Origin of the sequence: Rhodococcus sp. ARC_M12, from assembly GCF_022810385.1 — a bacterium.
Lineage (GTDB): Bacteria > Actinomycetota > Actinomycetes > Mycobacteriales > Mycobacteriaceae > Rhodococcoides > Rhodococcoides navarretei.
In genome coordinates, this window is sequence record NZ_JALGQI010000017.1 from 57,672 (window position 1) to 115,342 (window position 57,671).

Genomic DNA, 57,671 nt, shown 5'->3' on the forward strand with positions numbered 1-57,671 from the left:
TCGCCGACGGCTCGCTGCCTTCTTGAACGACGGTTTCTCGGTGATGGTCTCGGACCTGGCGTTGATCAGCCGCGAACCGATTTTTACGTCCTTCGCCCACGACGGGATCAGGCCCCAGCGCACCGATCGCAGTTGCCGCACGGCGTCGGCCTCGGGTTCGTCTTTCGGTGCGCGCTCGAGCACCGTCCGGACCGTCTGGGTGGGGGCCACGTTGTACGAGGCAGGCACCTCCGCTCCGACGGTCTCGGCGATGTCGAACACCGCCTGCAGGTCGCTGTCACTCCGGGTACTGGCATACCGTCCGCACATGGAAGCAGATTGTTCCACCAACCACTGACATCCCGGGCGAAACAACCTCGTGGAATTACGTGGCACCCACCTGGCACGATGTGACGGGTGACCACTCCGCAGATCCACTCCCAGCCGCGTTACCGCACGTTGCAGCAGTCCACCAAGCTGCAGAACGTGCTGTACGAGATCCGCGGACCGGTACACGCCCACGCCGCCCGTCTCGAGGCCGAGGGGCACCGCATCCTCAAGCTCAACATCGGTAACCCGGCACCCTTCGGGTTCGAGGCCCCCGACGTGATCGTGCGCGACATGATCGCGGCGCTGCCGGTGGCCCAGGGGTACTCCGAGTCCAAGGGCATCCTGTCGGCCAGGCGAGCCATCGTCACGCGCTACGAGCTCGAGCCGGGCTTCCCCGAGCTCGACGTCGACGACATCTACCTCGGCAACGGGGTGTCCGAGCTCATCACGATGACGATGCAGGCACTGCTCGACGACGGTGACGAGGTACTGATCCCGGCGCCGGACTACCCGCTCTGGACGGCGATGACGACGCTGTCCGGCGGCAAGGCCGTGCACTACATGTGCGACGAGGAAAACGGGTGGAATCCCGATCTGGCCGACATCGAGTCCAAGATCACCCCGAAGACCGTCGCGCTGCTGGTGATCAACCCCAACAATCCGACGGGGGCGGTGTACTCGAAGGAGGTGCTGCAGGGCATCGTCGATCTGGCGCGCAAGCACCAGCTGCTGCTGCTCGCGGACGAGATCTACGACCGGATTCTCTACGACGACGCAGAGCACACCTCGCTGGCAAGCCTGGCTCCCGACCTGCTCTGCCTGACGTACAACGGACTCTCCAAGGCGTATCGAGTGGCCGGCTACCGCGCCGGATGGCTCGCGATCACCGGACCGAAGGCACACGCCGCAGGGTTCATCGAGGGCATCGACCTTCTCGCGTCGACGCGACTGTGCCCCAATGTGCCTGCACAACATGCCATTCAGGTCGCACTCGGTGGGTATCAGAGCATCGAGGATCTGATCCTGCCCGGCGGCCGTCTGCTCGAGCAGCGTGACGTCGCGTGGGAGAAGCTCAACGCGATTCACGGCGTCTCGTGCGTCAAACCGCGGGGTGCGCTGTATGCGTTTCCGCGGCTCGATCCCGAGGTGCACGAAATCTACGACGACGAGAAGCTCGTCCAGGATCTGCTGCTGCAGGAGAAGATCCTTGTGGTTCAGGGGACCGGCTTCAACTGGCCGGGCCACGACCACGTGCGCATCGTGACGCTGCCGTGGGCGCGAGACCTGGCCGTGGCGATCGAGAGGTTCGGTAACTTCCTCGCGTCGTACAAGCAATGAGCCGCGAAGTTACCGTCAAGTAGTTGAAAGTGACGCACAAAACATCGGGGCGGTCCCGCCTGAACGACGAATGATCTGTACATTGGCGGACGGCACTTCGGTGCCCGCGAGCCCTGGTCGTACCCCTCCCCCCCCGGGTCGGTCAGGTGGTGGCGGGGGACGCCCCCCTGCTCCCCGCCACCGAGCTCCTCGCATCGGCCACCATCCCGGCCCGTACTAGCCTTGCACCGTGGAACCACACGGCACGTCTCCCGATGGCAACAGGCCAAGCCTCGACGCTTATGCAGGCCATGGACACGGGCACGGCCACAGCGATACTCCGGCTCCGTTGGGACCGGTGGCGGCCAAGGTCGTCGTCGGACTGTTGGTCGCCATCGCCATTGCCGTGATCGGCGGAGCCATCGCCTTGTGGCCCAGCCAGCAGAGTGTCGACATCCCACTGCCGTTCCAGACCTCCGGCGGTGGTGCGGTGTCCACCGAGGCCGGCACCATCACCTCGCAGAGCATCGGGACCTGCGGAAGTCCCGACGCAGGCAGAGCATTCACCGGCGACCCGACACCTGCGGTCAACGACTCCTACGAATGCCAGCGCAGCATCGTCGACATCACCACCGGCGAGGACGCAGGCAAGAGGACGGTACTCGAGATCGCGCCGGGTCCCGGCCAACCGACGCTGAGCGCAGGCGAGGACATCCGTCTGGTTGTGCAGACCGACCCGTCGGGAGGAGTCCGCTACTCCTTCAACGACTACTCCCGAGGGCTGCCGCTGGCACTGATCGTCGGCGTGTTCGCCGTGGTCATCTGCGTCGTCGCCCGTTGGCGGGGGTTCCGCGCACTGGTCGGCCTGCTTCTCGCGTTCGCGGTGCTGGTGGTGTTCATGCTGCCCGCCCTGCTCGACGGCGCACCCGCCATTCCGGTCGCCCTCGTCGCCGGTGCGGTGATTCTCTACGCCGTGCTGTATCTGGCGCACGGGGTGAATCTACGCACCAGCTCGGCGCTGCTGGGTACGCTCACGTCGATGGCCCTGGCGGCTGTTCTGTCCTACGTCGCGATCCGCATGACCCATCTCACCGGGTTGTCCGAGGAGCAGAACACTGCCGTGCAGACGTACATCGGCAATGTCAGCGTCACCGGCCTGCTGTTGGCCGGGTTCATCATCGGTTCGCTCGGAGTGCTCAACGACGTGACGATCACGCAGGCGTCGGCGGCCTTCGAGCTCGCCTCGGTGGACGAGACGGCGACGCGGCGCGAGATCTTCACCGCCACGATGCGGGTGGGCCGTGACCACATCGCCAGTACCGTCTACACCCTCGTGCTCGCCTACGCCGGTGGCGCGCTGCCGCTGCTACTGCTCTTCAGCGTCGCCGACCGGTCCATCCAGGACGTTCTCACCGGCGATTCGGTGTCCATCGAGATCGTCCGCTCCGCGGTGGGCGGCGTCGCGCTGGCTCTCTCGGTCCCGCTGACCACGGCGATCGCCGTGCTGCTCGCGCGTCCCATCACCGTGGGTGGGCCATCCAACCGAGCACAGCGCCGGGCCGCGGCACCGGCCCGCAAGACCCGGGGCTCGGGCCGGCACAGCGCGTAGTGCGGCTTCGCCGCATGTGAGCAGAACTTCGTAGCAGGGGCCGAACTTCCGTGCACATGCGGCGGAGCCGCTCAGGCGAATGCAGCGGCGACGGTCTCCGAGAGCAGGGCACCGTTGTGGGTGCTCAGTCCCGCCTTCAGTCCCGAATCGGCCTCGCAGGCAGCTTCCCAACCCTTGTCGGCCAGTGCGACGACGTACGGCAACGTTGCGTTGGTGAGCGCGTAGGTGGAGGTCCGAGGCACGGCACCGGGCATGTTGGCGACGCAGTAGAACACCGACTCGTGCACCTTGTAGGTGGGGTCTGCGTGCGTGGTGGCGTGCGAATCCTCGAAGCAGCCGCCCTGATCGATGGCGATGTCGACCAGAACCGAACCCGGCTTCATCCGCTGAACCAGACTGTTGGACACCAGCTTCGGCGCTTTGGCTCCGGGCACCAGTACAGCACCGATGACCAGATCCGCTGCGAGAACCGCCTGTTCGAGTTCGTATGCGTTCGACACCAGCGTCTTGACGGCACCGCGGTACTGATCGTCGATGGCGCGTAGCGCTTTCACATCGAGATCGAGCACGGTGACGTCGGCGTGCATGCCGAAAGCAATTGCGGTGGCATTCCTTCCGGACACGCCGGCTCCGATCACAACGACGTTGGCGGGGCGCACTCCGGGAACTCCACCCATGAGAACTCCGCGACCGCCTTCACTGGACATCAGGTGGTAGGCACCGGCCTGGGGCGCGAGGCGTCCGGCAACTTCGCTCATCGGCGCGAGCAGCGGCAGCGAACCGTCTGCAGCAGTGACGGTTTCGTATGCAATGGCAGTGGTGCCCGACTCCAGCAACGCATCGGTGCACGCTTTCGAGGCGGCGAGATGCAGGTACGTGAACAGCACCTGCCCCTTGCGCAAGCGTGAATACTCTTCGGCGATGGGCTCTTTGACCTTGAGCAGCAGATCAGCGGTCTCCCAGACCTCGGCGACGTCGGTGAGGATCTGCGCGCCGGCGGCCTTGTAGTCGGTGTCGGTGAACGACGATCCGGCCCCTGCCTCGGTTTCGATGATCACTTCGTGTCCTCGCGAGACCAGTTCGTGCACGCCCGCCGGGGTGATGGCCACCCGGTATTCGTGGTTCTTGATCTCGCGTGGAATTCCGATCTTCATGACGGCCTCCTCGATGCTGGGCGATGGGAGCCGTGGCCCCACCGGTTGTAGGCCAACTATGAATTATCTACGAAATACCCGCAACGGATGTGAACATAATTCTGTAGACTCCCGAAATGGTCAGCAATAGTTCATTCGAGACGGGCGACACGGGGCACCAGCCGAACGATGTTCGGCCCATCCCCCTGGATCGAATCGACCACATCCTGCTCGACGAGCTACGCCGCGACGCTCGAACACCCAACAACGCACTCGCTGCGGCTGCCGGGATTGCGCCGTCCACTGCCCTGGGGCGGGTGCGCGCCCTCGTCGAACGCGGGGTCATTCGCGGCTTTCACGCCGATATCGACCCCGAGGCTCTCGGCCAGGACATCCAGGCCATGATCTCGGTCCGGCTGCAAGCAGATGCTCGACGACGCATCAGCGAATTCGGATCGAAGATCGCCTCACGGAAAGAGACGTTGAACATCTACTTCATTGCCGGTGCCGACGATTTCCTGGTGCACGTCGCCACCGTCGACACCGCCACGCTGCGTGACTTCGTCGTCGAGAACCTCAGCGCCGACCCGGCCGTCGCCGCCACCGAGACCATCCTCATCTTCGAGCACATACGACCGCGAAATACGCACGCGGACAAGTAGATTCGATCAGGGAGCGGGTGGAATGAGCGGAGGGAACACCGGCAACGTGAAGTCGGGAAGGCCCGGGATCAGCGGCGGTGGCTGCTGCGTCGTCGGAGGAACGGACTCGACGGGTGGCGGCGGCGGTGCCGGTTCGGCCGTGGTCGTCGTCGGCTCCGGCGTCCACGGCTCCTGGTAGACCTCGGTCTCCGGTGGCACCGTGGTCGGCTCGACGGCGGTCTCCGGTGCGGGCGGCGGCAGGACCGGCGCAGGGATCACCGGCGTCGGCGGCGCGGTGGTGACGGCCGGAGCGTCGGTCTGAGTGCGACTGACCGAGGTGTCGACCACCTGCGGTGCGTTCTGCTGGGTGAGCATGAAGCCGGAGACGCCGACCACTGCAGCCAGACCGAGCGCGAGAACACCACCGGTTCGGAGCCTCCGTCGCGCCCGCGTGCGATCGTCTTCGCCGTCGTCGTCGTCGTAATCGGCATCGAGCCAATAGACGTTCTTCAGCTGGAACGGCACGGGCTTGCCGTCGTCTGCGGCAGAATCAGTGCCGATCTTCGATGTGGGTGTCTGCGTAACAGTCTCTGCTACAGCAGGATCGGATGCAGCAGACCCTGATGTAACGGTGGCGGCCACCTCGGGCACCTCGGCCGAGTTCTCCGCAGACCGCTCCCCCGTGTTCGAGCTCAACGCAACGACCTCCCCGTCGACCCGCGCCCCCTGCACGTGGTCGTCGAGAACATCATCCACTACCGGCAGCGGCGATTCCGAATCGACGGGAACAGAATCGGAAGATTCGACAGGATCGGTGAATCTCGAGGACTCGAAACCGCCCGCCGCGGCTGCGTCCGGGGCGTCAGCACCCGCCGGGGCCGACGCGATCCACGGACGAGCCGGAACCGGTCGGCCGGGGGCAGACGGCGGAGAAGGCAACGGAGCCGGCGGACGCACCCGCGAGCCGGGGTCGGCCACGATCGCCGCGGCAGGGTTCACGGTGTCCGCGACCGGGCGATCCGCACGGGGACTTCCCTGCGCTCCGGTTCGCGTCCGCGAGTGCGGCCGAGCCGCAAGCGCTGCTCCACGTGCCGCAACGGTCTCGGGTTCGGTCGGAACGAGAGCCGGGAGCTCGAGCAACGGGCCGACGCGATTCTGCACGATCGGCATGCGCGCTCCACCGCCGATCAGGACGACCGCATCGATGGGTACGTGTGCGCCGATCATCACTCCGCGCGCGAACTCGATGGCTTCGTCCACCAGGTCGGTGATGAGCAACTCGAAGTTCTCACGCGAGAGCAGGATCATGCCGCTCGCATCCGGCAAGCACACCGCGTCCTGAGTGGACAGGCGTTCCTTGGCGATGCGGCAACGCTTCTCGAACAGCGGCATGTCGGGGTCGGTCGGGTTCTTCCCGAGGCGGCGGAGCTGGTTGTTGCGCACGTAGGCGTCGAGCAGATCTCCGCTGTACTCACCCGAGCGCTGCGAGGCGATGACTGTTCGCTGCACCAGGTCCACGACGCTGACGGTCAAGCCGGAGCTGCCGAGGTCGAACAGCGCGACAGAACTGCAGTTGCGGGCTTCGCCCGTCGCCGCGAGGTACTCGACGACAGCTTCCACCTCGTGCACGAGGTGGTAGTTGTGCAGGTGCGCACCGGCGAGGGCCGCCTGCAGCGCGTCGGCCTGGCGCGGGTCGCGGTACGCGACACCGGTGGCGAGTTCGGGCTCGGTTTCGGCCGCGGCACCGATCGATTCGACGGCCAGGTGCGGAAGGTCTCCCCCGACGCTGTCGATGACTTCGTTGCGGAAGAACAGCGGCCGTTCGATGTCGCTGACCAGGCCGGAGGGGTCGGCGGCCGGTGTTCCGAACTGTTCGGCCCTGGGCTGCGCCGTGCGCACGGCTCGGGTCCCCATGGACACCCCAAGCAGCACAGTCACGGTGGTCGGCCTCACTTCGATCGGCAAATGTTTTCGGACGCGATACACCTCGTCCAGTGCGCCAGGCTACCGCCTCGGATCGATCGACGGGTCGCGCGCCCCGAAGGTGCACGCCCTCGCATTCGTCGAAACCTGTCCGGCTCCCCGCCCGGCCGGCCCGATCCGGACCTACGGCCTATTCCGGAACCACCGAATCGACGGACGGTCGGTACAACTCACCGCTGTACTCAAAGGTCCGCTCGTACAGGTCGGCATCGGACAAGCGGGCCGGCCCGAGGACCGGAAGCTCGACGGGACCGGGAGCAGCCGCGTCGGTGGACTCTGCCGCCGCAGAGAGCGCGGCGGCGAACGTGGAATCGATGGGTATTTGCTCGTCGATCAGCGGCGTGGGCGGCGGAGTGTTTCCTCGGGTGTAGACCAGCCCCACCACTGCCACGATCATCAGAACCACGGTGGCGAGCACGGATGCGTCGCGCACCCGCCAGGTCCGGGAGCCACGGCGAATCGGTTCGGCGACGACACCCGGCTCGGGCACCTCGGGTGCGAGAACTTCCGGTGCAAGCACCTGGGGTTCGAGCACCGTGGGCCGCGCAGACACTTCGCCGTCGAAATCGGCGTCGTCGAAATCGGGTTCCGCAAGATCGGGTTCCGCAAGATCGACGTCCGAGACGGACGGGTGGATCGCGAGATCCTCGACCGCGAGTTGGTCGACGGTCAGGCCGTCGACCATCCACTCCTCGACCGTGCCGAAGCCTGTTGCGTCGGGTGCGAAATACGTCTCGGGCGAATCGAGCAATTCCGACGCATCGTCGGGGACGGTGATGATTCCCACATCCGCGTCGAGCGCGGCCACGGGTGGCCTTTCGTCGAGCGCAGCACCTGTGGCGACGGCCATTGCGGGTGCGTCGGGCACGTGGACGGCAACGTTCCACTTGTCTTCGATGATGGTGCGCACCGCCGGGATGGCGGCGCCGCCGCCGATCAGCAGCACCGCATCGGGTGCCTGCTTGGAGGCCCAGTCCAGAGCATCGGAGACGAGCGGGGTGATCTCGCGCTCGAATTCCTTGCGGCTGAGCAACATCGGGCCGCGGTTCGGTGCCCTGACGCCGACCGACGAGCTCACCAGCTCCTTGAGTTCACGGAAGAACGCCTGGTATTCCTCGTCGCCCTCGGGCCCTATCGGTGCAGGCAGAATGCCCTTGGCCATCACGATGCCTCGGACCACCTCGTCGAAGCGGTCACCGCTGATGTCCACGGTGCGCGCGGTCCACTCGACGTACTCGCCCGCAACGTCGAGTGCGGTCGCCGAAAGCCCCTTCTTGCCCAGGTCCACGACCAGGACGTAGTCCTTGTCTTCCAGTTCCGGAACCGTCCGGGCGTACGCGAGCAGGGCGTGGGACTCCTCGACCATCCGAGCCCTCGGCACGGTGCCGTCACCGAGGGTCTCCAGCAACGCCGTGACGGCTGCGGTATCCCATCCGGCCAGGACGATGTCCTCGAACGGCCCGAGGTCGACGAGCTTGCCGGGCAGCAGGTCGTGTGCCCCCTCGGCGTCTATGGAGTCCTCGACGCGGCGGCCGTCTGCGACGTACGCGATGCGCACCGCACCGGTACCCACGGACACCCCGCAGATTCCACCCATCGACCAGACAGTCCTTCGCAAAATTGTGTTTCGACGCCCGATCCGGCGTCCGTACGAGCCCCCGCTCCACTCGAAGTGTACGGCGACCGAAATACCGACAAAGGCATCGGAGGTAACGCTACTAAACAATCTGCGATATTGTTTAGAAGGGTCTGGGGAGACTTAGGGTCGAGTAGGCGCGCTGTCGGCCGACCCTGAGTCGACGACGAGGCCGTCCGGTCTCGTGGTTAACGCGATCGGTGGAGGTTTTCGATGCAGACGCTCAATGCGCACGACGTGGTCAGAATGCGAACCGTTCTGGAGAAATTCGGAAAGCTGCCGGTTCCCGTGGAGGGCATCGACGAAGCTGCCGATCTCTACGACAGCGGCCTCACCTCGCACGCCAGCGTCAACGTCATGATCGCGCTCGAGGACGAGTTCGACGTCGAGTTCCCCGACACCATGCTGCAGAAGTCGACGTTCGGCTCCATCAACGCGATCTCCGCGGCCATCGCCCAGCTGACGGATTGAAGCCATGACCACCGTCTACGAGAGCTCGATCGACCAGTCGATGACCGACGTGCTGGCCGTACTGCGGACCTATGCCGACGAGGTCGACCGCGACGCCCGTTTCCCCACCGAATCGGTGGAGGCGCTACGCGACGCCGGCCTGCTCGGGGTCGGAATTCCGCGGGAGTTCGGCGGGGGTGGCGCGACACTGACCGACATAGCCAGGATCTCGCGCGCCCTCGGTGCCGAGTGCGCGTCGACGGCGATGATCTTCGTGATGCACCAGTCGCAGGTGCTGAGCATCGTCCGCCACGGCAAGTCCGACGCCATGGCCGACCTGCAACGGCGCATCGTGACCGATCGTATTCTGGTGGCGTCGGCCACCACCGAGATCAACATCGGCGGCGACGTTCGCTCGAGCAGTTGTGCGGTGGAGTACGACGGCGAGCAGATCACGCTGAGCAAGAACGCACCGGTCATCTCCTACGGCGAGTACGCGCAGATCGTGTTGGCGACCGCGCGGCGCAGTGTCGACAGCCCGCCGAGCGATCAGGTGCTCGTGGTGTGCGAGAAGCCCGATGTGACGTTGGAGAAGACCGGCACCTGGGACACCCTCGGTTTCCGCGGCACCTGCAGCCCCGGCTTCATGCTGGCCGCTCGCACAACGACGTCGAACATTCTGGGCGACAACTACGGCGACATCTCCGCGCAGACCATGCTGCCGGTGGCGCACGTGTTGTGGGGATCGGCGTGGCTCGGCATCGCGGACGCGGCCGTCACCAAGGCCCGCAAATCCGTCCAGAAGGCTGCCAGGAAGACACCGGGAACGCCGCCGCCGAGCGCGCTGCGTCTGGCGGAGTTGACGGTGGTGCACGAGCAGCTCGTGGACACCGTGTTCGGTGCCGCTGCCAAGTTCGAGGCCGTTGCAGACAGTCCGGCCGAGCTCGGAGCCATCGGTTTTGCGCTCAAGATCAACAACGTCAAGGTCACCGCCTCGACGCTCGTCATCGACATCGTCGGCAAGGCACTGCAGATCTGCGGCATCTCCGGCTACCGACAGGACGGCGAGATGAGCATCGGCCGTCATCTCCGCGACGCGCACGGGTCCGCGATCATGGTCAGCAACGAACGCATCCTGGGACACAACGCCCAGCTCTCCCTCGTCTACAAGGGCAAGTGATGACTACCACCCACTCCGCACCGGAGACCGAACTCAGCGAACTCGACTCCGCCCGAGCGGCTTTCCGCGCCGAGCTCATCGACGCCGGCCTGTTGGTACCCAGCTCGATTCCCGGGTTGTACGGGCGCAGCGGTGAATTCGAGGACATCATCGAGTTCGTCGATGCCCGTGTCACCGAGGCCGGGCTGGCCGAACACGGCCGTCAGGCAACGCGGTTCCGGTTCGCTCCCGTATTTCCACGGGAAGCGTTCGAGCGCACCGACTACATCGCGTCGTTCCCCAACCTCACCGGTGCCATCAACACCTTCGAGGGAGACAACAAGGAACACGCCGCGTTGTTGGCGGAGAGATCCGACGGCAAGGACTGGGATCACTTCCTCCACTCCGCAGGCACCATGCTGGTCTCGGCCGCCTGCCACCCGTCGTACTCGATGCTCACCGGCACACTGCCTGCCGAGGGCACGCTGATGGACATCTACGGCTACTGCTTCCGGCACGAGCCCGCGGTGGATCCGGCTCGGATGCAAGCGTTTCGGATGCACGAGTTCGTACGGGTCGGCACCCCCGACGAGGCGATCGCGCACCGCGAACGCTGGGTGCCGCGCGGCCTGCAGGTACTGGCCGATCTGGGGCTGGAAGCCGAGGCGGTCATCGCCAACGATCCGTTCTTCGGTCGCGCCGGACGCATGCTGGCGGCGAACCAGCGCAACGAGAACCTCAAGACCGAACTGGTCGTCAAGCTCTACGGAGATCTCGACGACGGCACCGCGGTGGTCTCGTGCAACTGCCACCGCGATCACTTCGGGCACACCTTCGACATCTCCACCGTCGACGGCGAGCCCGCCCACAGCGCGTGTGTCGGGTTCGGCATGGAACGCATCGCCCTGGCACTGCTCCGCACCCACGGACTCGATCGTTCGGCCTGGCCGGCTGCACTGCGCCACTGATCGTTGCCGCTTCACCCGTGTACACACACGAAGGACCAAATCTGTGAACAGCCCCCGCACCGCTTCCCTACGCAACGGATCGGTTCCCGCCGAGTCCTCTTCGCGTACTGCGGGCGGCAAGTACCCGATGTGGTTCGGGCCGTCGGACGCGCCGCTGTTCGGCACCGTCCACGTGCCGTCGGGCGGGCGGGCGCGCGGCGGCGTCGTCCTGTGCCCGCCCCTGGGCAAGGAGCAGGTCGATTCGTATCGCGGCATGACGCTGCTCGCGCAGAAGCTCTGTGCAGAGGGACTTCTGGTGCTGCGGTTCGACTACAGCGGCACCGGCGATTCGTGGGGTGATCAGGATCGGCCCGACGCGGTCGCACGCTGGCAGCGCAGCATCGTCGAGGCCGTCGACTACGTTCGCGGATGCGGGCCACGCGAGGTCGGTCTGGTCGGGTTGCGTGCCGGTGCTCTGCTGGCATGCTCGGTGGCCGCCGAGTGCGGCTCGCTCACCGCGTTGACGCTGTGGGATCCGGTCGTCAAGGGCCGGTCGTATCTGCACGAGCAGCGCGCTCTGTACGCGGTCAGCGTCACCACCGACTCCGATGCCGACCCCCGTGTGTCGATCATCGGCGCTGTGCTGCATCCGGATTCGGCCGCGAACCTCTCCGCACTCGATGCCGCGAAGACGAGAATCGACGCACCGGTGCTGGTCGCCACCCGTCCCGAGCGAAGCGACTCGAAGCCGGTCCGCAAGCTCGTCGAGACTCTCTCGGCTCAGGAGCACACCCTGACCGCGCACGACGACTTTCTCGAGCCCAGTGATTTCGAGGTCATCATCCCGACGTCGGACATCGGTCACCTCGCGACGTGGACGGCGTCGAAGTTCCCCATCACACCGACTCACGATGTGGAGGTGCCGCATCGGTCGCGGTTCGTGGTCGACGGAATCCACGAGAGCATCGAACACCTCGGCCCGCAGGAACTTTTCGCGATTCGTTCCACCTCGGATCGGTGCCTGCCCGGAGGCCCGACCGTGGTGTTGTACCCCACCGCCAACGAGCACCGCGTCGGCCCGGTGCGCATGTGGGTCGAACTGGCTCGGCTGCTGCCTCGGTTCGGGATATCGACGGTGCGCTTCGATCGACGCGGAACCGGCGAGTCCGGTGCCGTCACCGACGGGGAGTTGACCCGCCTCTACAGCGACGAGGGAAACGAGGACGCACTCACCGCCGTCCGACAGTCGGGAACCTCCCCGGACAACGTTCTGGTAGCCGGAATGTGTTCGGGCTCATGGTATTCGAGCTTCGCTGCCCGTGAGCTGGGGGTACGTGCTGCCGTGCTGCTCAACACCCTGGACTGGACCACCCGTCGCCTCGAATTCGTCAAACGCTCCTCGATGCACATCGAGGAGGCGGGGTTGCGTGCTCGCACACTCGATCGTCTGCACCACCGGGGTGTGCGGATCAAGGATGCACTGCAGCCTCGCATGCCGTATGCCCTGTGGATCTGGCTGGGGCGACGCGGGCTCATCCAGGTTCCCGAGATCTCGCTGCGCATCCTGGCCGACCGGCACGTGCAGACGCGAGTGCTGCTCTCCCCCAGCGACACCGCCTGGTTCGAGGCCAATCGTGGTCCGGAGGGAATGCGCCGGCTGCAGCGTCGATCGTCCGTCCCCACCGTCACCTCCTTCGAGTCCGGCGATCACTCGCTCTACGGTCGCGATCTGCGCGAGAACGTGAGAGCGGAACTCGTGGCGGCCACCTCTGCGGCCTTCGATATCGAGATCGCCGCTCCGTCTCCGCCCGTGCCGGTAGGGCGGGTTCGGTTGTGAAGCACCGCGCTCCCAGGATTGCGCCACCCAGACACGAGCAGCTCGAACAGCTTCGGTGGTACCCGGTCGAACCGGCGCGATTCGACCTGGGTCTGATGAACAGCCCGACGATGCCGGTGCCGACCGTGCCTCGGCACAATCCCGTCCACTCGGTCGATGTTCCTGCCGACGTCGTCGAACAGGCGGCACCCGAGACGGGACCGGGATCGAAGGCCTCCGATCGCAACCTCGCGCTCAACTCGATGGCCCTGATGCTCTCCACTGTCATCACCGGCGCGTTGGGATTGTTGTTCTGGGCTGCGGCCGGACGGCTCTACCCCGTTGCCGAGGTCGGCAGCGCGTCGGCGGTCATCACGTCCGCGGTGATGCTCTCGACACTGTCCAACCTGAGCCTCGGTTCGATGTACGAGCGGTTTCTCCCGATCTCGGGTCGGCTCGCGAAGTCCTTCATCGTGCGCGGATACATCACGGTCACCGCGTTCGCGTTCGTACTCGGTGGCGGGTTCCTGCTGGTTGCTCCGGTGGACGAGATGTTCACCAACACTGCAGAAATCGTCTCGTTCCCGTTCTTCGTCGCGGTACTCGCCGTGTTCGCACTCCAGGATCAGACCTCGTCCGGTCTCGGCGTCGCACGCTGGGCGGCGGGCAAGAACGTCTTCCATGCCGTCGTCAAATTCGTGTTGCTGTTGGCGCTCTTCTCCACCGAGCGCAGTACCTCGATCATTTCCGCCTGGGCAGTTCCCGCCATCGTGGCGTCGATCTTCGTCCTGCGTGCGATCTTCAAGAACCTTCGTACCGAGCAGCGGTACGCAGGCAAGCCGGATCTGCCGCCCAGGCGCGAGATGTGGTCCTACTTCGGCTCGGCGTACGGCATCACCGCGCTCGGCTCGCTCGCGCCGCTGCTCGTACCGATGATCGTCGTCGCCACCCTCGGTGCCGAACAGAACGCGTACTTCTCCCTCACCTGGTCGATCGTCAGCGCCCTCTACATCCTGATCAGCGTGCTGATCGGCCCGTACGTGGCCGAGGTCGCGGCTCACCCCGCGCAGTTCCACCGCCTGACCAAACGATTCATGACACTCGTGTGCATCGTCGCAGTGGGAGGGTCGATCTTCCTGGCGTTCGTCGCACCGTTCGGTCTCGGATTGATCGGCCAGGGCTACCGCGATCAGGGCACCATCATCGTGCAGCTGGCCGCGCTGACCATCCCGCTCTCCGTCGTCGGTTCCCTGTACGACGGTTTGGCTCGTGTGCGTCGACGCATGCGCTTGGCCGTGATCGTGCAGGTGGTGGCCACCTCGATCATCATCGGTGGGTCGGTGGCACTGTCGTCGTCGATGGGCATCGCGGCCGTCGGCTGGGCCTACCTCGCTGCCGAGGGGTTCGGTGCCGTCGTGTTGATCGTGCCGCTCGTCCGCTGGATTCGTGAGTTGTCCGCCGGCAGCGACGGCGAATCCGACGACGATCCAGGACCGGCGGGCTCACCCGGACCGCACGGCCCGATCGAGGATCACGACGCCGGTTCGCGGCCCCGAGAACTCCGCCAGGGCGAACCTCCTCGTCGCGAGCGTCAGGACGGTCCGCCGCAGCACGACCAACCGTCACCGCGTCGCATTCCGGTCCACGCTCAACACAGGACGGCACCATGACCGAGACCTATCGCGCCAGTTCGTTGGACATGCTGCGGTCCGATTCTCGAATCGTGACCGTGTTGGGGCCTGCGGATTTCGGCGATCTCGCACGAGTGCAGAACCGCGTGCTCGCTTTGGCATCCCTCGGTCCTGCGACTCGACTGGGACTGCGGGCCGACCATTCTTCGGCAGGCTGGAGCTACGAGCCCGGACGGGTCCTCGAGCACATCACCGAGGGTCCCGCCGTCGACCGGCAGCAGTTGACCAAGGAACTCACCGAGTTCTCGCACGCGTCGAGGCCCGAGATTCCCCTCCGGATTCGGCTGGCCGGCCGCTACCTGTTCCTCGATCTCAACCACGGTCTCGGCGACGCTCTGCTGCCGGTCGACCTGTTCGCGTACCTGGCCGACGCAACTCCCGATGCACCGTTCCCGGCCTGGGCCAGTAGCGCAGTCGACGGTCATCCGCTTCGAAAAGCACTGTTGCGCTGGATCGTTCGCAACCCGAGGAAGGTAGTCGACACGATCTACGGCCGCGTTCGTCCCGGCACCGTTCCGGAAGCCGCCGACCGGTTCGGCATATCCGACGCCGCATCGTCGACGGCATTTCGGCCCTGGGCACCCTCCGCCGCGGTGGCCACGGCGGTGACCCGGCACGGGACCACCGACGCGATCCGCCGGTGGCGAGAAACCCATCTGCCCGGCGCGAGCGTCAGTGCGGTGATGTGCGCCGCCGTGGCCACAGCGTTCGCACGTACATCTTTTCCCGTCGATCGGTCAGCAGCATTTCTGTTCGACTGCCGCCGCTACCTTCCGCCGTCGACCGTCGTTCTCGGGAATTTCGCTGCCGGGATCGGGTTCTCCGACATCGATCCCACCTCGGCCAGGGAAGTACACGACGCGTTGTCCGGGGCCATCGCCAAGGGCCGTCCGATCGCCTCGGCGACGATCAGCACCATCAAGTACAAACGCGAACAGAAGGCCGTGTCCGGGGTGTTCGACGACCGCGTGCCGGTGCAGCCGAAGGTCAGACTCATGTACTCCGATGTCGGTCGAGTCCGGCAGCTGGAGCAGGTCTCCTGGTGTGCCGAGCCTGCCGACCGTGCCTTCTTCGTGATCGCCGATCCGGGCCGACCGGAGTCGGTGATGATCACGATGGAAACCATCGGTTCGGTCGTGTTCGTCTCGGCGTCGTTCCACGACAACGTTTTCGACAGCCACATGGTGCATGCCGCACTCGGTCTCGTCGCAGCCGACCCCCTCGCATTGCTCGCCCCTCAGGAGAAGACCGCATGACCACCGCAGCGAAGCGCCCCACGAAACCCGAAGCCAAGCGCCCCACGTCGAACACCATCGCACGGTCGGCTCCGTCGAGATCGGGCTTCGTCGCCCATGTCGCTCGCTGGGCGGGCCTGTCGGTGGTGCAGTTCGTCCTCGTCGAGTACATCGTGTCGGCCACGTGGCGCGGGCTCTACAGCTACCGGAACAACTACATCAGCGAGCTCGGCATTCCGTTCTGCGGGCCCACCGGCAACTGGCCGTGCAGCGAGCTCTACGTTCTCCTCAACGCCTCGATGGTGCTGTTCGGTCTGGCGATCGCGGCAGTGGGCGGATCCTGGTACATCGTCCGCCGGATCGATGGCAGAGCCGCGTCGTTCTTCGTCGTCGCAGGTGTCGGCGCCATCACCGCGGGCGTGGTCAATCAGGGCGTCAACTACCCGATCCATTCGTTCGGCGCCACCGTCTTCTTCATCTTCGGCAACTTCGGCCTCGTCATCGCCGGTGGGCACCCGAGCCTGCGACGCAGCATCCGCGTCGCGGTCACCGCGCTCGGTGCCGTCGGCCTGGCCGGCTACTTCGCCTACATGAGCGGTCACGAATTCGGACTCGGCATCGGTTCCATGGAACGCATCGCCACCTATGCCCTGCTCGTGGGCGTAGTCGTACTGTCGGTCTCGCAGTTCAACGCGACGCGGGCACCGAAGACCGTCGACGAGACCGCGTGAATCGTCACGCCGCATCGAGCCGAGAGTCCGGAACGAGGACAGTCGAGGTATCGCGGCTACCCGGAACCGGGCTCATCGTCGAGCGTCCGCGACGTCGCCTGCCGTCTGTGCTGGCGTTCCTGATCGTGCTCGGCTTGGTCGCCACCGGCACCGTGTACGGGCTCTCCCAACGCTCGGACGGAGCAGACATCGAGAGCGAGTCCATCGCCAACGGCACCGGGTCGACGACGTCACAGTCCGACACCGCTGCGGCCAAGCCCGGATACACCGTCTACGACGACTTCTCGGGGACGGCCGGCGATGCGGTGGCGGACGACCGATGGAGTCACGACGTCGGACAGACCGGTTGGGGCAACAACGAGAAGCAGAACTACACCGATTCGACCGAGAACTCGTCTCTCGACGGAGACGGCCACATGGTCGTCAACGCGTTGCGCAACGGTGACGGCTACACCTCGGCCCGGGTGACCACCAAGGACAAGTTCGAGTTCACCTACGGCCGCATCGAAGCTCGGATCGAGATGCCGGCCGGAGCAGGCCTGCATCCGGCATTCTGGATGCTCGGTACCGACCTGGACTCCGTCGGCTGGCCCCTGTCCGGCGAGATCGACATCATGGAGACCCTGAACCAGGCCGATCAGTACCACACCGGAATCCATGCGCCCCAGCCGGATTCGTTGACCAGCCAGAAGGTGGATGCAGGCGGGATTCCGCCGGAGCCGCTGTCGGAGAACTTCCACACCTACTGGGTCGAGCGATCACCGGGCCGGGTGACCACCGGAATCGACGACACCACCCTGGCCACCATCACCCCGGCCGACCTGATCGGCGGTGCCGACTACTGGGTCTTCGACAAGCCGTTCTTCCTGCTGTTCAACGTCGCCGTCGCCGGCGACTGGCCCGGCCCCACCGACGACTCGACGCCGTTCCCGGCGACCATGAAGGTCGACTGGGTGCGGTATCGCGCCGACTGAGACCTCACTGACCGAGACCTCGCTGAATCCGACCCGACGTGTCACCCGAAAGGACCCCCTCCGTGTTACCTCCCGCGCTCCCCAGACTCCAGTCTCCCGAGTGGGACGGTGCTGTGTGGATCGGTGACATCGACCTGGAGCAGAATCTTCCCCTCTCCCTCGCTCTCGACGATTCCGACGGTTATCGCCGCGCCCGGCTGTTGATCCGACGCGGCCTCGATCCACTCGGCTTCGTCGAACTCGATGTCGTCGACGGCGCGGTCACGGCGGCAGATGTGCGACGAGCGGCGATGTCGCTCGCCCAGGTTCCGGTGCACGACGCTCTGCCCGACCCCGACCAGGCGCTACCGCCGATCACCGTGGTGATCTGCACCCGCGACCGAGTCGATCATCTGAAGGGCGCGCTGGCATCGGTGTCGGGCCTGGACTACCCCGACTTCGAGGTGGTCGTCGTCGACAATGCGTCCCCGACCGACGCCACTCAGCAGTACGTTCGCGGGCTGGGCGACCCGCGCGTTCGCGTCGTGTCCGAGCCGACGCCAGGCCTGTCGAGGGCCAGGAACACGGGGTTGCGGGCCGCGCAGCACGACATCGTGGCATTCACCGACGACGACGTCGCCGTCGACGCCAAATGGTTGCGCAGCATCGCGCGCGGCTTCGGGCGGACCGATGGGGTCACGTGCGTGTCCGGCATCGTGCCGAGCGGCGAGATCAGGACTCAGGCGCAGGCGTACTTCGATCGCCGCGTCGGGTGGGCGAGTTCGGTCACGCCTCGGGTGTACGACCTGAAGAATCCGCCTGCCGATGTACCGCTGTTTCCGTTCCAGGTGGGGATGTACGGAACCGGAGCCAATTTTGCGGTCGCCCGAGAGCGGATGTTCGATCTGGGCGGATTCGACGAGTCGCTGGGAGTCGGATCTCCGACCAACGGAGGCGAGGACCTCGACATGTTCTTCCGGGTTCTGATGGCCGGCGACAAGCTGGTCTACGAGCCGGCCGCCATCGTGTGGCACCGGCACCGCGCCGACTCCGAGGCATTGGCGGTGCAAGCCCGCGGTTACGGTCTCGGCCTCGGTGCGTGGCTGTACACCGTCGCGACGAACCGCAGATCGGCGACGCTGGCCGCCACGGTCGCCGTCCGCCGACTCGGCAGCGCCATTCGCCTGTCCGCCAAGATGAGCAAGGTCGCCTCACCTCCCGACGATCTCGCTGCCGATCTGCCCGACGGCATCGGCCGAATGGAATTGCTGTCCATCGCCAAGGGTCCTGCGGCCATTCGCCGCAGCAGGCGCGAAGGTCGCGAACGCACTCCTCTGGCGGGGGTGAGCCGTGAGCCGGTCCTCGACTGATTCCGGATTCCGGTCCATGGCGGATCTACGGCACACACTGTTCGTACCGTCCGAGTGGACCTTCGACTGGCCCGTCGGCACCACCGACTCCGCTGCAGGCACACGCAGGCGTGCGGGCAGCCGACTGCGCTACTCCGACATCAGCGTGCTCGCCGCACTGTCCGGCCTGACCTCGATGATCGCACTGCCGACGCTCGTTCGCGTCGTCCTGCTCGCGGTCCTGCTGTTCTTCGGTCCAGGTGCCGCGATCCTGTCGTGGGTCCGCATTCCTCGCACTGCGGTCCCTGCGGCACTGCCGATTCTGAGCATCTCGGTGGTGACGCTGATGGTGTCGGTGGCGATGTGGGGATACCGCTGGTCGCCCCGGATGTGGACGTTGTTGCTGTGCGTGGCCCTGATCGGCTCGTCGGTGTTGTGGTACCGCAAGCACGGCCGCCCCGACCTGTCGTGGTGGATCGCGCGGGCACGTGAGGTGGCCGCACCGTCGTCGCGAACGGCAGCGATCACCTCGGTCCGGTTCGCGCTGACCGACCGAGAGACGCTGCGACGCAATGTGGCCGGCCTGATGCTGGCGCTGGCGTTCTTCCTGTGGCTACCGCTGCTGCCGGGTCTCGAGCGCGCGACGTACTCGCAGTTCGGGTTGCTGACCGCCGGAACCGGCCCAGGGCTCGTACTGTGCATGATGCTGATCATGGCGGCGTTCCTGATCGCGCTGCGACGTCGTCAGCTGCGCACCATGCTGGCCGCGATCGGCCTGGCCATCGTGGTGCAGCGATTCACGGTCACCCTCGTCACCTCCGCTCCGATCTACGACTGGACGTACAAGCACGTCGCGGTCACCGAGTTCGTCCTGGACATGAACCGGCTGACTCCGACCGGTGTCGACATCTACAGCGAGTGGCCCAGCTTCTTCCTCGTATCCGCCTGGTTCCAACACGTCACCGGATACGACACGCTCTCCCTGGCGCACGTGTTCGCGCCGATGGTCCACGTGGTTCTCGCGGCGGCCGTCTACGGACTGGCACGGGTGATGAAGTTCGACAAACGCGCGGCGATCACGGCGGCGATGCTCGCCGAGGTCATCAACTGGGTGGGTCAGGACTACTACTCACCGCAGGCGTGGGCCGTACTGCTCGCCGTGGGCTTCCTGGCGCTGCTGATGTCCTCGACGCTCACCAGGTCCGCGGCATTCTTGTCGATCGTTCCGTTCGCCGCGCTGGTGCCCACGCACCAGCTGACTCCGTACTGGTTGATGGCCGTGACCGGCGTTCTGCTGGTGACCCGACGCGCCAAGCCGTGGTGGCTGATGATTCCGCTCGGCATCATCCTGTTGGGATACCTGTATCCGCGATTGCCGATCGTGGCACCGTACGGACTGTTCCAGGGGTTCGATCCCGTGCAGAACGCAGCGAGCAACGTCAAGGAAGAAGGGGTGCTCGGCAAGCAGATCACGTCTCTGGTCTGCCGCGCCCTGTCCGGCGGGGTGTTCGCGCTGGCGTTCGTCTCGGCGATCTACGCCTGGCGGACGAAGAAGACGTTCTGGGCACCGATGGTGATGGCATTCGGATCGATCATGTTGCTCGCCGGGCAGAGTTACGGCGGCGAGGCGATCTTCCGGGTGTACCTCTACGCGATTCCCGGCTGCGTTCTGTTGATCACTCCACTGTTCCTGGCGCTGTTCGACCGTGAGCCGCCCCAGGATCGACCGTCCAGGGCCCGCAGGATCACTGCCCGGACCTCTGTCGCAGTTGCCGTGGCCGGAGCGCTCGGATCAGCCGTGCTGGGTTTGCAGAGCTACTTCGGTCTGTGGCCGATCGTGCTCGAGCATCGCGAACAGATCGACGACGCCCGCGCGGTGGCAGCACAGGCACCGCCGGGTACCTCGGTGACGATGTTGTACTCCACGGGCTACCCAGCCAGGTCCACGTCGGACTACGGCCGCCTGACCGAGGCCGACGACTACTGGGACGTTCCGCTCTACGCGCTGGGCCCGGAGTACATGGAGGGCTTTCCGACACCCGCGAAGCTCGGCGATCTCGACTACAAGGCGTCGAGCAGCGACACCCCCACATACATGGTGCTGACCCGTCAATCGCTCGAAGCGATGCAGTACTACGGATTCGTCGCCGACGATTCGGTCGCGCGTTTCCGACAGTGGCTCGCCACCAACTCCGCGTGGTCGGTTCGGTACGCGGACACCAACACGATCGTCTACCAGTACCGATCCAGCTGATCGAATCACAAACTATGACGTGCATCTCCAAACAATCTTTCGGATTGTTTGATTGCAGCTTGACAATCTCCTAGCTTCTTTTAAGCTTGCTTTCAGTCAATGGAAACAGGTTCTTACGCTTCGGACCGAACGCGAAGACACTGTCTGTGGATGCGGCGGGGGTCGATTCACGGAGTTCGGAGACATCTGCCCACCGCACTCGACCCATGTGGAATGGATATGTTGAATCGTAAGAATCCCCGCGTCAGTGTCGTCATCCCGACGCTCAACGAGGCCGCAAACCTTCGTCACGTCCTCCCACTGCTCTCCCACGACTACGAGCTCGTGCTGGTCGACGGTGGGTCCGTCGACGGCACCATCGATGCCGCTCGCGAGATTCGCGGCGACATTCGGATCATCAAGCAGACCCGCAAGGGTAAGGGCAACGCGCTCGCCTGCGGCTTCGAGGCTGCCACCGGCGACATCATCGTCATGTTCGACGCCGACGGCTCCGCCGATGCGGCCGAGATCCCGCGCTTCGTCGACGCCTTGATCGCCGGTGCCGACTTCGCCAAGGGCAGCCGGTTCTGCGAGGGTGGCGGAAGCCACGACATCACCCCGTTGCGACGCGCCGGAAACGGTGGCCTGCATCTGGTGGCCAACACACTCTTCGGAACGCGCTTCTCGGATCTCTGCTACGGCTACAATGCCTTCTGGCGAGATCTGGTGCCGGTCCTCGACCTGCCCGTCGTCGATCAGCCGGGTGCCGAAGGCATGATGCTGTGGGGCGACGGTTTCGAGATCGAGACCATCATCAACTGCCGCTTCGCCGAGGCGTCCGTGCGGATTGAGGAAGTCCCGAGTGTCGAGCTGGCCCGCATCTACGGCCAGAGCAACCTGCGCACCTTCTCCGACGGCTTCCGGGTGCTGCGCACCCTGATGACCGAGCGCATGCGCGCACGCAAGATCTCTCGCAAGTCCATCGTCCGCCCGTCGCGAGAGTCGATCGATGCGCGTACCGACATGGACCTCGAGTTCGAGGCTCTGCAGTCCTACAACGAGGTTCTCGAGCTTCGCGAGAAAACGGCGTGAGTCTGCCGACTTCGTCGGTTGTCATCTGCGCGTACACGTTGGCTCGGTGGACCGAACTCCGGGCCGCCGTGCTGGCCGTCCTCGATCAGGATGTGCCTGCCGAAGAACTGATCATCGTCATCGATCACAATGCGCAGCTGGCCGAGCGCGCACGCACCGAATTCTTGCCGCTGCACCGAACCGTCAACGTGGTGGACAACAACCACCCTCGCGGCCTCTCGGGAGCGCGCAACACCTCGCTCGACCTTGCCAGCGGTGAGATCGTCGTGTTCCTGGACGATGATGCATCACCGCGCACCACAGAGTGGCTCGGAGCCATTCTGTCCCATTACTCGGACGATGCCGTGTACGCCGTTGGGGGCTCTGCATACCCGGTATGGCCGGACAAACGTCCGGCCTTCCTACCGGCCGAGGTAGTGGGTGAACCCGGCGAACTCGATTGGGTCGTCGGGTGCACCTACCGCGGGCAGCCAACGGAAACCGCTCAGGTCCGCAATCTCATGGGCGCGAACATGTCGTTCCGCCGTGAGCCCGTCGTTGCGCTCGGGGGATTCGTCTCCGGCATCGGCCGGATCGGGCGTGTCCCGCTCGGCTGCGAGGAGACGGAGCTGTGCATCCGGCTGCGTCAGACGCATCCCGATGCACAGATCGTGTTCGATCCCTCGATCGTCGTCGACCACACGGTCAGTGCAGACCGCACTCGTCCGCGCTATCTCATCACGCGCAGCTACGCCGAGGGAGTGTCCAAGGCCGCCATCGCCCGATTGATCGGTGCCGAGGACGCACTGTCGTCGGAGCGTGCGTACACCGCCAAGATCCTGCCTCGCGCAGTCGGTCGCGAAACCAGTGCTGCTGCCCGTGGCAATCCGGTGCGCGCGTGGGGTGCGATGGCCGTGGTGGCCAGTGTCGGCGCAGCCGGAATCGGCTATGCGCGTGGAAAGCTCAGCACGAGCCGCTAGCGGCAGGTGCACAAAAGTTCGTAGCCCACTACGAATTTCCGCTCACGACCTTCGGCACCACCGAGGCCCGCTCCACGGAGTTGAGGGCGCGTACATGTCCGCGGGGCGCACTCGCGCCACGTCCGACCAGAGTCAGCGTACGAGGTTCGTTCGGTGCCAGATGGAACCACGAGTCGGACGCCTCGAATCCGTCGATGTCGACGCAGACGTACTGCGCCGGCCAGCGGGACAGGACAGTCAATTCCCATGTTCCAGAATCTATTTCGACGACCTCTGCGCTCAATCCCACCGTGTTCTGACGGCTCTGCGCACCGACGAGGGCGGTGGTTCGGGTCACCTCGACGCCATCGTCGTTCAGAAACAGCACGGTGACGGCGGAGTAGGTTCGACTGCCGAAACGGTACGCATGGTTGGCATCGGTGAAGGTGCCGACGATGGAGTCCACCGTCAGCGCGATCGACGCGTTCGCCTGCACGGTCACCGCCTGCTCGAACTCGTGACTGCCGCGAGAGGCGTGCAGCACCACTCGGATACTGCCCGAGCATGCCGGTCCGTCGTTGACCAGTTCCACGGAGTAGCCGTCGAGCCCGTTGTCGGACAACAGCAGTGCCACCGGGGCACTGGCCCGTGCCAACGCATAGAAGGGAGCCTTCGGCACACCGGCGGTATCCACGATGCCCCAGCCGGCACCGGGAACCGAATCCCGCAACGTGAGCACCAAGGCTCCGGCGCACCCGGAGGATGCCCGACGCCAGTGGCCGAGCGCCTCGGTGAACGCTTCGACGATCGCCGCTCTGCCGTAGTCGAGGTACAGCTCGGCGTCGTCACGGCGAATCAGATGCGGGTCGACGCCGAAGATCGTGCGTACGTAATGATCTCGCACGTCCTCGAAGTCCCAGGACGAGCCGCGATCACGTGGAACTGCCGCCTTCCAGTCCGGGTGGTGACCGGCGACGGCCGCGGACCCGAAGAACTTCTCCACCTGCCCTCGTTCCGGGGGAACCGAGAAGGCGAGGCACTCTGCCGCGAAACGCACTCCTGCAGTACGGATATCGGATAACGGCCGCAGATAGCCGCCCACCCCGAAGTAGTGCGCGATGCCGTCGCCCACGTGGGTGTGCAGTTCATCGCTCACCCCGGACGGGCTCGATGTCACGTAGGCGACTCCGGGCAAACGAAGGGCGATGAAGTCTGGAACTGTCTTGTCCAGCAGCACCATTCGCTGATCCTCGGCCGCGAGGCCCAGCATCGTGGGCTGCTGCTGCGTCTCGCTTCCACCGCTGACGACCATCAGAGCCGGGTTCGCCGAGACGGTAGCGGCGAACGCGTCGAGCTCGCGGTCCACCAGCGCCATGTACGCCTCGTCCGTAGGCGGGTCAAGGGTGTCGAACATGACGTCCTGCCACACCATGATGCCCAGTTCGGCGCACAGAAGCCAGAATTCGGGCTGCTCGTAGACCAGGGTTCCGACCACCCGCACCATGTTCAGGCCCGCCGAACGGAGCTGCTCCAGCGCTGCCCGCAGATCTTCTTCCGGCGACCACAGCCGCACCGGATCCAGCGGCGTCCACGTGCCACCGCGGCAGAAGATGGGCTCGCCATTGACCGTCAGTACGGCGCCGCCCTCCGTCCGGTCCAGGTGCGTCGTGCGAAACCCCACGACGGCCTGGTGGCGGACGGTGCCGTCGACCTCGAGCGCGACGCGATACGTACGCGGCCTGCCGTGCGTGTGCGGCCACCAGAGTTCGACGTCGGGCAGCGTCACCGAGCGGTCGATGCGCTCGACCGTTCCGAAGTCGAAGCCCTTGTCGTCGATCAGGATTCGGGCCACACTCGGAGCATCCAGCTCGGCGCGGACTGTGAGGATGCCGTCCGCACCGGACACCGCGGTCGACAGTTCGACTCCACGAACGTCGGGCACCACTGTCATGGACACCGGACGCCACGGTCCGACGGGCACCGGAAGGGGCCCGTACACCGGTGCGCGACCGAGCATCGTGGTCCGCTCGTGTCGCAGCCCCTGCGCGGCGACCAGCGAGGATCGCCACCGACCGCGGGGGCGTCGAGACTTCAGACGCGCAGCCAACGATTCGATGTGGACGGCGATGGCGACGGTGTCACCACAATCCGTCAGATCCAGAGTCTCGGGAACGAACATCGACGCCACGCTCGCGCGGTGGATGCCATCGATCCAGATCTGTGCACGGGTGGCGATGCCGCCGAACGTCAGCCGCACCCGGCGATGGTCACCGGTGGAGACGTCGGCGACGAACCACCAGTCGTGATCGTCCGGATTCACCGCGAGTGAGTCTCCGAGCGCGGCGGCAACCGTGCCGGGCACCACGGCGTCGAACCACTCGAGATCGTGCGTCAGGTCGCGGGGGTCGAGAACGGAGCCGGCATCGGTTCGGGCCAGCCGCCACCGAGCGCCGTCGAGCAGATCGATCACGTGCCCAATGCACCTGCAACGATGTCCATGGCCGCAGACCAGTTCTTGCTCATCTCGATGAGCGGCTCGTCGAGCACCACATCCCGGCCACGAGCAGCGCGCGCCATTCGGAACTGAACGGCCTTGGCCCCGGACGCGGCGTCGAGGAAGTGCTGTGCGGCATCGGCAACACCCGTCACTCCTCGACCTTCGAGGTACTGCACGTAGTTGGCCGCGAGCTCTGCAGTGGCACCGAACTGACGAAGCAGACCGAACGACCAGAGATGAAATGCGTCGGGCCCCGCGGTCTGCACGAGCGGGATGTCGGCGATGATGCGTCCGGCCAGCGCCTCGACCGGGTTACCGGGAGCTCGGCGAGCAAGGTGAGCGCGGGCGACGTCGAGGTCGCGGTCACCGAACCCGGCGTCGAGCACTGCGGGGTCCACCCGGATCTGCTCGACGTACGGCAGCAACACCTCGGCGTGCGGTTCGGGCGCGAGGTTGAAGATCCCGTCGAAGTCGGCCCCGGTGAGCTCGAAGTAGCCGCGGTTGTGGAAGTACCCCATCACCTTGCCGTCGCGATCGACGAGGTTGGGGACGATAGTGGTCTTGGTGTGCTGATTGCGATAGCTGGTCCCTGCGGTATCAGGCAGCCAGAAGCCGTCGACCTCCACGGTGACGTGGATGCCGTCTTCCAGACCCTCGACGACGTGTTCGAGGACAGGACGCCACACGTTCATCTCGGCCACACCGATGCCGTACAGGGTCCGCAGGTCCTCCGGTGCGATTTTCACGAAATCCCACTGCCGCCCGTCGCATCCCGCGCTCAGCACGAAGGCGAGGGCAGGAGTGGGATCGGTGCCGAGAGAATGCAGCACTTCGATCCACAGATCGACATAGCAATTGGTTTCGGTCCAGATGCGGTCGTGATTGTGAATCGGGTGTGGTCGGTAACCGATGGGGTCGAGTTCGAGGACTCGTAGGCTGGTACCCAGCCGGTCCAGCACTGCATCGTTCGACATGAGGTCTCTCCTACCGGATCGAATGTCGGACGGTCCCCGAGCCGCATTTGTCCGTATTGCCTGTATCCAGGTTCCAATCCTAGCGAATCGGTTTGTTCTTCGCACTGGATCGGACGGTAAGATTGTTTTTGCCCGAGGAAACTACTTCCGAGGCCACCACTTCAGCAGCCGCGACATCCGACCCCGGAATCGCGGGCAATCGCAGAGCGAGCAGTCGGTTCCACGCCGGTAATGCCGGTGCGCAGCTTGGTCGTGATTGCACTTACACAGAGGCTCTGAGCTGGGCACATGCCGAGTGTAGACAACACCCGCCACACGTATGCCCAACTCGGGAGCACGCAACAGGAGGCACGAGCGCAATGCGCCGTTTCGTCAACAGCGCAGCGCTGGTCATCGGCTGGACTCTGGTGGCAGTCACTCTCGGAATGTTTGCCGTCCGCCAGTTCGGTGTGACCGAGATCACTTTTGTAGCGCTCGTCGTCGGAGCGCCGTACCTCGGCGTCGCCTCGATCCTCGCCGTGATCCTGTTCGCCGCAGCACGCTCTCGTCTCGGATCTGCCGTCGCCGTGGTGGTCACTGTCGCCGTCGTCGGCGTTCAGGTCCCGATGTTCCTCGCCGACGGCCCGGACAACACCGGACCGGAACTGTCGGTCCTGACGATCAATGTCGCGCACGGCGACGCCGACGCAGCATCCATCGTCGACGCGGTGCGCAGCAACGACGTCGACATTCTCGCCGTCCAGGAACTGACGCCCGAGGAAGTGACCGATCTGCAGGCAGCGGGCATCGACGAGCTACTCCCGTTCTCCTTCACCGCCGCGCTCCCGGTGGCCGACGGCACCGGGCTGTGGAGCCGTACCCCGCTGACCGACGGCACCCGACTCGACAACTTCGGGTTCGTACCGGTGCAGGCCGGCACCACCGTCGACGGACAGGACCTGACCCTCGTCTCGTTCCATGCCATGTCGCCTGCCACGCCGCGACACACCACCGAATGGGACTCCGACCTGGCCAGGATGCGATCGATCATGGAGAGCTACCAGGGCACCGTCATCGTGGCGGGCGATTTCAACGCCACCAACGATCACCGGCAGTTCCGCACCCTGGCCTCGTCGCCGTTCTCCGACGCGGCCGACGCAGCAGGCGCGGGCCTGTTTCGCACGTTCCCTTCGGAGCGCCCGCTCGCACGCCTGGATCATGTGGTGACGAGCGAGAACGTCAGTGCCCTGTCGGTCCAGCCACTCGCAATCCCCGAGAGCGATCACCTGGCGGTTCTCGCCGAGGTCCAGCTGCCCTGAGCCGAAAGCGGGCTAGAAACGCGGCAACTGGATGACCGGTGGCGGCGGCAACTGGATCTGCGGCAGCTGAATCTGCGGAAGGCCGGGGATCAGCGGCGGCGGCGGAGCAGGTGCGGGCGCAGCAGGCGGAACGTACTCGGGCTCGGAGTAGGTGCGCGCCGGAGCCTGCGCGGCCTCGGTTGTGGGCGGCACGGTGGTGGTCGGCGGCGCAGTGGTGGGCGGGACCGTCGTTCTCGGCGTGGTGGGCACCGCCGTGATCGGAGCAGTCGTTTCCGCTGGAGCGCTCGTCGGTTCGGTCGAACCACCGCCGTACCCGAGAGACAATCCCAGAGCCGCGACGGCAACGAGACCACCCGCGACGAGTACCGCTCCACGCACCTTGCGCTTGGAGTCGGCGGGCTTGTCGGCAGCCGGCTCGGGACTCAACCAATCCGGAGCTCCGGTCAGAGACGCTGGATCGGAGGGAGACTGCCGAATCCCGGACTGCGGTGCCGGTCGACGCGGTGCGTCGGCCACGGGAGTCGCCAGAAGTGCCGCCCCGCGGGCAGCCACCGATTCCGGGTCTGCCGGCGTGACGACCGGGAGACCGATCCACGCACCGAGAATCGATTCCACCAGCGGAATGCGTGCGCCGCCGCCGATGAGGAATAGCGCGTCGACGTGCTTGGGTGAACGACCGATCACGTCACGCACCAACCGCGCCGAGTACTCGATCGGAACGGTCACCAGAGATTCGAATGCCTCGCGCGAGATCAGGATCACGCCGCCGTCGCCGGGCAGGCACACGGCACCGCTGGTCGAGAGCTGCTCCTTGGCCACGCGGCACCGCGCGGTGAATGCACTCAGTTCTTGGTTGTCGGCAATGTCGACGCCCTGCTTGGCGAGCTGGTTGTCCGAGATGAGCCGATCGAAGTCGTCACCGCTGATGTCGATGGTGCGTTCGGCGAGCAGAACCTGCCCGGTGCCGCGGTCGATCACGCTGATCGTCAGCCCGGAGCTGCCGAGATCGTAGAGAGCAATTGTGCCGAAATGTCCCAGCTCACCCGAGGCCTCCAGGTACTGCAATGCCGCACGCGCCTCGGGAACCAGTCGATAGTTGTAGAGCCGCTGGCTCGCCATCGCCTGCTGAATCTCACCGAACTGCTGCTGGTCTCGGTACGCAACGCCGGTCGCCTGCACCGGCCCACCGTCACCGGGCTGCGAAAGCACGACCCCGATCGACTCGGCGGCCAATTCCTCGGCGCGATCCCAGTAGGCATCGACGGTGTCGTGGTGAAAATCGAGGCGACCCGAATTCTGAGGGCGCGCGTCGGGACGGGCCATGCGCACTGCGCTGGCCCCCACCGACACACCGAGAACTTCGGTCATTACCCGCCTTCGGTCGACTTCCCCGTGAACACACGCCGAGACTCGATGTCACGAACCGGTCTCGATCCCCCTGCCAATGGCTCACTGTAGCGCGTCCCTCGGAGCACGGTGCGGCACCCGACCACACCACTACAGTTGCGATCATGCGCGTTCTGTTCGTCTGCACCGGGAACATCTGCCGATCGCCCACAGCCGAGCGCCTCGCGGCCGCGTTCGCTCACGAGGGCGGATTCGAGCTGACCGCGTCGAGCGCCGGAACGCAGGGATTGACCGGACACCCCATGGACCCGACAGCAGCGACGGTGCTGATGCAGCTCGGCGGCGATCCCGACGGTTTCGTCGCCCGACGCCTCACGCCTACCATCGCTGCCGACGCCGACCTGGTGCTGACGATGACCGCGGCACACCGTGACGCCGTTCTGGCACTCGCACCGCGGCAGATGCGTCGCACCTTCACACTGCTCGAGGCATCCGGCCTGGCCGCCGCGTCCGGTGCGCACTCCGTTGCGGCACTCGCCGACGCGCGGGCCGTACATCGAATCGACACACTCGACATCGGCGATCCGTACCGCCGCGATCCGTCGGTCTACGAGCATGCCGGGGAGCTGATCGCGGAGACGCTGCCCGCTGTTCTGCGGTTGTCACCGCAGTGAACGCCCATCCCTCACCGCGTCCCTCGCTGAGGTAACGTTCTCGCATCATTGCCGACCATCCGGGTTCGGCCACGGCGTTAGGGTCTGTGCATGCGCGACAAGGTCATCGCGTTGGCAGCAGTAGCGAGCGCTGGGGTGGCCGTCGCTGTCGGATTGACCATCGGCGCGCTCGGTGGCGCGTTCGACGACACGAGTGAGACGGTGCGTCCACCGGCTCTGAGATCGGACGAGCTCAGTTCGGTAGAGATGACGCCGAGTTCGACGATCGTCATCGTGCCGCCCTCCCCCACCTGGCAGGTGGCACCACCCACCACCGCTCGCCCAACCACGACCACGCCGGATCGATCCGAGACGACGACGAGAAGCCCGCGCCGCACCCCGTCCTCGGACCGGACGACCACCACGTCCGAGGACGAGTCCGACGAGGAGAGCACCACCACCGAGTCCGAGGACGAGTCCGACTCGGGGCGGTAGGCTCCGGGCCTGCTCAGCTGGGTGTGCTCAACGCTGTGTTGTCGCCGATTCTCAACGCGGCCAGCAGCTCTCGGTAGAGCGAGTCGGTCTCGATGAGTTCCTCGTGGGTGCCCCTGGCGCGGACCACTCCGTCCTCCATCACGAGGATGGTGTCGGCGTCGAGCACGGTGGACAACCGGTGCGCGATGGTCACGACGGCGGCGTCGGACGCGATCGATCGGATCACCTCGTGGATGGCCGCCTCCGTACGGCCGTCGACCTGAGCTGTCGCCTCGTCCAGCAGCAGAATCTGAGGGCGTCGAACGATGGCTCTGGCCAACGCAATTCGTTGCCGTTGCCCACCGGATATGGTCGATCCGATCAGGTCGGTGTCGAGTCCCTCGTCGAGCGCACGGATGGTCGAATCGAGTCGAACGGACTCGAGCGCCGCCCAGATGTCGGCCTCGCTGGCCTCGGGGTGGCTGAAGAGCAGGTTCTCACGGACCGAGCCGGGGATCACCGGCGTCTCCTGCTCCACGTACGACAACCGGGCTCGAACCTCGTCGATCGTCAGCTCGTCGTACGGGGTTCCGCCGAGCCTGATCTCGCCGGCCTCCGGCGTCAGGAAACGCAGGATCAGCGAGAAGACACTGGTCTTGCCTGCGCCCGACGGCCCGACGATCGCGGTGTGCCCACGCGCAGGCACCTGGAAATCGATACCGCGCACGGCCGGCTCCCTACCCGGTGCGTATCGGGCTGTGACGCTGCGGAATTCGAGAGCCGGGGCAGGCGCGTCGGTCCTCACCGACTGCGCAGAACCCGTCTCACCCTTTTCGGTGACCAGGTCGTCGATCTGGCGGATACGAGCGGCTGCGGCCATTCCGGCCTGCAACGCGGTGATGTTCGTGGCCAGCGTGGACACCGGCCCCATCACCTGGAATGCGTACAGCAGAAAAGCGATCAGACTCGACACGGCCAGCGCCCCGGTGCTGACGCGGTATCCGCCGAGACCGAGGATTCCGATGATCGCCAGCTGCACTCCACCCCCGGCGAACGTCCATGCCAGCGCGGAGATCTTGACCGCCCGCACGCTGTGCTGGGCGGAGATGCGCGCCTCAGCGATGACTCGCTCCGATTCGCGGGCCTCGGCTCTGCTGGACTTGACAGTACGGATCGCCCGCAGAGTGCCGTCGAGAATTCCGCCGAGGCGGCCCACCGCTTCCTGGGATTGCCGCTGGGCGACGGCGATAGGAGGCATCAGACGCGCGAACAACACCGCGATCGCAATGATCGCCGAGGCGATCGCGCCGAGCAGCACCAGATCGAGCACGGCCATGAGAATCAGTGCACCGACGAGGCCGACGACACTGTTGACGATCGCCACCAACGCATTCGACGTGGCCTCGCGCAGCAGAACGGTGTCGGAGGTGACCCGAGTGACGAGTTCTCCGGTGGGACGAGTGCCCAGACTTCCCACCGTGGCACCGAAGTACTTGCGCACGATGGTTTTGCGGGCGTCCAGCACCACGCGTTCGGCCAACACTCCCAGCACGATCCACTGCAGATACAGAACCAGCGATCCCACCACCAGCAGACCCACCAGAATCAGCACCGGCTGTATCAGGGACGCGTCGGTGCCGAGGCCGTCGAGCACTCCTTTGGCGACCATCGGCGTCGCCAGAGCGGCTCCGGTTCCGATCAGGCCGAGAGTCAGGCCCAGCGACAGTGTCCTACGATGCGGCCGAACGAACTGCCACAGCACCCGCAGATTCGGGACAGTTATCTTCTTCTTCTCCGCCGTAGCGAGCTGCACGTCGACCATGGCACCAGTGTGCCGGAAAGGGAGGTCAGGGCGGTCGGCCTAGACCGCGTCCCAGATCATGTGCACGGTCGTACCGTTCTGGTCCGAGGTGACTGCGGCGCTGTCGGCAAGCGCCCGCATCAGCGGCACACCACGCCCGCGATTGGGATCGGAGTTGTGCGATGCCCAATCCCCGCGATCGGTCACACGCACGTCGATTCGCCCCTCCGCGGCACACGACACCCGAATGTCGAGAGTTCCGCGGTCGGTGTGATCGCGATATGCGTGCTCGACGCTGTTCGCTATGGCCTCGTAGGTGGCCAGCACCACGTCGTACGCACGATCGGCGTCGATGCCCACCCCGTTCAGCCAATCACCGAGCTCACGACGAAGCTCCGACGCTCGATCCGCGTCGGCGGGCTCGTCGGTGAACAGCAGTTCTTCCATTCGCGCACCTGCCGTCGAGATCGAACTGTCGGTACGTGAGTCGTCACCCCCGGAGAGAGTCGCCATCATGAATCCCGTCTACCCAAAAGTTCAGGATCTACCCGCATGAAGCGCAACGAATGCTTCGTCTACCGAAGCATAGATCCCGAAGACCTCGTCCAGACCGACGAGAGTGAGGGGACGACCGGTCGCCGGACCGTCCGCGACCACCGCAAACCCGGCCGATCCACCCAGTTGCTGATGCGTCGACGCCAACAGAGACATTCCGGCGGACGCGAGAAATCCCACATCACTGAGATCGATCACCACCGCCGTCGGCGACTTCTCGAGCACGAGCGCAACGGACTCGGACAGATCAGGAGCCGTCACGAGATCCAATTCACCGGACACGGCCAGAACTACGTCCTGATCACGCCATTCCACCATCACATCGAAGTGCTGGGGCCCAGGGCCCATATCGTCCGCAGTCACACGAAGACTTTACCCCGGCCCACCTTGGCCGACTTTCTTCCGCTCAGCCGAGTTGCCGCACTCCCATTAGGCTCGCTTCGATGATCGAAGGACTGCAAGACGCGGACCGCCGTCGTTCGGTCGGCGAGTACGTCGCGGTCACGGTCGGCGGCGCGGTCGGTGCGGCGCTGCGATACGAGGTCTGGACGTGGCGGGCGACGCCGAGGTGGCAGTTGATGAGCACGTTCGGAGTCAACGTGTTCGGATGTCTCGTCGTCGGGGCGGCGCTCGGCTACCTCTGGAGCCGACCCGCTCCGGTTGCTCGTGCAGGAGTATTCGGCCTGGCGTGCGGTTTCACCACGTTCGGCCTGTACGCGTTTCAGGCGGTGACGCATCGCGGGGCGTGGAATTCGGTGCTGTATCTGCTGGGGACTCCGGTCGTGGCCCTGATCGCGATGGCGCTCGGAGCCGCGATCACCAAGCCGAGGCCGAGCAGCATCCGATGACGACCATGCTCCTGGTGGCCGCCGGAGGCGGGCTCGCTGCGCTCGGGCAGTTCGTGTTCTCGTACGCGATCAGGTCCAGGCGACGGTTGTCCGCACTCAATCTCGTGGCGTGCGCGGCGTTGGGGTTGGTGTTCGCTCTCGATCCACCGGACCGGTTTCGTTCGCTCGTGGGCATCGGATTTCTGGCGTCGGTGGCTCCGTTGGCCACGGTGGTACTGGCTACGCTTCGGCTCACCCGCAAGCAGCAGTACCGCAGCGCTGCAACGTTCTTCACTGCGAACATGGTGGGTGGTATCGCTGCGGTGATGTTCGGATTCCTGGCGTGGAAGTCCGGCATCACGCTCTATCACAAGATTTTCTGACTCGGCTCCGTCAGTCGCTCGCCGAGTCCTCGCACGGCCCCTGCACTCCGGCCTTGACGAATCCCGCAATTTGATAGAGATACGTGAATTCCCACTCGACGAGGGAGAAGTCGTAGGCCCGCGGCGTCGGACGCATGGTGACGGTGCCGTCGAAGCATTGATCGAAGATGTAGCGGGCGCGCGGTAAGTGGTAGCGCCACGTGACGACGATGACGTGGTTCCATCCGCGTTCGCGGGCGAGTTCCTGAGTGAAGATCGCCTCCCCCCGTGTGGTCGAGGGCACCGGCGGGATGCACAGCACCTCGAACTTCTCCGAGGATGTGGCGCACGCCTTCTTCATCGTCGCGTCACCGGCCCCGTAAGGATCGGAGAGCACAACCGTGTTCGCGAGACCTTGCTCGGCGAGCGAGATTCCGTACGCCTCGCGGCCGTCGTGCTCACCACCCAGTACGACGATGGCGTCGGCCGAGGTCAGCGGATCGACGCGAGCCTTGGTGAACGCGACGTAGCCGCCGACGCCGATGAGCGAGACCAGGACAACAGGGATCGCGAAGGCGAGATACAGCAACAAGCGTCCACGGAACACCTCACCAGGTTAGGGAAGGTGCACTGCGGGCGCGCGGTCAGAGACTCGTATCACTCACTCGGCTGAGGCACGTTGACGTTGCAGTCCGTGACCTCAGGGTTGACGCCGAAGTAGTTGAGCGGTCCTGCGACGACAGTGAGAGCGATGGTGCCCGCTCCGCCGCAGTTCTCCGGAGCGCTCTCGAAATATCCACGCTGGTACGACGCGAATGCGCCGACGATCAGCCAGACGAGAACGATCAGTGTTACGAACCTCATGGTGCCCCCTTAGGCGGTCAGCCGCCGTTCGGCTGTCGAGAGTCTGGTATGTCCGATTGTCGCAGTCTTCAAACCGCGACTACTCGTTCTGCCTCGACAACGTCTGTGACAGATAGTCACTCAGTGCCTGTTCCTGGACCCGATCGAGGGCGCGGGCCAGCTCTGCCTGCGCAGATTTCATCGCCAGGCTGCGCATCTTCTCGAACATCTCGGTTGTTTCGGCCACCTCTCCCGACTTGGGGAGCCAACCCGGACCGTGTTGCGCGATCAGGTGGTCGGTCACGCTCCCCACCATCGACTCGGCGATCGCGTTCATCTTCGACGCGGTCCTCTCGTGCTGGTCGAGCAGCTGCTCCAACGTGAAGCCGTACTGGCTCAGATCGACGAAGACCTCGAGAAGTGTCGGATCGAGAATCTCGCACTGGTCACCGTCGATCCTGATCAGTTTCACTTCGATGAGTCGGGCAACGATGGCGTCGTTGTCCTCACCGAGAAATTGAGCGATCAATTCGACGGGAATGACCGTGGTCTCGGCCGACGACCACTTGCGAGTCACGATTTCCTGCAAGCCCAGGATTTCTTCCAGGCCTTTGCCCTGCTCCCAGCCCGAGAGGAAGTCCGCGATGTGCGCCGAGGTGAAACCCCGCTGGAGCAGCGAGTCGATCACCTTCAACCGTGTCAGGTGACCGTCGTTGTAGATACCGACTCGCCCTCGGAGCGTGGGCGGCGGCAGCAGCCCGCGTTCCTGGTACGCCCGCACGTTGCGAGTGGTCGTCTTGGCCTCTCGGGCCAAGTCGTCGATTCGATACTCCACCGAGCTCCCTACCTCCGCCGCGCGTCGACCCTCAGGATATACGTCGACCACGCGGCGGAAGGGGGACCCGAACCCGAACGTCGTCGCATCGACAAGCATGCTGTCGAGCGATTCAGGAGTGGGCGACGGCCCGTGCGGGTTCCCGCGGCAGCTCGACGCGGCGCGGAACCATGGTGAAGTCGCCCTGTTCGACACCTCGGAGTTGGTTGACGTACTGGGTGGCGAAACCGGGGAACATGGTGGCGTTGAAGCCGTCCTCGGTGAGATACCAACTGCTGCAACCGGAATTCCAGGTCGTCTTCGCCAGTTTGCGCTGCATGTCCTCGTTGTAGGCATCCTGGACGTCCTGGCGTACGTCGGCACTGTGCAGATCTCCGTCGAGTACCAGAGAGATCGCCTCGACGATGTAGTCGATCTGCGCCTCCATGTACACCAACGCCGAACTGTGCCCCGGACCGGAGTTGGGACCGAAGGTGAAGTACATGTTCGGATAGCCCGATACCGCAATGCTCTTGTACGCCTTGGCTCCCGCGCTCCATTCGTCGGCCAGCACGCGGCTGTCGCGTCCGGTGATCGGAATGGGGGTCCCGGTGTTGGACACGTCGAACCCGGTGGCGAACACGATGGCGTCGAACTGATGCTCGATGCCTTCCACGGTTCGAATGCCCTTGGGCGAGAGCGTCGCGATCGGCCAGGTCACCAACGTGCAGTTGGGCTTCTGTAGAGCCGGGTAGTAGTCGCTGGTCATCAACAGTCGTTTGCACCCGGCCCGGAACCGAGGTGTCAGCTGTCGCCGCAGCCACGGATCACGAACCTGCTGACGCAGATGCGCCCGCCCGGCCAGTTCGACGATGCGCGTCAACGGGGTCTTCCACACGACACCGAGGGCAACGGACTCGTGCCCCCAGAACCACAGCGAACGCGCCAGGGTCTGCGTCTGCGGGTATCGAGCATAACGACGCTTGGTGCCTGCCTGCACCTTTCGATTCAGTCTGGGCAGCGTCCAACCCGGGGTACGTTGGAACACCTTGACCGTATCGGCGATCTTCACCAGTTCGGGCACGATCTGTACCGCGCTCGCCCCGGTTCCCACGACCGCGACCTTCTTACCCTCGAAGTCGTAGTCGTGATCCCACCGAGCACTGTGGATCTTGTGCCCCTCGTAGGTGTCGATGCCGCGAATGTTGGGCAGGCTCGCATTGGCCAGTGGGCCCGACGCCATCACCACCGTGCGCGCCCGAACATCGGGACGCCCGTCGATGCTCACGTGCCAATGCCCGGCCGCCTCGTTCCAGATGATGTCGACGACATTGTGTCCGAATCGAATACGCGATTCTATGTCGAACTCACCCACCATCGTGTGGATGTAGTCGAGAATCTCACCGCTACCGGAGTAGGTGTGCGACCAGTTGGGATTGGGCGCGAAACTGTACGAATACAACCGCGAGGGTATGTCGCAGGCTGCGCCCGGGTACGTGTTGTCGCGCCAGGTTCCGCCGACGGCACTGCCGCGTTCGAGGATGGCGAAGTTCTCGATTCCACTGTTGCGCAGTCGGATAGCGGTACCGATTCCGGCGAATCCCGCACCGACGATCACCGCGTCGAGTACCCCTTCGCGCACGTCGAACTCGCTCATGCGACGGGCTCGTAGGTCAGTTCCTTGGCCCAGGTGGGTTCGGAATTGAGAGTCTTGGCCGGGTACCGGCGAGTGAGCCTCACCAGGCCGTCCGCAAGGCGATGGTATGGGTGCTTGCGGTTGATGACGATACTGCTGTGCCACTGCACGAATCGATACATCGGCACGCGGAGCGCCTCGGGGCTACGCTCCCCCACACTGCGGAATCGCTTCATCGCGGTGTAGAGCCGTTCCTCGTCGACACCCATCTCGACGATGTTGTCGCGCATCTTGTTCAGCAGCGGGATGTAACGCAGCAATCCGACGATGAGGGCCGGGTTCATCCAAGCCCCGATGGTCTCGACCACCAGCTTGCGCATCCGGGAATGCCCGAGCAATTCGATGACCGCGAAATCGACCGCCAGATGGCGAGATTCGTCGGAGTTGATCTTCTTGAACACTGCCTGACACACCGGATCGTCGATCTCGTCCATGATGAACTTCACGAGCGCGCCGTCCAGCGCCACCTCGAGCATCGGGATGACGGTGCCCAGCACGGTCAGGGAGAGCCCGTCGGAATGCTTGTCGAGCCAGTCGATGACGAGCTTGACGTTGATGTTCGGCTCGGGCATCTCGTCGCCGTCGAGCATGCCCCAACGCCGCATGAGCGCAAGCTCGGCATTGGCGTGCTTCTGCTCCTCGGCGTGGAAGTAGCGATAGATCTCGGCCAGCGTCTCGTTCGGAGCCTTGAGCGCCATCGCCGCGAAGCCCCGAGCGCCCACATTCTCGATCCACATCAGATCGGACATGAAAGGCTTGAGTTTGGCGTGCAGCTCGGGGCTGATGGTCTCGGCACCCGGCCCGTCCCAATCGATGTCCGCCAATGCCCACTGACGGTCCTTGATCTTGGTCAACATGTCATCGAAATCCATTGCCATGTCAGGCTCCTGTAGTTGTCGAGGTAAGGGATTGGTCTTTCGCCGGCTGCTGCTCGGCGGGCATCACACGGTTGAGCAACCCGAGAAAACGCACGTACACGGCGGGTAGCAGTCTCTTGAACCGCCAGACGGCTTTGGCGTCGAACTGGGGTACGACGTAGAGCCGGCCCCGGTCGAAGGCATCGAGCGTTCGGGCAGCGATCTTGTCGGGCGAACGCCCGGTCCAGCGCATCGCGAACTCGGCCAGCCGGGACGAACTCGCGGTGATCCGGCCGTCGACGGCAACGTTGGTCTTGACGAACGTGGGGCACAGAACCGACACCCGCACACCGGTACCCGAGAATTCCGCCGCCATCGTTTCCGACAGGCTCATCACTGCGGCCTTGCCGACGTTGTACGGACCCATCAGCGGCGCAGCAGCGAAGCCGGCGGCGGACGCGACGTTGATGATCCCGCCCTCCCCGGCGGCCCGAAGCCCAGGCGTGAACACCTCGCACCCGTGGATCACGCCCCAGAGGTTGATTCCCAAGGCCCAGTTCCAGTCCTCGAAACCGACGTTGCCGACGGGCTTTCCGCCGATGCCGACGCCTGCGTTGTTGATGAGCACCGTGGTGGGTCCGTCGAATTCGATGCCGGCACGCAGCGCCAGTTCTTCGACGTTCTCCCGTATCGAGACATCGCATTCGACGGCGTATCCGGTCGCGCCCAGTGCCTGCACCATCGCCACCGTCTCCTGCGCCCTCGGTAGCGAGATGTCGGCACACATGACGACGCCTCCACGTCGAGCCAGTTCGAGTGCGAACGCCCGCCCGATGCCGCTGCCTGCACCGGTCACTACCGCTCTCGACCCGTACGAGGGTTTTCCGGCCTTGGTTCTCATCAGCTCACCTGTTCCTTCGAATCATCCTGTACAACTTGGCTGTCGAGCGCATAGCCGATGAACTCGGCTGCATGCTCGAGTGCATGCTCGGCCTCGGGTATCAACCTCGGGAGAGCTTGGAACACGTGCATCTGATCGGGCCAGATTTCGAGTTCGCTCTCTCCGCCGGCCGCGTCGATCATGGAGTGCAGGTGTCGCGCATCGCCCCGGAGCATCTCGGCTCCGCCCACCTGGATCAGCGTCGATGGAAGCTCCCGCACACGTCCGAGATCGAGCCGGAGACGCGGGAGATTCGCATCGTGGCCGTCGGTGTACAGCGAGACCAGTCCTCGCGCTGCCTTCGCCGAGATCATCGGATCCTTGCGTGTGCGTTCCATCCGCGCAGAGAGCTCGAAGTCGAGGTCGATCAACGGCGAGAACAGCACCATCGCTCCCGGTTGCGGCGTCCCGGTTCGGTCGTTCTCGATGATCAGGTCGGCGGCCAGGTGGCCGCCGGCAGAGTCCCCGGCGATGACGATGCTCGATGCGTCGTACCCCTGGCCGAGCAGCCAGCGGTACGCGGCTTCGAGGTCGTCGGCCGCGGCGGGGAACGGGTGTTCCGGGGCCAGCCGGTAGTCCACCGTGAACACCGGCAGACTCGTCGACCTGGACAACCTCGCGGTCAGACCACGATGTGTACGCGCCGAGCAGATCACGTAGGCGCTGCCGTGGATGTAGAGGATCACGCGTGGCCCCGGGGACACGCCGGGTGCTCGCACCCACTCGCCGCGCACCGGGCCGTCGGCCACCAGGTCCACTGTCGTTCCCTTCGGGACCGGACCGAACAGGTTCATCGAGGTGGCGACGAGGCGTCGGGAGAACTCGATGCCGCCGCGGGAGGTCGGGAGCATGTTCGTGATGGGACGCAGCATCAGCCGAGTCATCAAGGCAGCCAGACGGGTTCGACGACTCCCGGCACTGAATGCACCGTGCGGCAGGTAGTCGTCGTTGGTGGTCGAAGTCACCTCGTCACCTTCACCTGCTATTCGCCATTTGTCAATGGCCTATTAATTAGTGGCAAAGTGTGTAACAGTGACGACCAGCACCATGAGCGCAAAGGAGCGAGCACACGTGACGATGTTCAGGAGCGCACCATCGGCGGACCCCGATACGTCTGCCACCGGTCCCGAGGACAGGATCTTCGAGTTGGAGATCGCCGAGGTGACCCACGAAACCGAGGATGCGGTCTCCCTCGGATTCGCGGTCCCCGAGCATCGAGAAGCTCAGTTTCGGTACGAGCCGGGGCAGTTTCTCACCCTGGAGATTCCCTGCGCCGACGGCGGCTCGGTGGCTCGCTGCTACTCCTTCTCCAGCTCCCCGGCACGGGACCCGTTCCCCACCGTGACCGTCAAGCGAATCCACGACGGCCTTGCATCACACTGGTTGCACGACAACGCTGTTCGTGGGATGCGACTCAAAGCGCTGAAACCGTCGGGCATGTTCGGACCCGAGAGCTGGGACGTGGATTTCGTCCTCATGGCCGCCGGCAGCGGCATCACCCCGATCATGTCGATCATCAAAACCGCTCTGTTGCGGCACGACAATCGGATCACCCTCGTCTACGCCAACCAGAGCCGCGACTCGGTGATTTTCGGAGAGCAACTGACCGAACTGCAGTCTCGTTTTCCCGATCGTCTCGACGTTCACCACTGGTACACCTCGGACTCGGGGCTACCCACCGCTGCCGGACTGGCCTCGCTGGATGCACCAGTTCCGGCCGAGTGCGAGGCCTTCCTGTGCGGCCCTCCGCAGTACATGAACGTTGCCGAGGAGTGGCTCGCCCGCACCGGTACGACGCCGCGCAGAACACATCGGGAGGTGTTCTCTTCCTTCGACGCCAATCCGTTCCGGGCCGGCGACGCGCCGGCATCCGGGGAACCGGATGCGAACTCAGTCACCGCTCAGGTCGAGATCGACGGAATGGAGACCGAGTTCGCCTGGAATGCGGACACCAAACTGCTCGACCGGCTCCTCGAGTTGGGTCTCGATCCGCCGTACGTGTGCCGCGAAGGAACCTGCGGCGGTTGCGCGTACACGCTCACCGAAGGCACCGTGACGATGCTTGCGAACGAGACGCTCGACGAGCACGAACTGAAGCACGGCGTCCGATTGGCCTGCCAGTCCGTGCCCGATTCGACGGCGATTCGGGCGGTGTTCGACCGCTGATGCGGGAGGTTGACGCTCAGCCCTCGAGCGTCAACGGGTGAGGCTGCGACGTGAAGGTCGCGGCCGATCCCGCAGCGCGCGCTATGCCCGCGATTCCGCCCCAGACCATCATGGTGAGGTAGTCGACGAGTTCGTCGGCCGTCATGGTTCGATCGAAGATCCACCAGTGTGATGCCAACCGGACCGCACCGATCATGGCGAAAGCGATGGGCATCGAGCCGGGCGTGGAGAACTCGCGCTCTCGAAATCTGTCGGCGATGACCGTCGCCAGCAGGTGTGCGATCAGATCCTCCGCCGCAGTGATGATGTCCTGATTGCCGCTGACTGCGCTGTTGGCGTGGACATAGATGTAGATATCGGGATCGGTGGCCACCGTCGTGACGTAGGCACTGATCACCGCGCGGGTGAGGTGGTACTCGTCGTGGTCCTCGGAGATCGCGTCCTGGATCCGCGGCACCAGTGCAGTCTCGACGTATCGAGCCATTGCAGCGTCGGCGAGACCCTTTTTGTCCGCGAAGTGTTTGTACAGAACGGTTTTCGAGACGCCGTTCGCTGCCGCGATGGCATCCATACCCACGTCGTGTCCGTGCTCACGAATCGCTGTCAGCGTTCGATCGAGCAGTTCACGTCGCCGGGTGATTCTGTGATCGCGCCACCGGTCGCTTCGCCCGTCCACCTTGACCACCACGCTCATGCCGACTGCGGTACCGCTCGTGATCCCCTCAGCAGAATCGACGCCACCAGCTCGGGATCGTCCGACATCGGGACGTGCCCGAGCCCCGGGTAAGTCGTCACGTCGGCCTGCGGAAAGGTTCGACGCACGAGCGGTGCCTGATAGACCGGCAGAACCAAGTCACGACGGCCCCACGCTACGGTGACGGGAACGGTCTCGTCGACCGGAATACTGAAGCGCGGCACTGCATTACCGGCTGCGTCGATCGCCCGGTTGGTGGTGATGCTGAGTGCGTCGATCGTGGCGGTCGCTGCGGGAACTCGCCACGGCTTGGCGTAGAAGACGCCGTTGGCGATCGTGCGTCCGACGACCGAACGCATGACGGCCGGTGCGATCGGGGCGATGACTCGCGACAACGTTCGCAGTAGTCGGAAGACGAGCAGCGCGCGGGTCTGATCCCAGTGTCCGCGAAAGAATCCGGCCGGTGAGAGCGCGGTCGCGGAGGCGACCGACCCGCGGGCGGCGAGTTCCATTGCGAAGTATCCTCCCAACGAATTACCTGCCACGTGCGGCTTCTCGCCGTCCACCGCCACGTACTGAAGGAAGCGCTCGAGCTCGGCCACGATCCACGGCCCCAGATCGAATTCCTCCGTGGGCAAGTCCGGTGACGCGCCGTGGCCGGGCAGGTCCACCGTCACCACTCGTCGATGCCGTGCCAATGTCTCGACGACGCTGTCCCACGCATGTTGTCGATGGACGATGCCGTGAATGAGCACCAATGTAGGACCCTCACCCCGGATCGTGTGTGCGAGGGTCAGGCCATCGATGTCCGAAGTCACTGCATACCAATCTTTCTCGGATTAATGCGATACACGTTCGCCGTTCCAGCCACCCTCGAGTGCGCCGCACGGCCGAACGTCATCGATTCCGTCAGATCGTCGAATCGTGCGTCGATCCTGTCGAGAATGTAGTTCTGCCGCACCGACCAGGGACGTTCGGTTCCCGATTTGGGTAGCTCGTTCAAGGAACGCGTGACGTATCCGGAGGCGAGATCGACAACCGGACGAGAGTCCACGGCTTTGCCCTGCCGGTCCGGGGTCGCATGGGTGTAGCCGTGAGAGCGCATGTACACCAACAGTTTTGCTACTGCCTGCGCCGTCATGTCGGCCTTGAGCGTCCACGATGCGTTCGTGTACCCGATGGACCATGCAACATTGGGTACGTCCTCGAGCATGTGGCCCTTGTAGACGAACTTGTCGTGCACTTCCAGCCGCTCGCCGTCCAGGAAAAGTTCTATACCGCCGAACGCCTGCAGCTTCAATCCCGTTGCGGTGACGATGATGTCAGCAGGGACCTCGTCACCTGATTCCAACCTGATCCCGTCGGCGGTGATCTCGGCAATCCGGTCGGTCACCACGGTCGCTCGACCGCTGCGAATGGCCTTGAAGAGATCGCCGTCGGGTACGACGCACAGCCGCTGGTCCCACGGGGCATAGGTCGGCTCGAAGTGCTTGTCGACGTCGTATCCGCGCGGCAGCTGCGCCTTCGCCATCGCACGGAACACCCTGCGGGCCGTTTTCGGCGCGCGTCGACACAACTGATACGAGCCGACCATCAATAGCGCATTGCGCCACCGCAGCGCACTGTGGGCCAGGGAGTCCGGCAGTACACGCTGAGTGAGCGTGGTGAACGGATCGGTCATCGGTAGTGATGCGATATAGGTCGGTGAACGCTGCAGCATCGTCACCGACGCGGCGTCGGCCGCAAGCGTCGGCACCAATGTGATCGCGGTTGCGCCGCTCCCGATCACGACGACCCGCTTGCCGGAGTGGTCGAGATCCTCGGGCCACTGCTGCGGGTGCACCACCTGTCCCGTGAACTTCTCCACCCCGGGGAAGTCGGGGGTGTACCCACCCGAATAGTCGAAGTAGCCGGTGCACAGGAACACGAATCGGCTGCGGTAGGTGGTGGGTACACCGTTCGTCAGGGCGTCGACCGTCCACAGGTCCGTCGAGGAGTCCCAATTCGCCGCCGTGACCATGGTCGAGAAATGCGTGTGCTCGTCGATTCCGTTCGCACAGGCGGTATCGACGATGTAGTTGCGGATGTCTTCGCCATGAGCCAGCAGAGTGTCCCCTCGCCACGGCGTGTGCGGGAACGCGAACGTGAAGATATCGCTGTCCGACCGAATGCCGGGGTATCGGAACAGATCCCAGGTACCCCCGGCTCGCTCGCGGCCTTCGAGGATTGCGTAGCTGAGCTCCGGTGCCATCTGCTGCAGGCGATATGCCGCTCCGACGCCCGATATGCCGGCACCGATGATGAGAACGTCCTGAAAGTTGTCATCGATCGAACTGTCGACCTCGGGCCATCGACTTGGATTTGCCGTCACGTCATCCCTCACTGTCTTGCCGCACGCCATCGCGGTTCCGCACTCGAGTCACGACACCGCGACCTACATCAAATAATGTGCCATTGACCAATGTCGATGTCAATGCCAGGCTCAGGAGTACGAACTACAGAAGGATATCCATGAAGCGCACACGACCCCTTGCCCTCACTCCGACGACGGCCCGAATCGGGCTCCGATGACTCCGCTGGTGGTCGCAGCCGTCGCCGCGCTGGCCCTCGCCCTTCTCACCGCCAACGGCTCAGGTCTCGATTTCGACCGACGCTCACTCGCAGGCGCATACCGATCGACCGGCCCTCGTTCGACGCGCCCCCGGTGGCATCGATAGACACCGCAGCCATGACGGACAGCCCGGCCCGACTGGCCCGTCGTCGATAGTGACCCATCGCACTCCGGTCGGACGTATGTTTCGGAGCAGTTGATTCGACTCATACTTATCGGCGTCGTCCGCGACGCCCCCAGCTCCGGATGTCCGGAGACGACCTACACGAAAGAGGTACGCACCGATGGCCGACTTCATCGACAAGGCTCAGCACAAGGCAGAGGAACTGGCCGGGACTGCGAAGGAGAAGGCAGGCGAGGCCACCGGTGACGACAGCCTTCGCGCCGAGGGTGCCACCGATCAGGCCAAGGCCAACACTCACCAGGCCGCCGACAAGGTCTCCGATGCCGCAGAGAGCGTCGCCGACTCCGCGTCCGGTGCCGCCAAGGAAGCAAAGCATGCCGCCGCCGACGTTGCCGACAAGGCCGCCGACGTTGCCGAGGATGTCAAGAACACCGTCAAGGACCAGGTCAAGAGCGTCGATGCCGACGAGGTGAAGGAGAAGGCCTCTCAGGTCGCCGACAAGGCAGCCGACAAAGCCTCCGCCGTCGCCGACGACGTGAAGAACACGGTTCGCAACATCGACAGCGACGACGTTGCGCAGGCCGCGAAGGTGGGCACTCCGGTCATCGCAGCCATCGCAGCCGCAGCCGGAGCCGTCGCGTTCGTCCTGATCCGTCGACGCAACCGTCGCCGCAGCGCCGCGCACCTGTTCGTCCCCTCGAAGCGCACCACTCGCAAGCTCGCCAAGAAGGCCCGCAAGCACAGCTTCTGAAGGTAGTCATGCAGACAGCCCCGCCTCTACCGAGGCGGGGCTTTCGCGTATCTAGAGCGGCTTCAGCGCCCGACTGGGCACCCAGTGCGTGACAGTTTCGCTGCGATCGCGTGACATCAACTCATAGGTGACGCGGCCCAGCCAATCCCCGTCCACGGTGATGGACCATTCGACCAGATCTCCCGGCACCACGCGTCGCACATCGAAACCCTCGGGGTTGAACTTCGACGCGTGGTGCGGTGGCAGTGGGTACAGGATGTTGAGGTCGATCCATACCTTCAGCGGCGGTCGGAGCAGCTTGAAGGGGCGCACGGCAGACGCCGGTCGAGGGTGCGCGCGCCGTGCCATCGTTCGATCATACGTTCGATTCAGGTGCTGATCCACCGCCCTGGACAACGAAGAACGGCCACCCGCACGCGAGGTGCAGGTGGCCGTTGTTCGGTGCTACGAGAATCAGAGGCCGAGCGATCCCGCCAGGAACGGCCAGGACTTGTGCAGGTCGTCCTGCCAGTAGCCCCACGAGTGGTTGCCGACCGGGCGGAAGTCGACGGTGGCCGGAATGCCGAGCTGGTCGAGGCGCTTGGCCAGGTTCGAGGTGCAGAAGTTGGTGGCCACCTCGATGCCGCCGCCGACGATGACCTGGTTGGCAAGCGTGGCCGGGTCGTTGTCCAGGCGAGGGTTGGCGAAGGTGTCGTTCGGTGCGCCGGGCAGGCCGCTACCGGTGCTCATGTAGATCTGCGTGCCGCGGAGCTTCTCGGCGTTGAGCAGAGGATCGTTCTCGCGCCACACCGGGCCGTCGAGCGGTCCCCACATGTTCTCGACGTTGCCGCCACCGTAGGTCTCGACGACGAGCTTGACGAACTGCTGACCGATGGGGTCGGAGGTCTGCGCACAGCCGCTGTACGCCGCGACGCCGGTGAACTTACCCGGGTACTTGATCGCGATGTTGAGGACCGAGGTGCCCGTCATGGACAGCGCCGCGAGCGACTGGCGGCCGTTGGTGTCGAACTGCGCGTCGATCAGCGGGGGCAGTTCTTCACCGAGGAAGGTGCTCCACTTGTTGCTGCCGAGCTTCGGATCGTCCTGCAGCCAGTCGGTGTAGTAGGACCATTTGCCCTTCTGCGGAGTCACGATGTACGCGTTCTTGTCCGCGAAGAATGCCTCGGCGTCGGTCTGTGACTGCCACGATGCGGCATCCTCGCCGCCACCTGCACCGTTGAGCAGGTACAGAACCGGACGCGACACGCTCTCGTCGGCGGGGCGCTGCACCGTCACGGGAATGGTGCGGTTCATCGACGCGGAGAAGACCTGGAGCTGAACCTGCTTGTTGTCGAGGGTGTTCACCGACTCGATGCGCGATCCGTTGCTCGACTGCGTCGTGGCCGCAGGCAGTTCGTCTGCGGACGCGACGGGCGTCATCAGCGCGGTCGGGAGAATCGCCACTGCGAGGGCGACGGCCGTAGCCGAACCGATTCGCCGGAAGCCGTGTCGTCGAGATCGTGGCACGCTGTTTCACCTTTTCGTCGAGTTACACCGGTCGAGTTTCTACATCGGCCGAAGATGAGGTGACGTTACCTCGAGCAAACGTGCCGAGCGTTATGGACCGGACGAATCCGAGACGCGATCGTGATGCTCGTGGTCATGGTGTCGAATGGCGACGAGGCAACCCACTACGACGATCACCGCGACCACCACACCCACGGGCAGCGGCGAATACAACCAGACGACCGGCCGCACATAGTCCTCGGGCGTCCCGTCCGTCCAACCGAACAGCCGCGGCGGCACCGGAGCCGAGACCCAGAACAGCGTCAGCGCGAACGGAATCAGCGGACCGATGGCCGACGCCACCGTGCGGGTGGGTTGCATCGACCCGACGGCCAGGCCGATGGCGACGGGATACAGGGTGCAATAGGCAACGGTTCCAACGACATTGACCGCACTGTCGCCGATCGGAAGCAGACCGGTGGCCGTCACCACGGCCAGCAGCACGAGCGCGGCCGTGGTGAGATCGCGTCGCAGGCCTACTCCCACCGCACCGACGAACAACACAGCGGCCACGACGAGTACCCACCACGACGCGTCGGACCACCCGAGTGCATTGACGCCCGATGCCGCTATCGCCAACCCCAGCATCAGGTATCGGCCGTCGCGGCCACCGAGGTCGAACGCGACGGCGTAGGTAAGGAGGACCACGATCGCGACGGCGAACATCCACATGGTCACCGTCGACGTCGTGTTGCCGAGGTAGGTGTAGGCCGTCAGACAGACGAATCCCAGCACGAGAGCGGCCGCCGCGTCGGAGGATTCGAATCGGCCGACGGATGAGCGCCGGACGGCCACGAGCAGCACGACGGTGGTTGCGAGAAGGAGGAGTAGAGGGACGGTCGATTCGACGTGCTGCGGTCCCAAACCATCCATCCACCGTCCCTCGCGCGGTCCGCGTAGTGGCGAGATCGCGTTGTAGAACAGCATCGAGCCCAGCAGCCCTACTGCGATGCCGGCAGACGGAAGTCTGCGTCCACCGGCGACGAATCCGCACACGCCGACCAGAACGCCGGCACCGAGGGCGTTGGTCGTCACCGCTTGATTGGACGCGATCGGTACGAAAGACGGCAGTGCCATCAACAGAACGCCGAAAACGGTTGTTCCGGCAGCCGCCAACCGGGGGCGTCGGCGATGAACGAGCGCGAGCACGAGTATCGCGGCCAGGACGGCCAGCGAGCCTGCCCATTGCGCGGTGACGAATGCCCCGTACCACTTGCCCGAGGACTCGATGTGGAACAAATCCTGGCCGAGCGATTCGCGAAGCGAGTATCCGGCAACGAATCCGCCGCATACCGTTGCCACGACTGGCCCGTAGCGATCCACGATCATGTCTTCAACTTAGAGGTCCCCGCCTTCATCCCCGACGTCGGCTGATCCGCACCTGACCGGATTCGGCACCAACGCGAACTGACCTCAGCGCCCACAATTCGCCCTCGACAGCGGAATTCCGTGCGAGGGACCGAATAGTGGACACTCAGGTCAGTTGTACGGCTTACGCGCGGTTTCCGGATCGCCGTAGGTGATGGCCCGTTCGCGTCGGGTTCCGGTGGCGAGGGTTGCGGCCCAGTTGATCAGCGTCCCGACGCGATTGCGGTTGCCGGCCAGGAAGGCGATGTGGATGACGCCCCACGAGACCCAGCCGAGGAATCCGGACATGCGTAGCGGCCCGGCCTGCACCAGTGCATGTCCGCGCGCAATGTACGCCGCGGTGCCGAGATCCCGGTATTTGAAATCCGAACGCGCAGAACCGGACAGGTCCGCTGCGATCGCCGCGCCCGCCGCGCGGCCGCCCTGCATCGCCACTTCGGCTACTCCCGCAAGCTTGTTCAGCGACATGATGTCTCCGACGACGAAGACGTTGCGGTGTCCCGGGATCGAGAGATCCGGTTGCACGGCGATACGCCCGGATCGGTCCTGTTCGACGCCCATCGCGTCGGCGAGCTTCGCAACGAACGGAACGGCTTCGACGCCTGCGGTCCACAGCACGGTGTGGGTGTCGTAGCGAGTGACAGTCTTGGGTTCGGCCTTGGCCGTCACCTCGACGTCGGTTGCGGTGACGTCGGTGACGTGAACTCCGAGATGGGTTTCCACGCCGACCGCGTCGAGGGTGCGCTGCGCCTTCTTCGTCAGGGAGTCGGGAAACGATTCGAGTACGCGGTCGCCACCGTGGAAGAGCAGCACTCGCGCTTCCGACGGATGGATCGCGTCGAACTCCTTTGCCAACGCCCTGGTGGCGAGTTCTCTTATCTGCCCTGCCAATTCGACTCCGGTCGGGCCTCCCCCGGCGACGGCGAACGTGAGCCAGGGTCGGCGTTCGTCGGCGGTGGGCAGGGATTCGGCCATCTCGAAGGCGGAGATCAGCTTTCGCCTGATCGCGAGGGCATCGTCGAGGGTCTTCATCCCCGGTGCCCACTGCACGTATTCGTCGTGGCCGTGATAGGCCTGCTGCATTCCGACGGCGACGACCAGGTAGTCGTAGGGCAGCTCGAACGTCGAGCCGTCGAATCGGCTCGCCGTCACCACTCCGCCGTCGCCCGCCGAGCCGTCCGCAGGAGGGGTCACCGAGGTCGCTTCGCCCAGTGCCACATGCACGTTCTTCTGCTTGCGCAGCAGGTGACGCAGCGGACTGGCGATCGAGCCCTCGGATACCAGACCGGTAGCGCACTGATAGAGCAGCGGCTGGAAGACGTGGGAGGTGCCGCGTTCGAGCACGGTGACGTCGACGTCCTCACCGCGTAGGCGTCGAGCCGCGTGCAGCCCGCCGAATCCTCCGCCGATGACCAACACCCGTGGACGTGCCATACGAACGTTCTCCCTCGGACCGACCTGAGGAGAGGGACTCTCCGATGTTGCAGCCTACTCGAGTGCCGCACCCCGGTCAGGGGGTGCGGCACTTCACTTCGATCCGGATCAGCCGAGCAACGCCTCCATGGTCTCGATTTCCTCCTGCTGTGTGGCCGCGATCGTGCGTGCCATCTCCTGTGCGTCGGGGTTCGAGCCGTCCGCGATCTCGTTGTTCGCCATGTCGATCGCGCCCTCGTGGTGCTCGATCATCATCGTCAGCCACTGGCGGTCGAATTCCGCACCCGACAGAGCAGCCAACGCATCCATGTCCTGCTGAGACATCATGCCCATGCCCGAGCTGTGGTCCATTCCGCTCATCTCACCCATGTCGGACGAGGGTGCGGGCTGACCCCATTCGGCGAGCCAGGCGGTCATCCGGTCCATTTCCGGTTGCTGTGCGGCTGCGATCGCCGACGCCAACGCGACGACGTCCGAATTGTCGGTGCGGCCCTCGACCATTGCCGCCATTTCGACCGCCTGCGCATGATGCGGGTACATCATCCGAGCGAACATCACGTCCGCATCGTTGAAATCTGCCGACGCGTCGGCCTGGGTCGATGACGCCGACGAGTTCGGTGAGCCCATCGAATGGCCGTCCATCGGCATGTCGGAGCCGTCGTTGCTGCAGCCGGCGACGAGGAATACGCTCACGGTGGCGGCAGCCAGCGAAGCGACGAGAGTTGTACGCATGTGAATCTCCTTGAACAAGAGCGAAATACAGGGATCTGGGTACAGCGATCCGCCGGTGGTCGTGCGTCCACCGGGCTTCCTGTCACACTCGCAAGGTCACCGATCTGTCCAGCTCCCAGAGGGTCCACGGCGGCGCACGCTCCGAGATGGAGTCGGTGCGCCCACCGATACCGTCCTCCGACATGAACGGGTGGACGCCATCGACGCCCGTCGACGGGACCGACAGCGCGGCCCACGACACCGTGGTTCCCGCGCACGGATGCATCATCTGATGTGCCGACGGGCAGTCGTGTTCACCGGCCGCCACCTGCACCGGACCCTCGTGATGGGTCACCGAAGCCATGGCAGCGTGTTCGTTGCTCGCCGACGCGGTCGGTGTCACCGAGTGCATCAGCAGCACGCCGAAAATCGACAGTGCGATCAGCAATCCGGTCGCCGAGGCAAAGCCCGGGCGACGGCGACGGATCACTGAGTGCATGTCACCGACGATAGCAAGACATACCCCCTAGGGGTAGCCACCAGGGACTTCGGCCCCGCTCCGAAGGACTTCCGCCTCTATCGAAGAGGAATGATCCGGGCCAAGCTCGAGCCGTATCTGCACACGTGAGTCAATGGACGGGAATTCGCCATGAATGCATCGAGCCGAGTAGTCGTCGGAGTCGACGGGTCTGCCACATCACTCGACGCGGTCCGCTGGGCAACGCGCGAGGCTGTCCGACGCCACGCCCCACTCGAGCTGGTCACGTCCTCGCTGTTCGCGCCGGGAACCTACGGTGACGCCATCAGCCTCCGGATGGGCGCATTCACCGACCCGGACGTCGAGGCCAAGCGGGTGCTGACCGCCGCGGTCGATGTTGCGCACAAGGCCGCAGCAGGCAATTCGCTGATTCTGGACACTCGTCTCGAACACGGCTCTGCTGCACAGAACCTGACGCATTTCGACGTCGCGCCCGCCATGATAGTCGTCGGGTCGAGGGGTCTCGGCGAGTTCACCGGTGGGCTGATCGGGTCGGTCAGTACCGCAGTTGCAACGCATGCGAAATGCCCTGTCGCAGTGATCAAATCCAACAAGTCCAGCGACGGTCCGGTCGTCGTCGGGGTGGATTGCACCCCCAACAGTCAACCCGCCATCGGCTTCGCCCTGAAGGAAGCGTCACTGCGAGGTGTCGACCTCGTCGCGGTGCACGCCTGGAGCGACCTCGAGCTCGGCAGTGTGTTGACCCGCGACGGCGTGGGTCCGTGGGTCGATTCCGAACTCGCGGAGAAGACGTCGTTGGCCGAAAGTTTGGCCGGGTGGTCCGAGGACTACCCCGACGTATCCATTCGTCGAGTGGTGTTCCAGGACAGGCCGGTTCGGGCGATGGTCCGTGAGTCCGAGACCGCCCAATTGGTGGTGGTGGGAAGCCGTGGTCGAGGTGGATTCGCGTCGATGCTTCTCGGTTCCACCTCGCGTGCGGTGCTGCACTCGGTGGATGTTCCCGTCGTCGTCGTACCGACGAACCGATGACGGCACCCAGCACCGAAACCGGTTACAGCTCCGACGATCTCGACGCCGACCTGCAATATTGGGCCGCGGCGAACTATCTGACGGTGGCGCAGATCTATCTGCAGGACAACGTGCTGCTGCGTCGGCCACTGACGGCAGAGCACATCAAACCCCGGTTGCTCGGCCATTGGGGCACCAGCCCCGGACTGTCGATGATCTACACCCTCCTCAACCGTGTGATTCGGCGAACCCACTCGGACTGGCTGTACGTCACCGGTCCGGGCCACGGCGGCCCAGCATTGGTGGCGAACACCTACCTCGAAGGGACCTACAGCGAGATCTACCCGGACATCTCGCTCGACAACGACGGCGTCCAGCGGCTGTGTCGTCAATTCTCCACTCCTGGAGGTATTCCGAGCCACGTCAGCGTCCAGACGCCCGGCAGCATTCACGAGGGCGGCGAGCTGGGGTACGCCCTCGTCCACGCCGCCGGTGCAGCGTTCGACAATCCCGATCTGATCGTCGCCTGTGTCGTCGGGGACGGTGAGGCCGAAACCGGCCCCCTGTCCGGTTCGTGGAAGATCCCGGCTTTTCTGAATCCGATTCGCGACGGGGCCGTGTTGCCCATCCTGCATCTGAACGACGGAAAGATTTCCGGACCGACGGTTCTCGGACGCAGCACCGATCAATCGATAGCGGACTACCTGTGCGGCCAGGGGTGGGCACCACTGTTCGTCGAAGGCGACGATCCACGAGAAGTGTTCCCGGCTCTCGAAAGAGCCCTCACCCGCGCCCACGATGCAATCGAGCAAATCCAGCACGCCGCCCGGAACGGCGAACCACACCACGACATCGGATGGCCCGCCATCGTTCTGCGTACTCCCAAAGGCTGGACCGGACCCCACGAGGTGGACGGCAAGCTCATCGAGGGCACTCACTGGGCGCATCAGGTTCCGCTCTCCGGTGTCCGCGAGAACCCCGCGCATCTGGCTCTGCTCGAGAAGTGGCTGCTCTCCTACGACCCGAGATCGCTGTTCGACGACGAGGGTGCCCCGGTGGCAGCCGTTCGCGAGCTGGCTCCGTCCGGCGACGAACGGCTCGGTGCCACTCCGCACGCCAACGGCGGACTGCTTCTGCAGCCCTTGGTCATTCGCGACCTCGAGAACTACGCGCTCACCATCGAATCCCCGGGTCGCACGTCGCACGAGACGACGACCGTGCTCGGGGAGATGATGCGCGATATCTACCTCGACAACGCCGAGCCCCACGGCGGCGGCAACTTCCGTCTGTTCTGCCCCGACGAGACCGCGAGCAACCGCCTGCAGGCCGTGTTCGAGGCCACCGACAGATGCTGGCAGCTGCCGACCACCGAGTTCGACGACAACCTCGGCCCCGACGGCCGCGTGATGGAGGTGCTCAGCGAGCATCTGTGCGAGGGCTGGCTGGAGGCGTATCTCCTGTCGGGTCGACACGGTCTGTTCGCGAGCTACGAGGCCTTCGCAATGGTGAGCGTGTCGATGCTGATCCAGCACACCAAGTGGCTTCAGCACGCGGCCACACTCGCATGGCGGGCACCGGTGGCGTCTCTCAACGTGCTGCTCACGAGCACGTGTTGGCGCAACGACCACAACGGGTTCAGCCATCAGGGTCCCGGACTGATCGATGCGGTGATTCCGCTGGCACCGGACGTGGTACGCGTGTGGCTGCCACCGGACTCCAATACTCTGCTCGCCGTTGCAGATCATTGCTTCCGCAGCCGAGGTCACGTCAACGTTCTGGTGGTGGACAAGCAGAGTCACCCGCAGTACCTGACGCTGCCCGAGGCACGCGCGCATGCAGCGGCGGGTGCGTCCCGTTGGGAGTGGGCCGGCACCGAAGAGGTCGATACCGAGGAGGATCCCCAGATCGTGCTGGCATGCGCCGGCGACGTACCGACCGAGGAAACCCTCGCTGCCGCAGAGTTGTTGCGTACGTGGACTCCCGAACTCAGGGTTCGCGTCGTCAACGTCATCGATCTGATGGCGCTACTCCCCGTCGTCGATCATCCGCACGGATTCTCCGACGAGCAGTTCGTGGATCTGTTCACCGCATCGGTCGATGTGGTCTTTGCGTTCCACGGTTATCCCCGTGCGGTACACCAATTGGTGCACGGCCGACCGGCCGCCCAGCGATTCCACGTTCGCGGATTCATCGAACAGGGCACTACGACAACACCGTTCGACATGGTGGTGCTCAACAAGATCAGCCGCTACCACCTCGCGCTCGCAGCACTCGACCGAGCGCAGAACGCGCCCGCCGGAACCGAGCGACTGCGGCAGCACTGCCAGGACCAACTCACACGCCACGACGCCTACATCCGAGAGTATTTCGAGGACCTCCCGGAGATTCGGCAGTGGCGGTGGTCGTGACTGCCGAATCCCTGGAGAGCTACCCGCGGGCGATGATCAGCGGGCAGTCGACGCGGTGGGCCAGCGAACGGACGGTGGATCCGAGAAGTCGGTCGCTGAAACCGTTGCGGCCGCTCGAACCGACGACGACGGCCTGCGCGCGCGATGCCGCCTCCAGAATCTTCTCGACCACGTTGCCGCGCAACACTGTTTGCTGTACCTCCACATCCGGGTATTGCTCGCTCCAGCCGGACATGCTCTCTGCCAGGATGGTTCGGCCGTTCGATACGATCGCGTCGGATCTGTCGGTCACGGAAGCGTCGGGCGACGAGACGAGTTCGTCCGTCGACACGTGGACTGCAACCAATCCTGTTCCCCGCAGTGAGGCTTCTTCGAATGCCAACCGAACGGCATTCTGGTTGTGCGCCGACACGTCGACTCCGAGGACGACCGGGCCTCGCGAAGAATGCACCTCCACGCTTCCCGGCACAATGGCCACCGGGCAGTGCGCTTGCACGGCCACTGCTGTGCTGACCGAGCCGAGCAGTTCGGCGAAGTATTCGCCGTTACCGCGCGAGCCCACCACCATCATCGAGGCACTGGAGGACTGCTCCAGCATGGCCTGAATCGTCGGCCCCACAATCGGTTCGACGATGATCGGCAATGCATCCGGGTCTTCGACAGATCGGCGGGCAACCAGCGCTGCCGAGGCCAGAATGGACTCTGCGGCCGCATGCTCTTCCGAGCCGATGTGGGACGGAAGTGCGACGAAGCTGGTGTACAGGGCCTTGACTTGATACGCGGACACCAGCTTCAGGGGTACGCCGCGCAGCTCCGCCGCACGCGCGGCCCAGCCGACTGCGTCGAGCGACGAGCCGGAGCCGTCGACACCGACGACGATCGGAGACCGCCTCGAGGTACTCATGCGTGCGGGACGACGAGGACGGGGCAATGGGCATGCCGCAGTACGGCGGTCAACGTTCGTCCTGGCACTCGGTCTCGCTCGTGACCCATCACCATCAGTTGCGCGGTCTCGGAGATGGCGACCAGCTCCGATCCCGAGTCCGCCTCGGCGTACACCGACGCCACGCGAATGCCCGGGTAGTTCGCACCGAAGGGTTCGAGCCGAACGTCCATGGCCGATTCGGGGTGTAGCCCGTCGACCGGGCCACTGAGAGCAGACGCGAGGATGGACGACACAGCCTGTGCATGCACGGCCAATACGCTGGTCTCTCGGATCGACGCCTCGTCGAATGCCTGAGCCACAACCACGTCGGTGGCCGACACGTCGACATCACCGAGCGCTGCGACTATCGGGCCGCCCCGTTCGGCGTCGAAGTGCCGGACGATCGCCACGGGATGGGGCGATGCTTCCACCACTGCACCGACCATCGACCCCAGAACCCAGGCGGCCACTGCACTGCCGGTTGTGGTCCCCAGCACGAGCAGCGACGCGGATCCTGCTTCCGTCGACATCACCGATTCGGGCCGACCCTGCAGAGCGACCGATTCCACGGCGACCGTCGGATCGGTTTCTGCAGCCACGTCCACCGCACGGCTCAATACCGCACGGGCGTAGTCACCGTCGATATCCGGCGCGCCGTAGACGGTTTCGGCCAGTGCATGTCTGTCGATCACGTGGACCAAGCGAAGCGAGGTGCCCCGCCCACGTGCCTCCTGCACGGCGAATCGGACTGCATCGAGTGCAGTCTCCGACCCGTCGATGCCGACCACGACGGGTCCGGCGGAATGTGAAGTGTTCATCAGATGCCTCTCGATGGTGCGCGTCTACTACGAGAACGCTACGAGCGCAACCGCCGTGGACGCAGCAGTCGGAGGTCATCGGAACAAGTGACCAAGGTCGTCCGCCGTCAGGGCAGTGGAACCGTCCAGATCAGCTCGGTGCCACCGGTGTCGGTCGCGGCCCGCAGGAGCATCGAGCCGCCGCAGTCGACTGCCCGCGCCTCGAGATTTGCCAGCCCACTGCGAGTGATGTTCTCGTCCAATCCGATTCCGTCGTCGGACACCTCGATACGGACATCGTCCCCCACCGCGAGCGTGACGTTGACGGTCTCGGCCCGAGCGTGATGCACAACGTTGCTCACTGCTTCTCGAATGACGGCGACGGCATGGTCGGCCAGGGAGCCGTCGATGACCGACAGCGGTCCGAACATGCGGACCACTGCACGAATGGGGACGCTCTCGGTGAGTTCGAGGACTGCGCCGTTGACTCGCTGCCGGAGACGAGTGGTCGAATGTGTGGCGCTCTGCAGGTCGAAGATCGTCGTGCGGATGTCCTGGACGGTGTCCTGCAAATCGTCGATGGTGCGAGCAAGACGCAGACGAATGTCGTCGAGGTCCGTCTTCTGCACCGTGCTCTGCAACGACAGCCCTGCCGCGAAGATCCGTTGGATGACGTGATCGTGGAGGTCCCGCGCGATTCGGTCACGATCCGCGAGAACGTCGAGTTCGTGCATTCGCCTTGTGGTGTCGGCCATCTGCATGACCAGCGCTGCTTGATCGGCGAAGCTGGACATGAGATCGAGTTGAGAGTCGTTGAACGCCGGCGCTCCCCTACGACGCAATGTCACCAGAACCCCGCGTACCCCGTCGGCAACGCGCAGCGGTGAGATCAGGGCCGGGCCGAACGTGTCCTCGACGTGCGCATTGGGGCGATAGTCCAGCTTCTCTTTGCGGGTTGCGGTCCGAAGGCGATATGCCGCACCGGAACTCGATCCCTCGATCGGGATGAGCGAACCCACGAGAGTATCCGCGTCGTACCCCTCGGCGACCGAAATGTTCAATCGGGAGACGACATCGGCATGCTGGTCCGCGTCGGCGGGAACGGCGATGAACGCAGTGTCGGCCCCGGTAAGGTGCACGGCTCGTCTCGACACCATGTGGAGAACTTCGTCGATATCGCTCCCGGCCAGCAGCTCGGTGCCGATGTCCCGCATCGCTTCCATCCACGATTGACGGATCCGTGACTCCTCGTACAGATGCGCGTTCTCGATCGCGATGCCGGCAGCCGATGCGAGCGCCCGCGTGACCACCTCGTCGTCTTCGGTGAACTGTGCTCCGTTCTTCTTCTCGGTCAGGTACAGATTTCCGAACACCTCGTCACGCACCCGAATAGGCACGCCGAGAAACGATTTCATCGGCGGATGGTTCGGTGGGAAGCCCACCGCCTCGGGGTGTGCCGAGAGGTCGTCG

At 64.9% G+C, this 57,671-nt stretch carries 53 protein-coding genes (2 of these 53 cut by a window edge); 24 read left to right on the forward strand and 29 right to left on the reverse strand.

The features are described from left to right. A protein-coding gene (locus MTX35_RS20425) for an SOS response-associated peptidase (protein WP_243596718.1) crosses the window boundary here: on the reverse strand, positions 1 to 309 show its start. Its footprint begins 399 nt before the window's first position; the window shows 309 of its 708 coding nt (coding positions 1-309); the start codon lies at positions 307 to 309; its stop codon lies beyond the left edge, outside the window. 87 nt (positions 310 to 396) lie between these two features. Between MTX35_RS20425 and MTX35_RS20430 the strand changes: the two genes are divergently transcribed. Then, the gene (locus MTX35_RS20430) at positions 397 to 1,647 is read left to right on the forward strand and encodes a pyridoxal phosphate-dependent aminotransferase (protein WP_032396087.1); all 1,251 of its coding nucleotides are present in this window, start codon (positions 397 to 399) and stop codon (positions 1,645 to 1,647) included. A 229-nt stretch (positions 1,648 to 1,876) separates the two neighbouring features. Beyond that, positions 1,877 to 3,235 carry a YibE/F family protein gene (locus tag MTX35_RS20435; RefSeq protein WP_243596719.1) on the forward strand — a complete coding sequence of 453 codons (1,359 nt, stop codon included), beginning with the start codon at positions 1,877 to 1,879 and terminating at the stop codon, positions 3,233 to 3,235. 71 nt (positions 3,236 to 3,306) lie between these two features. Here the strand turns inward: MTX35_RS20435 and ald are convergent, their stop codons facing one another. Next, positions 3,307 to 4,389: an alanine dehydrogenase gene (gene ald, locus MTX35_RS20440; protein WP_243596720.1), complete on the reverse strand. Its 1,083-nt coding sequence runs from the start codon at positions 4,387 to 4,389 to the stop codon at positions 3,307 to 3,309. A 116-nt stretch (positions 4,390 to 4,505) separates the two neighbouring features. Between ald and MTX35_RS20445 the strand changes: the two genes are divergently transcribed. Next, on the forward strand, positions 4,506 to 5,030 hold the full coding sequence (locus MTX35_RS20445; RefSeq protein ID WP_243596721.1) for an Lrp/AsnC family transcriptional regulator: 525 nt from the start codon (positions 4,506 to 4,508) through the stop codon (positions 5,028 to 5,030). 6 nt (positions 5,031 to 5,036) lie between these two features. Here MTX35_RS20445 and MTX35_RS20450 read toward each other — a convergent pair whose 3' ends face one another. Both MTX35_RS20450 and MTX35_RS20455 read right to left on the reverse strand, forming a co-directional pair. Next, positions 5,037 to 6,947 carry an Hsp70 family protein gene (locus tag MTX35_RS20450; RefSeq protein WP_243596722.1) on the reverse strand — a complete coding sequence of 637 codons (1,911 nt, stop codon included), beginning with the start codon at positions 6,945 to 6,947 and terminating at the stop codon, positions 5,037 to 5,039. Positions 6,948 to 7,122: 175 nt separating this feature from the next. After that, positions 7,123 to 8,589 (reverse strand): hypothetical protein, encoded by a 1,467-nt coding sequence (locus MTX35_RS20455; RefSeq protein WP_243596723.1) that lies wholly within the window; start codon positions 8,587 to 8,589, stop codon positions 7,123 to 7,125. A 252-nt stretch (positions 8,590 to 8,841) separates the two neighbouring features. Between MTX35_RS20455 and MTX35_RS20460 the strand changes: the two genes are divergently transcribed. The 12 genes from MTX35_RS20460 to MTX35_RS20515 all read left to right on the forward strand — a co-directional run bounded on the left by MTX35_RS20460 (position 8,842) and on the right by MTX35_RS20515 (position 23,243). Beyond that, positions 8,842 to 9,099: an acyl carrier protein gene (locus MTX35_RS20460; protein WP_243596724.1), complete on the forward strand. Its 258-nt coding sequence runs from the start codon at positions 8,842 to 8,844 to the stop codon at positions 9,097 to 9,099. Positions 9,100 to 9,103: 4 nt separating this feature from the next. Next, a complete protein-coding gene (locus MTX35_RS20465) occupies positions 9,104 to 10,258 on the forward strand; it encodes an acyl-CoA dehydrogenase family protein (protein ID WP_243596725.1) in 1,155 nt (384 codons plus the stop codon). Further along, positions 10,258 to 11,205, forward strand: a complete 948-nt coding sequence (locus tag MTX35_RS20470) for an amino acid--[acyl-carrier-protein] ligase (protein WP_243596726.1) — start codon at positions 10,258 to 10,260, stop codon at positions 11,203 to 11,205. Before MTX35_RS20465 ends, MTX35_RS20470 begins: the two co-directional genes overlap by 1 nt. 43 nt (positions 11,206 to 11,248) lie before the next feature. Continuing rightward, on the forward strand, positions 11,249 to 13,021 hold the full coding sequence (locus MTX35_RS20475; protein WP_243596727.1) for an alpha/beta hydrolase: 1,773 nt from the start codon (positions 11,249 to 11,251) through the stop codon (positions 13,019 to 13,021). Between the two features lie 95 nt (positions 13,022 to 13,116). Further along, positions 13,117 to 14,670 (forward strand): lipopolysaccharide biosynthesis protein, encoded by a 1,554-nt coding sequence (locus tag MTX35_RS20480; protein WP_243596728.1) that lies wholly within the window; start codon positions 13,117 to 13,119, stop codon positions 14,668 to 14,670. Then, complete coding sequence (locus MTX35_RS20485; protein WP_243596729.1) at positions 14,667 to 15,947, forward strand: hypothetical protein; 1,281 nt, start codon at positions 14,667 to 14,669, stop codon at positions 15,945 to 15,947. Before MTX35_RS20480 ends, MTX35_RS20485 begins: the two co-directional genes overlap by 4 nt. Beyond that, entirely contained in the window at positions 15,944 to 16,657 is a 714-nt protein-coding gene (locus MTX35_RS20490) for a DUF998 domain-containing protein (RefSeq protein WP_243596730.1), read from the forward strand. The genes MTX35_RS20485 and MTX35_RS20490 overlap by 4 nt, the downstream gene beginning before the upstream one ends. After that, positions 16,654 to 17,631: a glycoside hydrolase family 16 protein gene (locus tag MTX35_RS20495; protein ID WP_243596731.1), complete on the forward strand. Its 978-nt coding sequence runs from the start codon at positions 16,654 to 16,656 to the stop codon at positions 17,629 to 17,631. The genes MTX35_RS20490 and MTX35_RS20495 overlap by 4 nt, the downstream gene beginning before the upstream one ends. A 62-nt stretch (positions 17,632 to 17,693) precedes the next feature. Continuing rightward, positions 17,694 to 18,980 (forward strand): glycosyltransferase family 2 protein, encoded by a 1,287-nt coding sequence (locus MTX35_RS20500; protein WP_243596732.1) that lies wholly within the window; start codon positions 17,694 to 17,696, stop codon positions 18,978 to 18,980. A 16-nt stretch (positions 18,981 to 18,996) separates the two neighbouring features. Further along, entirely contained in the window at positions 18,997 to 21,213 is a 2,217-nt protein-coding gene (locus MTX35_RS20505; protein WP_243596733.1) for a hypothetical protein, read from the forward strand. A gap of 213 nt (positions 21,214 to 21,426) precedes the next feature. Beyond that, on the forward strand, positions 21,427 to 22,284 hold the full coding sequence (locus MTX35_RS20510) for a glycosyltransferase family 2 protein (protein ID WP_243596734.1): 858 nt from the start codon (positions 21,427 to 21,429) through the stop codon (positions 22,282 to 22,284). Further along, on the forward strand, positions 22,281 to 23,243 hold the full coding sequence (locus MTX35_RS20515) for a glycosyltransferase family 2 protein (protein ID WP_243596735.1): 963 nt from the start codon (positions 22,281 to 22,283) through the stop codon (positions 23,241 to 23,243). Before MTX35_RS20510 ends, MTX35_RS20515 begins: the two co-directional genes overlap by 4 nt. A gap of 28 nt (positions 23,244 to 23,271) precedes the next feature. Here the strand turns inward: MTX35_RS20515 and MTX35_RS20520 are convergent, their stop codons facing one another. Beyond that, positions 23,272 to 25,692 (reverse strand): glycoside hydrolase family 2 protein, encoded by a 2,421-nt coding sequence (locus tag MTX35_RS20520; RefSeq protein WP_243596736.1) that lies wholly within the window; start codon positions 25,690 to 25,692, stop codon positions 23,272 to 23,274. Then, positions 25,689 to 26,693 (reverse strand): DUF1839 family protein, encoded by a 1,005-nt coding sequence (locus tag MTX35_RS20525; protein WP_243596737.1) that lies wholly within the window; start codon positions 26,691 to 26,693, stop codon positions 25,689 to 25,691. Before MTX35_RS20525 ends, MTX35_RS20520 begins: the two co-directional genes overlap by 4 nt. Positions 26,694 to 27,052: 359 nt before the next feature. Between MTX35_RS20525 and MTX35_RS20530 the strand changes: the two genes are divergently transcribed. Beyond that, positions 27,053 to 27,991, forward strand: a complete 939-nt coding sequence (locus MTX35_RS20530) for an endonuclease/exonuclease/phosphatase family protein (protein WP_243596738.1) — start codon at positions 27,053 to 27,055, stop codon at positions 27,989 to 27,991. A 12-nt stretch (positions 27,992 to 28,003) separates the two neighbouring features. On the opposite strand, the gene MTX35_RS20535 is transcribed toward MTX35_RS20530, so the two are convergent. Next, the gene (locus MTX35_RS20535; RefSeq protein ID WP_243596739.1) at positions 28,004 to 29,359 is read right to left on the reverse strand and encodes an Hsp70 family protein; all 1,356 of its coding nucleotides are present in this window, start codon (positions 29,357 to 29,359) and stop codon (positions 28,004 to 28,006) included. A gap of 143 nt (positions 29,360 to 29,502) precedes the next feature. Between MTX35_RS20535 and MTX35_RS20540 the strand changes: the two genes are divergently transcribed. Further along, positions 29,503 to 30,012, forward strand: coding sequence for a low molecular weight phosphatase family protein (locus tag MTX35_RS20540; protein WP_243596740.1), 510 nt, complete (start codon positions 29,503 to 29,505; stop codon positions 30,010 to 30,012). Between the two features lie 90 nt (positions 30,013 to 30,102). Continuing rightward, positions 30,103 to 30,486 (forward strand): hypothetical protein, encoded by a 384-nt coding sequence (locus MTX35_RS20545; protein ID WP_243596741.1) that lies wholly within the window; start codon positions 30,103 to 30,105, stop codon positions 30,484 to 30,486. Positions 30,487 to 30,499: 13 nt separating this feature from the next. On the opposite strand, the gene MTX35_RS20550 is transcribed toward MTX35_RS20545, so the two are convergent. Genes MTX35_RS20550 through MTX35_RS20560 form a run of 3 tightly spaced genes read right to left on the reverse strand, consistent with a single transcriptional unit; the run spans position 30,500 to position 33,184 of the window. Then, on the reverse strand, positions 30,500 to 32,287 hold the full coding sequence (locus MTX35_RS20550) for an ABC transporter ATP-binding protein (protein WP_243596742.1): 1,788 nt from the start codon (positions 32,285 to 32,287) through the stop codon (positions 30,500 to 30,502). A gap of 39 nt (positions 32,288 to 32,326) precedes the next feature. Next, positions 32,327 to 32,782: an ATP-binding protein gene (locus MTX35_RS20555; RefSeq protein ID WP_243596743.1), complete on the reverse strand. Its 456-nt coding sequence runs from the start codon at positions 32,780 to 32,782 to the stop codon at positions 32,327 to 32,329. A gap of 21 nt (positions 32,783 to 32,803) precedes the next feature. Then, positions 32,804 to 33,184 carry an STAS domain-containing protein gene (locus MTX35_RS20560; RefSeq protein WP_374230340.1) on the reverse strand — a complete coding sequence of 127 codons (381 nt, stop codon included), beginning with the start codon at positions 33,182 to 33,184 and terminating at the stop codon, positions 32,804 to 32,806. A gap of 80 nt (positions 33,185 to 33,264) precedes the next feature. Here MTX35_RS20560 and MTX35_RS20565 point away from each other — a divergent pair, with 80 nt between their 5' ends. Together MTX35_RS20565 and MTX35_RS20570 are read left to right on the forward strand one after the other, a co-directional pair. Continuing rightward, positions 33,265 to 33,669, forward strand: coding sequence for a CrcB family protein (locus MTX35_RS20565; protein WP_243596744.1), 405 nt, complete (start codon positions 33,265 to 33,267; stop codon positions 33,667 to 33,669). Then, entirely contained in the window at positions 33,666 to 34,031 is a 366-nt protein-coding gene (locus tag MTX35_RS20570; protein WP_243596745.1) for a CrcB family protein, read from the forward strand. The genes MTX35_RS20565 and MTX35_RS20570 overlap by 4 nt, the downstream gene beginning before the upstream one ends. Before the next feature lie 10 nt (positions 34,032 to 34,041). Here MTX35_RS20570 and MTX35_RS20575 read toward each other — a convergent pair whose 3' ends face one another. The 7 genes from MTX35_RS20575 to MTX35_RS20605 all read right to left on the reverse strand — a co-directional run bounded on the left by MTX35_RS20575 (position 34,042) and on the right by MTX35_RS20605 (position 40,125). After that, the gene (locus tag MTX35_RS20575; protein ID WP_243596746.1) at positions 34,042 to 34,617 is read right to left on the reverse strand and encodes a YdcF family protein; all 576 of its coding nucleotides are present in this window, start codon (positions 34,615 to 34,617) and stop codon (positions 34,042 to 34,044) included. 50 nt (positions 34,618 to 34,667) lie between these two features. After that, the gene (locus tag MTX35_RS20580; RefSeq protein WP_243596747.1) at positions 34,668 to 34,874 is read right to left on the reverse strand and encodes a hypothetical protein; all 207 of its coding nucleotides are present in this window, start codon (positions 34,872 to 34,874) and stop codon (positions 34,668 to 34,670) included. A 79-nt stretch (positions 34,875 to 34,953) separates the two neighbouring features. Then, positions 34,954 to 35,688, reverse strand: a complete 735-nt coding sequence (locus tag MTX35_RS20585; RefSeq protein WP_243596748.1) for a MerR family transcriptional regulator — start codon at positions 35,686 to 35,688, stop codon at positions 34,954 to 34,956. 112 nt (positions 35,689 to 35,800) lie between these two features. Continuing rightward, complete coding sequence (locus MTX35_RS20590) at positions 35,801 to 37,324, reverse strand: NAD(P)/FAD-dependent oxidoreductase (RefSeq protein WP_243596749.1); 1,524 nt, start codon at positions 37,322 to 37,324, stop codon at positions 35,801 to 35,803. Beyond that, complete coding sequence (locus tag MTX35_RS20595) at positions 37,321 to 38,241, reverse strand: ferritin-like domain-containing protein (protein WP_243596750.1); 921 nt, start codon at positions 38,239 to 38,241, stop codon at positions 37,321 to 37,323. The genes MTX35_RS20590 and MTX35_RS20595 overlap by 4 nt, the downstream gene beginning before the upstream one ends. Before the next feature lies 1 nt (position 38,242). Continuing rightward, positions 38,243 to 39,121 (reverse strand): SDR family NAD(P)-dependent oxidoreductase, encoded by an 879-nt coding sequence (locus MTX35_RS20600; protein WP_243596751.1) that lies wholly within the window; start codon positions 39,119 to 39,121, stop codon positions 38,243 to 38,245. Next, on the reverse strand, positions 39,121 to 40,125 hold the full coding sequence (locus MTX35_RS20605) for an alpha/beta hydrolase (RefSeq protein ID WP_308198151.1): 1,005 nt from the start codon (positions 40,123 to 40,125) through the stop codon (positions 39,121 to 39,123). The genes MTX35_RS20600 and MTX35_RS20605 overlap by 1 nt, the downstream gene beginning before the upstream one ends. A 112-nt stretch (positions 40,126 to 40,237) precedes the next feature. Here MTX35_RS20605 and MTX35_RS20610 point away from each other — a divergent pair, with 112 nt between their 5' ends. Continuing rightward, positions 40,238 to 41,326 carry a ferredoxin--NADP reductase gene (locus tag MTX35_RS20610; RefSeq protein WP_243596818.1) on the forward strand — a complete coding sequence of 363 codons (1,089 nt, stop codon included), beginning with the start codon at positions 40,238 to 40,240 and terminating at the stop codon, positions 41,324 to 41,326. A 16-nt stretch (positions 41,327 to 41,342) separates the two neighbouring features. Here the strand turns inward: MTX35_RS20610 and MTX35_RS20615 are convergent, their stop codons facing one another. The 3 genes from MTX35_RS20615 to MTX35_RS20625 are packed head-to-tail and all read right to left on the reverse strand — an operon-like array spanning position 41,343 to position 44,391. Continuing rightward, a complete protein-coding gene (locus MTX35_RS20615) occupies positions 41,343 to 42,020 on the reverse strand; it encodes a TetR/AcrR family transcriptional regulator (RefSeq protein ID WP_243596752.1) in 678 nt (225 codons plus the stop codon). Beyond that, positions 42,017 to 42,817, reverse strand: coding sequence for an alpha/beta fold hydrolase (locus MTX35_RS20620; RefSeq protein WP_243596819.1), 801 nt, complete (start codon positions 42,815 to 42,817; stop codon positions 42,017 to 42,019). The genes MTX35_RS20615 and MTX35_RS20620 overlap by 4 nt, the downstream gene beginning before the upstream one ends. Before the next feature lie 17 nt (positions 42,818 to 42,834). Further along, complete coding sequence (locus tag MTX35_RS20625; protein ID WP_243596753.1) at positions 42,835 to 44,391, reverse strand: NAD(P)/FAD-dependent oxidoreductase; 1,557 nt, start codon at positions 44,389 to 44,391, stop codon at positions 42,835 to 42,837. A gap of 524 nt (positions 44,392 to 44,915) precedes the next feature. On the opposite strand from MTX35_RS20625, the gene MTX35_RS26090 reads away from it, so the two are divergent. Then, positions 44,916 to 45,506, forward strand: a complete 591-nt coding sequence (locus MTX35_RS26090) for a CsbD family protein (protein WP_308198152.1) — start codon at positions 44,916 to 44,918, stop codon at positions 45,504 to 45,506. 51 nt (positions 45,507 to 45,557) lie between these two features. Here MTX35_RS26090 and MTX35_RS20635 read toward each other — a convergent pair whose 3' ends face one another. The 6 genes from MTX35_RS20635 to MTX35_RS20660 form a co-directional block, all read right to left on the reverse strand. Beyond that, positions 45,558 to 45,854: a hypothetical protein gene (locus tag MTX35_RS20635; RefSeq protein ID WP_243596754.1), complete on the reverse strand. Its 297-nt coding sequence runs from the start codon at positions 45,852 to 45,854 to the stop codon at positions 45,558 to 45,560. Positions 45,855 to 45,959: 105 nt separating this feature from the next. Beyond that, positions 45,960 to 46,925, reverse strand: coding sequence for an alpha/beta hydrolase family protein (locus MTX35_RS20640; RefSeq protein ID WP_279396156.1), 966 nt, complete (start codon positions 46,923 to 46,925; stop codon positions 45,960 to 45,962). A 177-nt stretch (positions 46,926 to 47,102) separates the two neighbouring features. After that, the gene (locus tag MTX35_RS20645; RefSeq protein ID WP_243596756.1) at positions 47,103 to 48,380 is read right to left on the reverse strand and encodes a hypothetical protein; all 1,278 of its coding nucleotides are present in this window, start codon (positions 48,378 to 48,380) and stop codon (positions 47,103 to 47,105) included. A gap of 150 nt (positions 48,381 to 48,530) precedes the next feature. After that, positions 48,531 to 49,853: an NAD(P)/FAD-dependent oxidoreductase gene (locus tag MTX35_RS20650; protein WP_243596757.1), complete on the reverse strand. Its 1,323-nt coding sequence runs from the start codon at positions 49,851 to 49,853 to the stop codon at positions 48,531 to 48,533. 108 nt (positions 49,854 to 49,961) lie between these two features. Then, positions 49,962 to 50,585 carry a DUF305 domain-containing protein gene (locus MTX35_RS20655; protein WP_243596758.1) on the reverse strand — a complete coding sequence of 208 codons (624 nt, stop codon included), beginning with the start codon at positions 50,583 to 50,585 and terminating at the stop codon, positions 49,962 to 49,964. Between the two features lie 82 nt (positions 50,586 to 50,667). After that, on the reverse strand, positions 50,668 to 51,063 hold the full coding sequence (locus tag MTX35_RS20660; RefSeq protein ID WP_243596759.1) for a DUF6153 family protein: 396 nt from the start codon (positions 51,061 to 51,063) through the stop codon (positions 50,668 to 50,670). A 150-nt stretch (positions 51,064 to 51,213) separates the two neighbouring features. Between MTX35_RS20660 and MTX35_RS20665 the strand changes: the two genes are divergently transcribed. Together MTX35_RS20665 and MTX35_RS20670 are read left to right on the forward strand one after the other, a co-directional pair. Continuing rightward, positions 51,214 to 52,092, forward strand: coding sequence for a universal stress protein (locus MTX35_RS20665; RefSeq protein WP_243596760.1), 879 nt, complete (start codon positions 51,214 to 51,216; stop codon positions 52,090 to 52,092). Beyond that, positions 52,089 to 54,479 (forward strand): phosphoketolase, encoded by a 2,391-nt coding sequence (locus tag MTX35_RS20670; RefSeq protein ID WP_243596761.1) that lies wholly within the window; start codon positions 52,089 to 52,091, stop codon positions 54,477 to 54,479. Before MTX35_RS20665 ends, MTX35_RS20670 begins: the two co-directional genes overlap by 4 nt. A gap of 19 nt (positions 54,480 to 54,498) precedes the next feature. On the opposite strand, the gene MTX35_RS20675 is transcribed toward MTX35_RS20670, so the two are convergent. The 3 genes from MTX35_RS20675 to MTX35_RS20685 all read right to left on the reverse strand — a co-directional run. Continuing rightward, positions 54,499 to 55,383: a universal stress protein gene (locus tag MTX35_RS20675; RefSeq protein ID WP_243596762.1), complete on the reverse strand. Its 885-nt coding sequence runs from the start codon at positions 55,381 to 55,383 to the stop codon at positions 54,499 to 54,501. Beyond that, positions 55,380 to 56,222: a universal stress protein gene (locus MTX35_RS20680; RefSeq protein WP_243596763.1), complete on the reverse strand. Its 843-nt coding sequence runs from the start codon at positions 56,220 to 56,222 to the stop codon at positions 55,380 to 55,382. The genes MTX35_RS20675 and MTX35_RS20680 overlap by 4 nt, the downstream gene beginning before the upstream one ends. Positions 56,223 to 56,329: 107 nt before the next feature. Further along, positions 56,330 to 57,671, reverse strand: partial view of a GAF domain-containing protein gene (locus MTX35_RS20685; protein WP_243596764.1) — the 3' portion only. 368 nt of this gene lie beyond the right edge of the window; the window shows 1,342 of its 1,710 coding nt (coding positions 369-1,710); its start codon lies off the right edge, out of view — the gene reads right to left on this strand; its stop codon occupies positions 56,330 to 56,332.

Bases quoted from the DNA above. Each gene is read 5' to 3' on its own strand.
- ald (WP_243596720.1), bottom strand. From the start codon at position 4,389: ATGAAGATCGGAATTCCACGCGAGATCAAGAACCACGAATACCGGGTG.
- MTX35_RS20445 (WP_243596721.1), top strand. From the start codon at position 4,506: ATGGTCAGCAATAGTTCATTCGAGACGGGCGACACGGGGCACCAGCCG.
- MTX35_RS20455 (WP_243596723.1), bottom strand. From the start codon at position 8,589: ATGGGTGGAATCTGCGGGGTGTCCGTGGGTACCGGTGCGGTGCGCATC.
- MTX35_RS20460 (WP_243596724.1), top strand. From the start codon at position 8,842: ATGCAGACGCTCAATGCGCACGACGTGGTCAGAATGCGAACCGTTCTG.
- MTX35_RS20465 (WP_243596725.1), top strand. From the start codon at position 9,104: ATGACCACCGTCTACGAGAGCTCGATCGACCAGTCGATGACCGACGTG.
- MTX35_RS20470 (WP_243596726.1), top strand. From the start codon at position 10,258: ATGACTACCACCCACTCCGCACCGGAGACCGAACTCAGCGAACTCGAC.
- MTX35_RS20480 (WP_243596728.1), top strand. From the start codon at position 13,117: ATGAACAGCCCGACGATGCCGGTGCCGACCGTGCCTCGGCACAATCCC.
- MTX35_RS20485 (WP_243596729.1), top strand. From the start codon at position 14,667: ATGACCGAGACCTATCGCGCCAGTTCGTTGGACATGCTGCGGTCCGAT.
- MTX35_RS20490 (WP_243596730.1), top strand. From the start codon at position 15,944: ATGACCACCGCAGCGAAGCGCCCCACGAAACCCGAAGCCAAGCGCCCC.
- MTX35_RS20505 (WP_243596733.1), top strand. From the start codon at position 18,997: ATGGCGGATCTACGGCACACACTGTTCGTACCGTCCGAGTGGACCTTC.
- MTX35_RS20510 (WP_243596734.1), top strand. From the start codon at position 21,427: ATGGATATGTTGAATCGTAAGAATCCCCGCGTCAGTGTCGTCATCCCG.
- MTX35_RS20525 (WP_243596737.1), bottom strand. From the start codon at position 26,693: ATGTCGAACGATGCAGTGCTGGACCGGCTGGGTACCAGCCTACGAGTC.
- MTX35_RS20530 (WP_243596738.1), top strand. From the start codon at position 27,053: ATGCGCCGTTTCGTCAACAGCGCAGCGCTGGTCATCGGCTGGACTCTG.
- MTX35_RS20535 (WP_243596739.1), bottom strand. From the start codon at position 29,359: ATGACCGAAGTTCTCGGTGTGTCGGTGGGGGCCAGCGCAGTGCGCATG.
- MTX35_RS20540 (WP_243596740.1), top strand. From the start codon at position 29,503: ATGCGCGTTCTGTTCGTCTGCACCGGGAACATCTGCCGATCGCCCACA.
- MTX35_RS20545 (WP_243596741.1), top strand. From the start codon at position 30,103: ATGCGCGACAAGGTCATCGCGTTGGCAGCAGTAGCGAGCGCTGGGGTG.
- MTX35_RS20550 (WP_243596742.1), bottom strand. From the start codon at position 32,287: ATGGTCGACGTGCAGCTCGCTACGGCGGAGAAGAAGAAGATAACTGTC.
- MTX35_RS20555 (WP_243596743.1), bottom strand. From the start codon at position 32,782: ATGATGGCGACTCTCTCCGGGGGTGACGACTCACGTACCGACAGTTCG.
- MTX35_RS20565 (WP_243596744.1), top strand. From the start codon at position 33,265: ATGATCGAAGGACTGCAAGACGCGGACCGCCGTCGTTCGGTCGGCGAG.
- MTX35_RS20570 (WP_243596745.1), top strand. From the start codon at position 33,666: ATGACGACCATGCTCCTGGTGGCCGCCGGAGGCGGGCTCGCTGCGCTC.
- MTX35_RS20580 (WP_243596747.1), bottom strand. From the start codon at position 34,874: ATGAGGTTCGTAACACTGATCGTTCTCGTCTGGCTGATCGTCGGCGCA.
- MTX35_RS20590 (WP_243596749.1), bottom strand. From the start codon at position 37,324: ATGAGCGAGTTCGACGTGCGCGAAGGGGTACTCGACGCGGTGATCGTC.
- MTX35_RS20595 (WP_243596750.1), bottom strand. From the start codon at position 38,241: ATGGCAATGGATTTCGATGACATGTTGACCAAGATCAAGGACCGTCAG.
- MTX35_RS20600 (WP_243596751.1), bottom strand. From the start codon at position 39,121: ATGAGAACCAAGGCCGGAAAACCCTCGTACGGGTCGAGAGCGGTAGTG.
- MTX35_RS20610 (WP_243596818.1), top strand. From the start codon at position 40,238: ATGTTCAGGAGCGCACCATCGGCGGACCCCGATACGTCTGCCACCGGT.
- MTX35_RS20615 (WP_243596752.1), bottom strand. From the start codon at position 42,020: ATGAGCGTGGTGGTCAAGGTGGACGGGCGAAGCGACCGGTGGCGCGAT.
- MTX35_RS26090 (WP_308198152.1), top strand. From the start codon at position 44,916: ATGGCCGACTTCATCGACAAGGCTCAGCACAAGGCAGAGGAACTGGCC.
- MTX35_RS20635 (WP_243596754.1), bottom strand. From the start codon at position 45,854: ATGGCACGGCGCGCGCACCCTCGACCGGCGTCTGCCGTGCGCCCCTTC.
- MTX35_RS20640 (WP_279396156.1), bottom strand. From the start codon at position 46,925: ATGACGCCCGTCGCGTCCGCAGACGAACTGCCTGCGGCCACGACGCAG.
- MTX35_RS20645 (WP_243596756.1), bottom strand. From the start codon at position 48,380: ATGATCGTGGATCGCTACGGGCCAGTCGTGGCAACGGTATGCGGCGGA.
- MTX35_RS20650 (WP_243596757.1), bottom strand. From the start codon at position 49,853: ATGGCACGTCCACGGGTGTTGGTCATCGGCGGAGGATTCGGCGGGCTG.
- MTX35_RS20655 (WP_243596758.1), bottom strand. From the start codon at position 50,585: ATGCGTACAACTCTCGTCGCTTCGCTGGCTGCCGCCACCGTGAGCGTA.
- MTX35_RS20660 (WP_243596759.1), bottom strand. From the start codon at position 51,063: ATGCACTCAGTGATCCGTCGCCGTCGCCCGGGCTTTGCCTCGGCGACC.
- MTX35_RS20665 (WP_243596760.1), top strand. From the start codon at position 51,214: ATGAATGCATCGAGCCGAGTAGTCGTCGGAGTCGACGGGTCTGCCACA.
- MTX35_RS20670 (WP_243596761.1), top strand. From the start codon at position 52,089: ATGACGGCACCCAGCACCGAAACCGGTTACAGCTCCGACGATCTCGAC.
- MTX35_RS20675 (WP_243596762.1), bottom strand. From the start codon at position 55,383: ATGAGTACCTCGAGGCGGTCTCCGATCGTCGTCGGTGTCGACGGCTCC.
- MTX35_RS20680 (WP_243596763.1), bottom strand. From the start codon at position 56,222: ATGAACACTTCACATTCCGCCGGACCCGTCGTGGTCGGCATCGACGGG.